Genomic DNA, 54,923 nt, shown 5'->3' with positions numbered 1-54,923 from the left:
TCATAGTAGTTGCATGAAATAATCAAATTTGAACATGTACCTTAAAAAAATTGTTCAATTTTGTGTTGACATACCAAAGTTACTATAAAAGGTAATTCGCTCCTTTTGGGATATGTAACTATGTATTATCTAACTTTTCTTCATTTTATTTATTTACTTTTGCTTCAATCTCTTTAAAGACTGGATAATCCTCATCAACAATTTATATCAGACATTGCAGGCATCCTTTTTACCTCCACTACAATAAATTGCTTAACACAATTAATGAGTGGGACTTGCGGTGACAGGCAAGATTACCGGAAGTGGCTTAAAGAACAAGGTATTGACACCAAAGGAATGCGTCCAATGGGAAGTGCCGAGGGAACGATGAATGTCTTCGCAAAAAGGCTCAAAAATGGACGTAGCTGGGGAGAAAAAGGCGTAAGTGCCATGATTACTGGATTGGTGGCTTTCCTAGACAATCTGGCATTGAAAACATTATTTGGGAAAGTCGAAGGATGGACAGAAACCAAGGAGGAAAAGAATCCACCAAAACATTACGTAGAAAAGGTGACAAGTACAATTGGTGAAGTCACAAGAGACAATCTCCTATACCTAAAAGGTAAGGCAAATATTCCAGTGTACAGGACTTTAAAGGAGTTGCAGGATTTTAAAAGAACAAATTTTTGATCAAGAGAGTCCCCTAAAATAGTGAAACCGTATTCATTGTTAGAGAGATAAAACTGCCCACAAATATTTGACTCAATCATGGTCTAATTAAATTCTTGCCATTTTTATCTTTTCCCGTGTATAATGAGGAATATTTCGAATATAGAAATGTTAGGGGATCTGTATGGAGAATGAACGAATAGGAGTTTTTTACACGGTATTGGCATATGTATTATGGGGAATATTACCGATTTATTGGAAGTGGCTAGTGGAAGTCCCTTCTGATGAAATTTTGGCAAATCGTGTTTTCTGGTCCTTTATCTTTATGATTATTTTATTAACATTCACTCATAAGGTAAAAGACTTAAAAAATACGGTTCAAATGTTCAAAAATGAACGAAAACAAGCATTTGCCTTAATCGGCGCTTCCTTTTTAATCACTGGAAACTGGTTCATCTATATTTGGGCAGTAAATTCGGAACACGTCGTTGATGCAAGTCTTGGGTATTATATAAATCCTCTCGTAAGTGTTTTATTAGGGATTATCTTTTTAAAAGAAAGGCTTACAATAACAGAGATAACTTCATTTATTTTGGCTGCCATTGGTGTCAGTGTATTAACATTTTCATATGGTACGTTTCCTTGGGTGGCATTTGCGTTAGCATTATCATTTGGGATTTACGGATTACTGAAAAAATTAATTAATGTAGATTCGGCGATTGGGTTAACGTTAGAAACATTCTCAGTCACTCCTTTAGCTTTAGGATATATGATCTATTTATTTTTCAAAGGACAAAGTTCCTTTTTAATGGGATCGATTACAACAGATTTATTATTAATCGGTGCTGGGGCAATGACAGCATTACCGTTACTTTATTTCGCTAAGGGTGCTAAGGTCATTCCAATGTTTATGATTGGTATTTTACAATATATTGCACCGACGATGATGTTAATAATCGGAGTATTATTATATGACGAACCGTTTACAACTGCCCATTTGATTTCGTTCCTATTTATTTGGAGTGCGTTATTTTTGTTTACTTTTTCTAAAATAAGAACTCATATAAATGGACATAAAAAAGAAAAACAAATGACAGCATAAAAATAGGAACTTGCTATAGGCAGGTTCCTATTTCATTTTATAAGAAGGTTCTTTTAACTTTTTCCCAGAATGAATTATTTTTCAATTTTACTGTTTTAATAACGCGACCGCTTAATTGTATCTCAACTTTTTTTATGTTTGAAATGCTCATCGCTTCATTATCCATCGCAACAATTGGATAATCGTTGCCATCTTGAACGATTTCTAATGTTAATGTACGATCTTTTCCTAAAATAAAAGGTGCGCCTAATGTACGGTACATATTGTTGTTTATGGAAGCTAATTCATTCACTTGAAAACAAGGTAATGTAGGATCTACAATCGCACCTCTGACAGATTTATTGTATGCTGTACTACCAGTAGGAGTAGCAATAATCATCCCATCTCCACGAAACGTTTCAAAATGAGTATGATCTATGAATACTTCCATAACAAAAGTTTTTACAATACTTGAACGAATCGTGCACTCATTTAAACAATAAAAAGGAGACTGATTATCAATCGATACTTGAATGGTCGGATATCTACGAACTTCAATGTTATCATTTTTAATAGATGCTATCATATTATCAATATCATTTAGATTAAAATCACAATATAAACTTAATATATCTTTAGTAGAAATTCCGAGGTAGAGACAATCTTCGCGAAAACCAGATTTTCTTACTGCCTGTAAGAACATTCCGTCACCGCCAATACTGACAATAATATTGGCATCATTCACATGATTAACAATTTGAAAACCGTTTTCTTTTGCAATATTCCTTAATTGGTTAATTTCTTTTTCCATCTCTTCATCTGGCTTATAGAACAAAAATAAATTTTTTCTCTCGTCCATAAAATCACCCCTACCAAAATACTTTGTTTATCATGTGTAAAATTTTACAGAAAAGTTTACATTAAGTAAAATACATGTGGAGAAGATAATGTTATTATTAGGAGGTTTTTGGATGAATCGGAAACGTTGGACGGCATTAGGAATAGCACTAGCGATTTTTATGATTTCCTCCATGCTCTCATTCATGATTCATGGTTTTTCCAACAAAGAAGAGACACTGACATCACTATTTTCGAGTACTAATAAAAGCTTTACGGAAAAAGTGATTGAACAAGGAAATGAAAATAAAAAAATTGTTGTATTAGAAATCGATGGGGTCATTCAAGATTCTGGCGATGCTAGTTCGTTTCTTACAACGTCAGGATATAATCATAAAACATTTATTGAAAAGTTAAAATCTGCTAGAGATGATGCTGCTGTACGAGGAATTGTCATTCGAGTTAATACTCCTGGTGGAGGAGTCGTTGAAAGTGCAGAAATTCATCATTTAATTACAGAAATTATTGAAGAGAAAAAGAAACATGTATACATATCAATGGGAACGATGGCTGCATCTGGTGGGTATTATATTTCTGCTCCAGCTACTAAAATATTTGCAAATGAAGAGACATTAACAGGTTCTCTTGGCGTTATATTAGAAAGTATCAATTACTCTGTTTTAGCTGAAAAACTTGGAATTGATATGGTTACGATTAAAAGCGGAGAGTATAAAGATATTTTAAATCCTGCTAGAGAAATGACAGAATCAGAAAAAGAAATCCTTCAAAAAATGATTAATGAATCGTACGATCAATTTGTAAAAGTAATTGTAAATGGAAGAGGAATTTCAGAAGAAAAAGTGCGAGAAATTGCTGATGGTAGAATTTATAGCGGTAGACAAGCAAAAGAGTTAAATTTAATCGATGAATTTGGATATTTAGACGATACAATTGAAGCATTGAAAAAAGACTATCGTTTAAAAGACGCACAAGTTGTTAAATATGAAGATCAGTCTTTCGGATTGGCGTCTTTTCTTGATATGACAGCAACTAAATTTCTTGGTGATCGCAATGAACCATTAGTAAACATTATCCAACAACCAAACTCTCCGAGATTAATGTACTTATATACAAGATAGGTGGGGCTTATGGAAAATCAAGAACAAATGGAAATGTTCTCTAAACCTTACGCTGGCTTTTGGATTCGTTTTTGGGCTTATATTGTAGATTTAATTGTGATTAGCGGACTATCATTCCTGTTAGACTCACTCTTTACCTATTTCCAATTAGATAAAGGAAATGGAATTTTTTCAGCCTTTCAAATTGGAAATGCTCTAGTTTTTTATTTGTATTTTGTAATCATGACAAAAAAATTTGGTCAAACATTAGGTAAAATGATTTTTGCCATAAAAGTTATATCTGTTGATAATAATGAGTTGACATGGGGTACCGTTCTCTTTAGGGAGTGGATAGGAAGATATATTTCGGCTTCAATATTAATATTGTATTTGTTCGTAGCATTTTTACCGAAAAAACAAGGAATTCATGACTATTTTGCCGATACAGTAGTAATACATGAACATTTTTGGATTCGAAAACCTGCTCACACAATGTGACAGGTTTATTTTTATTGTTTTCAGCCGATAATTTTGGCTGAAAGGTGTGAATGAAATTGATTTTTTTCATCGTTTTTCTCGTCATTATTCTTCTTGTTTGTATTATTTTGATTTCAAATGTTCGGATTTATCTCCATTATCAACAAAAAGAAAAAGATAATTTTTTCAAGATCGAATTACGTGCACTATTTGGTTTAATCAAATATTCTGTTGATGTTCCAAAAATAAAAGTAGATGATGATTCTCCTTCAATCGTAATGGAGCAAGAAATTCAATCAGGTATTGCAAAAGAAAAACTTAAAAATGAAGCTGAGAAACATGTTGGCCCCGATGATGTCCAAAAATCCATTCATGATATTCATGAACTGATTGAGCATATTGTACATTTTAAGAATATCATAAAAGAATTTTTAAAAAAGATTGAAGTTCATCAATTTGAGTGGAGAACGGTCATCGGTGTTAACGACGCAGCTTTAACAGGAATTGTAGCAGGTGCGTTATGGACGTTAAAAGGTGGTTCTGTTGGAATCATTAGTCACTTTATGAAGTTAAAAAGCCAACCTATTATTGAAATTACCCCTAACTTTCAAAATTTGGTATCAAGTACCTCTTTCAAATGTATGCTTCAAGTTCGGATTGGGAATGCTATTTTAGCAGGAATAAAACTTTTGAAATATTGGAAAGGAAATATACCTAATTTCAAAAGTGATACTTTGTCGAAAATAAACAAAGCCAATGGAAAGCAATCAATGTCATGAGGAGGGGTACTGATGTCTGATCATCCAATTCAAGGATTAATGACAACAGCGATGGAAAATCTTAAAGAAATGATTGATGTTAACACGATTATTGGAGATCCGGTTGAAACACCAGATGGAAGTGTTATATTAACCGTTTCAAAAGTTGGATTTGGTTTTGCTGCAGGTGGATCTGAATTTATCGTGGACGGTAAAGAATCAAAATCTGGTTCATCTCAAGGACATGAGGCAAAAAAACTACCATTTGGTGGTGGTAGTGGTGGAGGAGTTTCTATTACACCAATTGCATTTTTAATTGTTAATGGTCACGGAGTAAAAATGCTCCATTTAGATGAAAGTACACATTTATATGAAAAGATTTTAGATTTAGCTCCACAAGCTGTTGAAAAAATTCAACAAATCATGGCGAAAAATGAAATCAAAAAAGATATGCATCGCAAACAAGATTTGGAACTATAACAAACATTACAGTTGACCCCTACTTAATCTCTAGTCATGGGGTCTATTCTTTTTTTAGACACTTTTGTATGATAGAATAAATTGAAAGATTCAACAAATAAAGGAGGATGGATTCGATGGCGCAAGTTACATTTAAAGGAAATCCGGTTACATTAGTTGGGAATGAAGTGAAAGTTGGAGATAAAGCTCCTAATTTTAAAGTTCTAGCAAACGATTTATCTGAAGTAACTTTAGATGATACTAAAGGTTCTGTACGAATTATTAGTGTAGTTCCATCCATTGATACTGGTGTTTGTGATGCACAAACAAGAAAATTTAACGAAGAAGCTGGTAAAATCGAAGGAGTTAAAGTTTTAACAATTAGTGTTGATTTACCGTTTGCTCAAAAACGTTGGTGTGCCGCCAGTGGTCTAGAGCACGTAATTTTATTATCCGATCATCGAGATTTATCGTTTGGAGAAGCATACGGAGTACATATGAAAGAGTTAAGATTATTATGTCGTGCAGTATTTGTCGTCGATTCTTCTGATAAAGTTGTTTATGTAGAGTATGTTAGCGAAGCAACTAATCATCCAAACTACGAAGCAGCAATTGAGGCAGCAAAACAAGCAAAGTAATACAAAATTAGGTCTCGAAAAATTCGAGGCCTATTCTTATGTTTATGATTTGAGAAAATAAGAAATAGAGATTAAAATATATTTTTGAGCTTATATATGGAGGTAAATGAAATTGATTCAATCCAAAGTCGAAGAACTATTTACCGTCCTTGATGAAACTACGTCTTTAATTCAAAGAGAACTTTCTTGTTCTTATCTTGAAGCGTTAGCGGAATCCGGGGAAAATCTTTTTCATCAAAAAGTGTTACAAGAAGAACTTAGCGAGACAACAGAAAAACGACTAAAAAAGAAATATGATGAAATTTCACTTTCCCAATACGGTAAAGAGGAAATACGTAAAGCATTCCAACTAGCATGTCTAAAAGGAATGAAAGAAAATGTTCAACCAAATCATCAAATGACACCTGACTCCATTGGTTTATTTTTTAGTTATCTTGTAAAAAAATTTATGTCCAACCACATGTCCGTATCCATTTTGGACCCAGCAGTTGGAACTGGTAACTTATTATTAACTGTCATGAATCATTTAAACGATCGTCAAACGACCGGTATTGGAATTGACATCGACGATCTTCTAATTAAATTGGCATACATAAACGCTAATTTGCAAGAACATCCTATCCAGTTTTTCAATCAAGATAGTTTAGAACCAATTTTTACAGAAAAAACAGATGTCGTTATATGCGATCTCCCAGTTGGTTACTACCCGAACGATGTACGGGCAAATGACTATATATTGAAGGCTGACAAAGGTCATTCTTATGCTCACCATTTATTTATTGAACAGTCTTGTCGTTACACAAAAGAAGGGGGTTACTTATTTTTCCTCATTCCAAACGGACTGTTTGAAAGTGAACAGGCGCCAAAATTACATTCATTTATTAAGGACCATTTATACATTCAAGCACTTATTCAATTACCAAAAACGATGTTCAAAAGTGAGAAATCAGCGAAAAGCATATTTATTTTACAAAAGAAAAAAGAAGGTATTAAACCACCAAAGCAAGTATTGTTAGCTAGTCTTCCAAGTTTATCAAATAAAAAGGCGATGGAGGACATGTTTTTAAAAATAAATCATTGGTTTCAAGAATTTAAATAGGTCCCTATGACCTATTTTATTGTTTTACATGAATAACTGATTTTTCCTCTATGGAAAACTAATCATTGAAAATTTATATATATTTTATTACTTTATTGGTACAAAATACGATATATGGCAAGTATAAAGGAGCTGACATCATGTCAAATATTTTAGCAATTAACGCAGGAAGTTCATCATTAAAATTTCAATTATTAAAAATGCCTGAGGAACAGGTGATTTGTAAAGGATTAATTGAAAGAATTGGTATGGAAGATTCCATTTTTTCTATATCCTATTCTACTGAAAAAGTAAAAAAACAATATAATATTCCTGACCATAAAAAAGCAGTAGATTTATTATTAGAACACTTAACCGGGTTAGGCATAATTAAAAGCTTAGAAGATATAAACGGAATTGGACACCGTGTTGTTCATGGAGGAGAGTTATTTAACGATTCAGCAGTGATTGATGATGAGGTTATTGAAAAAATCGATTCTTTATCTGAATTAGCACCGTTACATAACCCAGCGAATTTAATTGGGATTAAAGCATTTAAACAAGTTTTACCTAATGTACCTGCCGTAGCTGTTTTTGATACAGCTTTTCATCAAACGATGCCGGCAAGTTCTTATTTATATAGTTTACCTTATGAATATTATGAAAAATATGGAATAAGAAAGTACGGATTCCATGGAACTTCTCATAAGTATGTATCGCTTCGTGCAGCTGAACTTTTAGGGCGACCAATTGAAGAGCTTCGACTCATCTCATGCCATTTAGGTAATGGTGCAAGTATTGCTGCAATAAAAGGTGGAAAATCGATCGATACATCCATGGGGTTCACCCCACTAGCAGGAGTTACAATGGGAACCCGTTCTGGAAATATTGACCCTGCACTTATTCCATATATTATGGAAAAGACAGGAAAAACTGCAGAAGAAGTATTGGATATTTTAAATAAGAAAAGCGGAATGTTAGCCATTTCTGGATTCTCCAGTGATTTAAGGGATATTGAGGAGAAAGCGTCTAAGGGAGATAAACGCTCCTTATTAGCATTAGAGGTATTTGCTAATCGAATCCATAAGTATTTAGGATCTTATGCAGCTCGGATGTATGGGGTTGATGCGATTATTTTCACAGCTGGTATTGGTGAAAATAGTGACATCATACGTGAAATGGTGTTAAAAGGGCTAGAATTTATGGGCGTCTATTTTGATCCATCATTGAATAAAATCCGTGGGAAAGAAGCGTTTATCAGTTATCCACATTCCCCGGTAAAAGTACTTGTCATTCCAACAAATGAAGAGGTTATGATTGCTAGAGATGTTGTCCGACTAACTCAGTAAGGTACCATTTCTTGTCAGGAAGAAAATTATGTTATACTCGAAGAAAAAGTAGGTGGGATCAATGCCTTTAACTGAAAGAGAGGAAATTCTTTTAACTTCTCTAAAAGAATGGGAAAACCAACTATTGAATCATGAGACTTCAGATATTGAACATACATATAATCAATGGTTGGAATCAACAATGGAAAAGCTTCCTGTTGATATTAAAGAAAAGATTCAAGCGAGTATCGATCAATGGTTGTTTTATATTCATGCGTCAATCCAACATACAAGTGTTCAAAAAAAATCTATCAAACGTTTATTAAATAAAGTACGGCTCATTTATCCGGAAATTGAAAACATCCCATCTTTGAAACAACTTCCCATCGATGTGCTTAATGTCTATGCTGATGAACAAATCCAACGGCATCAACTCATAGGAATGTTTCAAGGGGCTTTAGCTGGGACGGGGCGATTTCTATTTGTTAGTACCGATATTTTATCTATGATTGTCATCAATGTAAGAGCAATTCAACTGATCGCAGCTGCGTATGGATTTGACATACAACGCCCATTCGAGCAAATGCTGTCTTTGAAAGTGTTTTACGTAGCGACATTGCCGAAACGTTTTCAAAAAGAAGCATGGAATGATTTATGGAATGAACTTGAAGAGAACGATCAATATTATTACTATGGAGAAGAAGATGTCACAGGAAAAATGTTCATACATTTTCCGTTAAGACAAATCATTAAAAGTCTAGCTATTCTAACTTTTAAAAATAAAGAAAAACCGTCATTTATCAGTATGGCGATTGGTGCAAGTTCGAATTATTATTCTACGAAGAATATCACTGAATTTGCTCAAAAGTTTTATCAATATCGATTATTAAAAGAAAAAATCGAATAATCTATATATGTTTTTTCACAGTAATAGCTTCACTAGAGCGATACCATATCCATAAATCATTGATTATAGAAGCTTTTTCTGCAATTTGTTGATTTAATAGACATGATCGTTCAAAATCCATTTCTTCATATAATTGCTGTTGCAGATGTTCAATCTTGCTTTCTATTTCTTTAATACGATCAGGAATTGTTCCACGAATACGTTCCCATTTAGTTAAAATCATTTCTTGAATAGAAGTGTCGTATTGGTCCCACTCTTTTTCTAATGTAGGAATGTATATACCTAGTCTAATATCCAATGAGAAAAATTGATCCATAAACATTCTCCTTTTCCATATAATCATGACATAAAAAAACCAATGTGAACAGAGGTTCCATTGGTTTTTTGATTTTATTATTCGTTTGAGCGTACAACAAGTACGTCACATTTGGCAAAGCGAACAATATGTTCACTAACACTTCCAATGAAAAATCTTTCTACTGCATTTAATCCTGTCGCACCACAGACGATTAAATCTATATTATATTTTTGTGCAATGTCTTTAGGGATTTTCACTTTTGGGGAGCCATATTCGATTACAATTTTTGTATTTGGCACATTATGATGATTAGCTAATTGGCCATACTTTTCTAATAATTCTTTCGCATATTGTTCGGCTCGTGCGGAAATAGATTGATCGTAGGCTTCAACGGTGGCAAAAGCTCTTACGTCAATGACATGAGCTAATACTAATAACGCATCGGATTCTTTTGCAATTTTAACAGCCTTATGAAATGCCCAATCAGATTCTTTGGATCCATCAATGGCAACAAGAATTGATTGATATTTTATACTCATTAAAATCCCCCCTTTATATTTTTATCGTACCATATATTCCCACTACTATAAGTGCATACTTTTCACAAATTTTCGAACAATAAAAAATGCATCGAATCGAAAGGGGTTATTAAAGATGACAAACGAGAAGAAGAAAGGTGAATATTTAGAGGAAGAAAAAGCGGTTGAAGAAGTTACAGAGCAAATTATGAATGCTTATGATAGTGGATATTTAAATGAAAATGCAATAGAAAATACAATTGAAAATACGAATAAAAAAGAATAGTATCAATGACTTGCGGAATATGTATGTTTTTTATAATTCCGCAAGCATTTTTATTGGGAAAGATAGGAAAACTTATCCTCTTTTGTTAAAATAAGATTAATACAAATGGTGCGGAATGGAAACAAAGGGGGCTCATGAAATGCGCATTGGAATTCCGAAAGAAATAAAAAACAATGAAAATCGGGTAGCAATGACTCCGGCTGGTGTTATGTACTTAGTACAAAATGGTCATGAAGTATACATTGAAACGGGAGCAGGTATTGGTTCAGGTTTTTCGGATGAAGAATATCGTGCAAACGGAGCTATAATTGTTAAAACCGCCGAAGATGCGTGGTCAATGGATATGGTGTTAAAGGTAAAAGAACCACTTCCTTCCGAATTTAAGTATTTACGCGAAGGATTGATTTTATTTACGTATTTGCACTTGGCAGCAGAGCCAAAACTTGCGCAAGCATTAGTGGATAATCAAGTGATAGGAATAGCGTACGAAACAGTTCAATTACCTAATGGAAGTTTACCGTTGCTTACTCCAATGAGTGAAGTAGCAGGCAGAATGGCTGTACAAGTTGGAGCTCAATTTTTACAAAAAGTGAATGGAGGAAGTGGTATATTACTATCAGGTGTACCTGGTGTTTCAAGAGGTAAAGTTACGATTATTGGAGGCGGAGTAGCTGGTACAAACGCGGCAAAAATGGCCATTGGTCTAGGAGCACAAGTAACGATTATCGATTTAAATCCAGACCGACTTCGCCAGCTTGACGATATTTTTGGAAATGACATTACGACATTAATGTCTAATCCATACAATATTTCACAATCAGTGAAGGAGTCAGATTTAGTAATAGGGGCAGTTTTAATACCAGGTTCAAAAGCTCCGAAGCTAGTAACGGAAGAAATGGTAAAACAAATGAAACCTGGTTCGGTTATTGTTGATATTGCTATTGATCAAGGGGGAATATTTGAAACGACAGACCGTATAACCACTCATGATCAACCGACGTACGTCAAACATGGGGTTGTTCACTATGCAGTAGCGAATATGCCTGGAGCAGTTCCAAGAACTTCGACCATTGCATTGACCAATGTGACAGTTCCTTATGCCTTACAGATTGCTAATAAAGGTTATAAAAGAGCTGTTTTAGAAAATGAATCACTTCTAAAAGGGTTGAATACATATAAAGGATTCGTTACATATAAAGCGGTTAGTGATGCCCTTCAATTAGAATATCGAGAAGCTAAATCGCTTTTAATTGAATAGAAAAATCCCAACGATGTGAACTACCCCAATGAGGAGTCGTTCATTCCGTTGGGATTCTTTTTTACAATTATACAATAATCAATTCTTTAGAGAACTTTGTTAACACTTCACAACCATTTTCTGTAACAAGCACATCGTCTTCAATTCGTACACCAACCTGATTTGGAATATAAATTCCAGGTTCGATTGTAAAGACCATTCCTTTTTTCAATGATAAAGGATTCGTTTCTGTTACTGAAGGGTATTCATGAACACTAATTCCTAGGCCGTGACCAAGTCGATGAGGGAAGTATTCACCATACCCTGCTTCTTTAATCGAATTTCTAGCCATTAAATCTAACTCAGAACATGTGATACCTTCTTTAACTGCATTCACAGCTTTTTCTTGTGCTTTTAATACTGCTTCGTACACATCCTTTTGCTGATCTGTCACATGATGATAACCGATTGTTCTCGTAATATCGGAGCAATATCCTTCGTAAACAACTCCAAGATCAAATAAAACAAAATCTCCCTTTTTGATAGGGGTTAAGCCAACATTTCCGTGTGGTGAAGCAGCATTAGCTCCTGCTAAAACGGTAGTTGCAAAGGACATTTGCTCTACGCCTTTTCTTTTTAATTCATATTCAATAGCTGCGACAATATCAAGTTCGGTTTTCCCCTCTTTGATTTCATTCATTCCTACTTCGATTGCATAGTCTGCTAGTTCACAAGCTTTTGTTAATTTAGCAATTTCATCTTCATCTTTTATCAATCTTAATTGATGGATGATGTCTTCTAAACCGACTATTTGAACAGAAGAAAACATAGCGTGAATTTGTTCAAATCGTTCAACATTCATATGTAATTTTTCTATACCTATTCTATTTATATTGTGAACCCGTTTTTCAATCTCACTTTTGACAATTTCCCACGGATTTTCGATATCGCTATAACCGATAATATTTCCAGAAAAACCGGATTTTTTTGCATCAGGAACTTCCATCAAAGGACAAATTAAAAAAGGTTCTGCTTCAGGAAATATTACAACAGCTAATAATCTTTCGTGTGGATTTGAATAAAATTGACTAAAATAAAAAACATTTTCCGTAGAAGTTATCATTGCAACATCCAACTGTTCGTTTTGCATATGACGAATGAAAGAATTAATACGTTTTTGCATACATAACACCTCTATAAAAAGACTGTACAATTAGTATATCATATAGATGGAACAAAAATTTAAACAGGAATTTTTATATTCATCTCGAACATAAAAATAGGAAGAAAATGAAAGGGGATTGAATAATGAAAGTATCTTATCATGGACATTCAGTAGTAAAAATAGAAACTGGTAATCATGAAATTTTAATTGATCCTTTTATTTCAGGAAACGGTTTAACGGATTTAACTTTAGACGATGTAAAGCCGGACTTTATCATTTTAACACATGGTCATAATGATCATGTTGGTGATACGGTGGAATTAGCCAAAAAACATAATGCATTAGTAATTGCTAACCACGAAATTGCCACATATTTAGGTTGGAAAGGAGTTAGAACACACGGATTATCCATTGGTGGTGGATACAATTTTGAATTTGGTCGAGTAAAACTAACTCCTGCTTTTCATGGTTCAAGTTTTGAAACAGAAGATCAACAACTGATTTATTTAGGAATGCCGGCTGGTGTTTTAGTAACAATCAATGGGAAAACAATTTACCATGCTGGTGATACAGGGTTATTCTCGGATATGAAATTGATCGGGGAACTCAATACAATCGATTTGGCATTTTTACCGATTGGAGATAACTTTACAATGGGACCGGAAGATGCTGCGATTGCTGCGCGCTTCTTAAATGCTAAGCAAGTCGTACCAATACATTACAATACATTCCCGCCGATTAAACAAGATCCAAACAAGTTTATATCTCTATTAGAAAAAGGTAATGGTAAAGTATTAAATCCTGGTGATTCCATCACTTTATAATATTTTTGAATGGGCATCTTAATTGTTTCATACAATTAGGATGCTTTTTGTATTATGAAAATATTGGACATCCTTCATGGAATATTCCATGTAAGCATATAGTGAAATTAGGGGGGAGAAATGATGAAAAATCGATACTTACTATGCTTACTTTTGTGTGGGTGGATGTTATATTATGGCCTTTCAAGATTACCGATCCACACGACGGGAGTGAAATATTATTTCTCTATACTTTGGCTCACACTATGTGTCTTTGCCATTGCTGGAAATTTAGCTGGAATTTTATATTCACCAAAATCTAAAAAACAAAGCTATGTGTCCACTAGTTCCAATAAACGAAAAAAAACACAAAAAGTACGTTCATTTTCATAACAAACCACTCGCAACCTACCCTTCAATAGCTAATAATGATAAGATAAACTATATATCTTTTGTAAAAAATGAAGGTGAATAGGTTGACAACAAAACATGAAAAAATTCTTCAATATATCGATCAATTACCGATAGGAGAAAAAATATCTGTACGTCAAATAGCTAAAGCTTTAAATGTTAGTGAAGGAACAGCCTATCGTGCGATTAAAGAAGCAGAAAATAAAGGATATGTGAGCACGATTGAACGTGTCGGTACGATTCGAATTGAAAGAAAGAAAAAAGAAAATATTGAACGACTAACATATGCGGAAGTTGTCAACATTGTTGAAGGACAAGTTTTAGGTGGAAAAAGCGGATTGCATAAAACATTAAATAAATTTGTAATTGGAGCTATGCAGCTTGAAGCGATGATGAGGTATACCGGTGCGGGAAACTTATTAATTGTTGGTAACCGAATCAAAGCACACGAGTATGCCTTAAAAGCAGGAGCAGCCGTATTAATCACCGGTGGGTTTGATACAACGGATGATGTGAAAAGATTGGCTGATGAGCTGGAACTACCAATTATATCGACTAGTTACGACACCTTTACGGTTGCAACCATGATCAATCGTGCTATTTATGACCAACTAATCAAAAAAGAAATATTGCTTGTAGAAGATATATTAACTCCGTTTGATAAAACGTACTTTTTAAATAAAGATGATACCGTTCAAAGATGGTACGAACTAAAAAATGAATCCATGCATAGTCGTTTCCCTGTTATTGATAAAAATCGGAAAATTATTGGAGTAGTAACAACAAAAGATGTCATCGGCCAAAACATGAATTTACCGATTGAAAAAATAATGACAAAAAATCCTATTACGGTCGGGTTAAAAACGAGTGTCGCATCTAGCGCCCATATGATGATTTGGGAAGGAATCGAAATGATTCCAGTTGTCAATGAACAACAGCGACTTCAAGGAATTATCAGCAGACAAGACGTTTTAAAAGCGTTACAAATGAGCCAAAGACAACCTCAAGTTGGGGAAACGATTGAAGATACGATTACAAGACAGCTTGAAAATATCGGATCAATTGAGAAAGATATGTTCCTATATCGCTGTGAAGTGACACCGCAGATGACTAATCACTTAGGGACGATATCATACGGAGTGTTCACTTCGTTAGTAACAGAGGCAACAAAACGTAGTGTTCGTTCTATGAAAAAAGGTGATTTAGTTGTAGAAAATATGACCATTTATTTTTTAAAACCAGTACAAATGGAAAGCGTCATTGATATTCATTCAAAATTATTGGACGTTGGTAGAAAATTCGGAAAAGCTGACGTAGAAGTATTTAAAGACGGTTCATTAGTAGGAAAAGCATTAATGATGTTTCAACTTATAGAACGTTAAATAAAAAATGAAAAAACCCCTGATAATGGTAACGAACTCAATAGTTATTTTAATTATGAAAGGTTCTCTACCAATTCGGGGGTTTTCAACTTTATTAATTTTCTTCCATCTCTTTTAAAACGAACGGACGATAATGTTTATATGCTTTATATCCTGCCCAAGCACTTAAGAAACCTACTAAGATAAAAATTGGACCAACAATATAAGTGGTCGTTGTTTGATATAGAAATAGTGTATTAATCCCGAAAATCCCTACGAAAAGTCCGAGAGCAATACTTGACTTAGAAGATATCCATTTCTTTTCAATCGGTTTTTTTGAGCGAACGTACTGAATTTTATAATATACATAAAGACTTAGTGATATCACGATAAGTATGACTAATACAGGCATATGTAAAATCCTCCGTTTGTATTCACTAAATATTTGCTTAATCTATTGTAACGATTTTTATCGAAATTTGCTACTAAAAGTAATCTCTCTTTTTCTTTTTCATGAATTATGCTACAAATATAGTAAGAATTTAGAAAAAATGAAAAGGAGTCATCCGATGAAAGCGGAAATTTTAAATAAAATTAAAGAATACGATACGATAATTGTCCATCGTCATGTACGTCCAGATCCGGATGCCTTTGGATCCCAAGGAGGACTTGTTGAATTAATTAAAAAGTCATTCCCTGAAAAAAAAGTATATAAAGCCGGGAAAGATGAAGAAACACTTTTATATTTATCAAAAATGGATACTATTACAGATGATACATATAAAGGTGCATTAGTGATTGTTTGCGATACAGCCAATCAAGAACGAATTTGTGATGAACGATATAAACTTGGGGATTACATTATAAAAATTGACCATCATCCTAACGAAGATCCGTACGGTGATTTAATGTGGGTGGATACAGATGCAAGTTCTGTTAGTGAAATGATTTATGAATTTTATTTATACGGAAAAGAACATGGTTTAGTGTTATCAGATGATGGAGCAAAATTATTATTTGCTGGAATCGTCGGTGATACAGGAAGATTTCTTTATCCGAGTACAACCAATAAAACCTTTCAATATGCCAGTGAATTAATCCAATTTAATTTTTCAAGATCTGAACTGTTTGATAAAATGTATGAGCTAAAACCAAATGTTGTTAAATTAAGTGGATATATCATGCAAAACTTTGAACTGTTCCCAAGCGGTGCAGCGAAAGTTGTTATTTCGAAAGAATTGCTTGAAAAATTTAATGTTCGTGCTGCAGAAGCTTCATTACTTGTCAGCTCTTTAGGAAATATACAAGGGATTAAAGGCTGGGTTTTCTTTATTGAAGAAGAAGATCAAATTCGCGTCCGTCTTCGTTCAAAAGGTCCTGTGATTAATACAATTGCGAAGAAGTATAAAGGGGGAGGACATCCTCTAGCAGCAGGAGCATCTATTTATTCGTGGGAAGAAGCTGATGATGTTTTAAAAGATTTGGAAGAAGCGTGTTTACAATATCAATCATAAGCTAAGGAACAACTTATTTCTTATTTGAAAAGCCAGTGAAAATTTATATTCAAATTTCACTGGCTTTATTATATTTATTAAACAATAAACAAATTTACTTATACACGTTCAACTTTCAATGGCTATATTTTTGTCCATTCCACGAGTGACAATTAATTTTACTTTGCTCTTGTCAAAAATGATATTCACTTGTAAACTTTCAAACTTAATTAGCTAATTTAATTTCTAACTGGATCGTTAATGTTGTATATATGAATATTTCCCTTATTTCTAATGCATACCGCTTATCGTTAATTCGTATCGTTTTATTTTGAATCATTCGTTTAATTAAGTCGCGACTTTTATAAGCAAAATCTAAATCTTTAGCTAATAAAATATTTAAGTCTTCCTTTACTTCTTCTTCCTTTTCAAACACACTTAACGGATCAATGTTATACCGTTCATAGTTATATATTTTTACTTTTATCTCATGCACAGTTAACATTTCTTTATTTTTTTTATTTAATTCAGCAAAGTCGTTTTGCCATATTTGTTTTTCTTTTTCTAAATCGGCAATCTCATCTTGCTGCTTTTTTATTATTTTAGCTTGTTCTTCTTGCAATACACCAAACATATATAAGAATATTAACCAACTAATTAATGCTCCTATTATGACGCCAGCAATAAAACGTTGCCAGCTTGGATGGTGATAATACGGTGGAATTCTCATTGCGATAAATGCTCCTGCGTTAACCAATTAATGATGAGTGCGCCGGTTTGCGCACCACCTAAGGCGGATAAAATTAATAAAAATTGTTTAAATAAGTCTCTTGTTTCTCCTTGCAATAATCCTCTTTCAAAACTATATACCGCATCAAACGTTCCTCCTATAGCCGCAACGATCGCCCATATTCTTAAGCTGTTGGATAAACGGTAAATTTCTGTTAAAGGTGGACTTCCTGTAAGAAAAGCAGATAACCCCCCTATTAATGATCCACCTAATAAAACTCCTAAAGCAATAAAAAAACTGTGAAAAAAAGTTGGGACAAACGCTTCGTTCATTCTATCAACGCCCCCATAAACTCGTCCTATGTTTCAAATATATGATGGACGCAGTCCGTTTATGAGACCTTTTTCTGATTAACTATGCAAACAAATGTTTCACTTTTACAAGTAGAAGTTCTATAATGAATACAAAAACGAAGGTGGGAAAGTAATGGACTTTATTCACCTAAATACATATAGTTCATTCACATTGTTATCCAGTACAATTTCTCCAAAAGCCCTTGCATATGCGGCGAAAGAACAAGGTTATTCTGCCGTTGCTATAACCGATCGAAATGTTATGTATGGAGTGATTCCGTTTTATAAATATTGTCGGGAGATTGGAATCCAACCAATCATCGGTTTAACAGCTGACATTTTAATAGAGTCCAATGATACAAATGAATCATACCCTCTCATTTTATTGGCTAAATCCTATACAGGTTTCCAAAACTTAATGAAAATTAGCAGTGTCATTCAAACAAAATCACCAATGGGAATTCCGACAAAATGGCTAAAACATTACTCAAAAGGCTTAATTGCAATTTCTGGAGGATTAGAGGGAGAAATTGAACATCATATACTTAATGGTGAAATAGAAAAAGCAAAGTTGAAGTGTAAATTTTATAAGGAAATATTTGAAGAAAATTCTTTCTATCTAAATTTACAAGATCACGGGAAGAAAGAAGAAAAAACATTAAACAAGCAAATGGTTCAACTCTCCGTTGATACGAAAACTCCACTTGTTGCATCTAATAAAGTATATTATTTGAAAAAACAGGACCATTTCACATGGCAATGTTTATTGGCAATAAAAAATAACGAAAAAATAAGTACTTCCATTTCTGATCAACAAGAACAATATTATTTCAAAGCAAAAGAAGAGATGTATAAACAATTTTCAGCTTATAAAGAAGCATTACAAAATACAATAACGATTGCAAAATCATGTCAGGTGGAAATTCCTTTTCATCAATCTCTTCTACCAAAATATCCATTAAAAAATATAAGTGCAGACGATTATTTGACTAGCTTATGTGAAAACGGATTAAAACATAAAGTTCCAAATGCTGATCGAGTATATGTAGAAAGGCTTCAATACGAATTATCCGTCATTAAAAAGATGAACTTTAGTGATTATTTTTTAATCGTATGGGACTTTATTAAGTTTGCTAAAGAGCGAGGAATGATTATTGGCCCAGGACGGGGATCTGCAGCAGGATCGCTTGTTGCGTATGTTCTAAATATTACGGATGTTGACCCTATTAAACATGATTTATTATTTGAACGTTTTTTAAATCCTGAACGTATTTCGATGCCTGATATTGATATCGACTTTCCAGATTACCGGAGAGATGAAGTGATTGAATATGTCGCAAAAAAATATGGAGAACTGCATGTAGCACAAATCGCAACGTTTGGTACACTTGCAGCAAAAGCGGCACTAAGGGATGTAGGAAGATCATTCGGATTGACGACTAATGAGTTGGAAAAGTTATCACGTTCAATCCCTTCTAAAATAGGAATTACGTTAAAGGAAGCATACGAACAATCCAGTACATTGCGCATGTTAATCGAACAGTCACCTGTTTTTAACAAAGTTTTTGAAATCGCAATAAAAATTGAAGGATTGCCTAGACACGTTTCCACACATGCAGCTGGCGTTGTTATAAGCGACCGTCCATTAGTGGAAGTGATTCCAATTCAAAGCGGTTCAAACGAAGTTTATTTAACTCAATATCCTATGGAAACGTTGGAAGAGTTAGGTCTTTTAAAAATGGACTTTTTAGGGTTAAGAAATTTAACGTTAATTGAAATGATCGTTCAATCGATTGAGAAGCATGAAAAACGAACATTTTCAATTAAACAAATTCCAATGAATGATTCGAAAACATTTGCTTTATTAACAAAAGGAGATACAACGGGAATATTCCAACTCGAATCAGATGGAATGAGAAAAGTGTTACAGCAGCTCAAACCTTCGGAATTTGAAGATATTGTAGCGGTTAATGCTTTATATCGTCCAGGTCCTATGAGTCATATCCCAACATATATAAAGCGGAAACATGGAATGGAAAAAGTAGTCTATCCACATCCTGATTTAGAGCCTATATTGAAAAAGACTTATGGTGTTATTGTTTATCAAGAACAAATTATGCAAATTTCTTCAAAATTAGCAGGCTTTACGTTAGGACAAGCCGATTTATTACGTCGAGCCGTTTCTAAAAAGAAAAGAGATGTGTTGGACGAAGAACGGAAAAACTTTGTATCAGGGGCTTTAAAAAACGGATATTCAGAAAAAGTGGCCAATGAGATTTACGACTTAATCGTTCGTTTTGCCGATTACGGTTTTAACAGAAGTCATGCGGTTGCATATAGTATGATTTCATATCAGCTTGCGTATTTAAAAGCACATTATCCCCTTCATTTTATGGCGGCTCTTTTAACATCTGTGATTGGGAATGAAGATAAAACGGCTCAATATGTAAAAGAATTAAAAATGATGGGCTATTCATTTATTCCCCCATCCATAAATAAAAGTAAATATTCATATGTTGTAACAGATCATGGAATTATCTGTAGCTTAGCAGCCATCAAAGGAGTAGGGGCAAGTGCTTTAAAAGAAATTTTTCAAGCAAGAAGAGATAAGCCATTCGAAGATTTATTTGATTTTTGTATAAGAGTAAATTTGAAAATCATCAATCGCAAAGTCATAGAAGCTCTTATCCATTCTGGTAGTTTGGATGAATTTGGTCATGATCGTGCAACATTACTAGCGACATTAGATATAGCCATCGACCATGCACAACTCGTGAAACCTGATGATGGCCAATTGGGTTTATTTGAAGACATGTTTAAGATCAAGCCAAAATATGCCGAGGTAGATCCGATCCCTATTGAAGAAAAATTAACATTTGAAAAACAGGTATTAGGAATGTTTGTTTCCCAACATCCGATCTCCATTTATCGTGAATGGTTAAAGGCAAAAAATACGGTTTATTTAGATGAAAAGGACAACATAAAAAATGTTTCAGCAGGAGCCTATATTACCGAAGAAAGAAAAATTCGAACAAAAAATGGACAAGCGATGGCTTTCGTTAAAATGAGCGATGAACATGGGGAATTTGAAGGTGTCATTTTTCCTGACTCTTATAAAAAATATAGTTCACTCGTGAAAAAAGGAGAACTATTGCTTATAAGAGGTCATATTGAGGAAAGAATGAATAAAAGACAATGGATTCTTCAGCATATAGAAAAACTCGATGAGGCAATGAAAAATAGTGGGAATGGTAAATTATTCATGAAAATTGAAGGGAAAAATGATAATCAGCAACACCTCAAAAAAATGAAACATATCATTCAACAATACAAAGGGGAAACGCCGATCATTTTGTTTTACGAAAAAGCCAATCAAAAAGTACTCCTTCCAGATCATGAGCGAATTAATGTAAAAAGTAATTGTATTACAGAGTTGAAACGTTTATTCGGGGAAAAAAATGTGATTTTCAAATTATAAATTCTTTACAATGACATCAATTATGATAATATGTAAAGAGATGTACGTGGTCTGACCACTGAAAAGTTAGCGATTTGCTTAATGCGATTGGGAAAGTTAATAAAAGTAGGAATAATACCTGTTGCAAGAAAGAACAAAGATAAACTAGTTGTCATTTGAAAAGGCGAGTGATCATCCGTTGTGACAAATTCAAAACAAAATTCAAAAGTATATATCGAAATTGTTGAATATTTACGGTCGTTAATTGACAAAAATCGATTAAAACCCGGGGATAAAATCCCTTCAGAACGTGAATTATCAGACCGTCTAAACGTTGGTCGGTCATCTGTTAGGGAAGCTTTAAGGGCTCTTGAGCTTCTCGGATTGATCGAGACAAGAAGAGGAGAAGGTACTTTTTTAAAAAATTTCCGCGAACATCAGCTGGTGCAACTTCTTAGTACATTTGTTTTACAAGATGAACAAGCGAAAAAAGATGTAAAAGAGACAAAATATTTAATTGAATTAGGATCAATATTATTAATCTTGTTGAATGACAAACTAGACAATCTTTATATTCGCCAATGGGAAGAAAAAGAAGCAATAGATGACAAAGAGTTTTTTTATGAATTGGTAAAAGCGACCGACAATTTTTTATTGAAAAAAATTTGGATGATTTTAAATGACTATTATGATTCTTTAAACTTGCAACCTTTAAATGTGTCAAAATCTTGCTATATAAATTTGTTAAAAGCGATTGAATCGAAAAATAAAGAGCTGGCCATTGAAGTATATAAAAAAGAAATTAGAAATTTGTCGGAAAAGTTGTGACGAATATTGACATTATTTTAACTCACAATCCGTTAAAGTAGTAAACAAGCTATTCCATTTAGCTATACTTCCAGACTAAAGGGGAGATTGAATTTTGCTAAAAGATTTATTTTCCAAAAATAAAAAAAAGAAATATGCAACTATTCCATCGGAAACTAGCAAACAAGAAGTACCCGAAGGAATTATGACCAAATGTCCAAATTGTAAAAAAATCATGTTTTCAAAAGAATTATTAAAAAACGCTAAAGTATGTTTACATTGTAATTATCACTTTCAATTATCAGCCTATGAACGGATTGAGTTAATTCTTGATGAAAATTCTTTTACTGAAATGGATAGCAATATGATTTCTGAAAATCCATTACAATTCCCTGATTATTTAGAAAAACTAGAGAAAGATAGAATCAAAGCGAAAATAAATGAAGCTGTTGTTACAGGAACAGGTAAAATTAATGGCATAGATTGTGTCATTGCCATTATGGATGCGAACTTTCGAATGGGATCCATGGGATCTGTAGTTGGGGAAAAAATCACTAGAGCAATAGAAAAAGCAGATGAATGGAAGTACCCTTTCATCATTTTTACAGCTTCAGGTGGAGCTCGGATGCAAGAAGGGGTATTAAGTTTAATGCAAATGGCAAAGACAAGTGTAGCTCTTAAACGTTTTAGCGAAAATGGCGGTCTATTTATTTCTGTTATGACTCATCCTACAACAGGTGGAGTTTCTGCTAGTTTTGCTTCAGTTGGGGACTACAATTTTGCAGAACCAGGTGCATTAATTGGATTTGCAGGTAGAAGAATAATAGAACAGACTATTCGCGAAGAACTACCAGATGATTTCCAAACGGCTGAGTTTTTGCTAAAACATGGACAACTTGATGCGGTTATTCACCGCCACGAATTAAAAGAAAAATTATCGCTTGTATTAGATATTCATCAACAAAGGGGTGAGCTTGCATGGCTCAAGAGTTAGAATTTGAACGTCCCGTGATAGAATTGAGAAAAAAGATTTCAGAGCTAAAAGCGTTAACAGAAAATGCTGACGTTGACTTATCTACAGAAATTGAAAAACTTGAAGAACGATTAGAAAAATTAGAATCCGAAATATACGAAAATATGAAACCATGGGACCGTGTCCAAATAGCTCGCCATCCAAATCGTCCAACGACGTTAGATTATATTCAACATATGTTTACTGACTTTTTTGAATGTCACGGAGACCGTTTATATGGCGATGATGAGGCCATTGTCGGAGGTATTGCCAAATATAAAGGACTACCTGTGACGGTTATTGGTCACCAACGTGGGAAAGATACGAAAGAAAATATTCGAAGAAATTTTGGGATGCCTCATCCGGAAGGGTATCGAAAAGCATTACGATTGATGAAACAAGCGGAAAAATTTAATCGACCAATTATTTGTTTTATCGATACGAAAGGTGCCTATCCTGGAAAAGCGGCAGAAGAACGAGGTCAAAGTGAAGCCATCGCAAGAAATTTAGTGGAAATGGCTGGCTTAACGGTACCAGTAATTTGTATTGTCATTGGAGAAGGTGGAAGTGGCGGTGCTTTAGCATTAGGTGTAGGAAATTATATATTTATGCTTGAAAACTCCACTTATTCTGTTATTTCTCCAGAAGGTGCGGCTGCGCTATTATGGAAAGATGCTTCTTTAGCGAAAAGAGCGGCTGAATCGATGAGAATTACTGCTCCTGATTTAAAAGAACTTGGAATTATAGATGTGATTATTCCTGAAGTACGTGGAGGGGCTCATCGAGATGTTTCCGAACAATCCAAATATATTGATGGAGTTTTACAGAAAGCATTAAAAGATTTATTAGGAAAAACGAAGGAAGAATTAGTTCAACAACGTTATGACAAGTATAAAAAAATCGGTGCTTATTCGACTTTAAGTGAACACATTGGGGTAAACTAACAACGTGCTCTTCAACTGAAGGCACGTTTTTTCCCTTTTCTTTCCAATGAAAATAAAACTTTTTTAATATATCATTCATTTGAGTTCCTTTCGTTCAAGTGGTATTGTATACTACGATTATAAAAATTCATGAATAGATTAAGGGTGAGAAAATTGAAAAAGATTGCTGTTTTAACTAGCGGTGGAGATTCTCCTGGTATGAATGCCGCCATTCGTGCGGTTGTTCGAAAAGGTATTTATCATGAATTAGAAGTATACGGTGTTTATCAAGGGTATAATGGATTAATCAACGGAAATATAAAAAAGCTAGAATTAGGATCGGTAGGGGATATTATTCATCGTGGAGGAACCATTCTCCAATCAGCGCGATGCCCTGAATTTAAAACATTAGAAGGACAAAAGAAAGGTTTAGAACAATTGAAAAAGCATGGCATTGAAGGACTTGTTGTCATCGGTGGTGACGGATCATACCGAGGAGCACAAGCTCTATCAAAATTGGGATTCCCATGCATTGGTGTTCCAGGAACGATTGATAACGATATTCCAGGAACAGAAATAACAATCGGCTTCGATACAGCGTTAAATACTGTCATTGATGCCATTGATAAAATAAGAGATACGGCTTCGTCTCATGAAAGAACGTTTATTATTGAAGTTATGGGACGAGATGCCGGAGATTTAGCATTACTTGCAGGATTAGCAGGCGGGGCTGAAACAATCATTATACCTGAAGAAGATTACAATATTTCTGACGTAGTAGAACGTTTAAAAAGAGGCAGCGAACGTGGAAAAAAACATAGCATTATCATTGTAGCTGAAGGGGTTTGCAGTGGAATGGAATTTGCCCAACAGCTTGAAAAAGAAATAAAAGTAGAGTGCAGAGTCTCTGTCCTAGGACATATTCAACGTGGAGGCTCACCAACAGCCCAAGACAGAGTACTTGCTAGCCGATTAGGTGCAAGAGCTGTTGAATTATTGCTCGAAGGAAAAAGCTCTAGAGCGGTTGGAATCGAAAATAACAAACTTGTTGATTACGATATCAACGAAATACTAACAAAAAAACATCAACTAGATTTATCAATGTACACTCTATCAAAAGAGTTGTCGATTTAGTTCGGGAGGGAAACATTTTGAGAAAAACAAAAATCGTATGTACCATTGGACCAGCCAGTGAAAGTATTGAAATGTTAATGAATTTAATGGAAGCTGGTATGAACGTAGCAAGACTTAACTTTTCTCATGGTGATCATAAAGAACATGAAACTAGAATAAAAAATATTCGTGAAGCAGCTAGAAGAACAAACAAAAATGTTGCGATTTTACTAGATACTAAAGGTCCTGAAATTCGCACACATAATATGGAAAATGGCACCATTGAACTGAAAGCCGGAGAGAAAATTATCATTTCGATGAAAGAAGTACTAGGAACAAAGGAAAAGTTCTCTATCACTTATGAAGGGTTAATTCATGATGTTCAAATTGGTTCAAAAATTTTATTGGATGACGGATTAATCGGCTTAGAAGTAACAGCTATTCATTATGAAAAAAATGAAATTGAAACAGTGATTTTAAATAGCGGAATACTTAAAGATAAAAAAGGTGTTAATGTTCCAGGGGTATCTGTTAATTTGCCGGGAATAACAGAGAAAGACGCCAATGATATTATTTTTGGAATTCAACAAGGTATTGATTTTATCGCAGCGTCATTTGTGCGCCGAGCATCTGATGTATTGGAAATTCGTCAATTACTTGAAGAACACAACGCAACGCACATACATATTATTCCAAAGATTGAAAACCAAGAGGGCGTTGATAATATTGATGAAATATTAGATGTTTCCGATGGCCTTATGGTTGCGCGCGGAGACTTAGGGGTTGAAATCCCAGCAGAAGAAGTGCCATTAGTTCAAAAGATGTTAATTAGAAAATGTAATGAATATGGTAAACCAGTTATTACAGCTACTCAAATGCTAGATTCTATGCAAAGAAATCCAAGACCAACAAGAGCAGAAGCTAGTGACGTTGCAAATGCCATTTTCGACGGTACAGACGCTATTATGCTTTCAGGAGAAACGGCAGCAGGAATGTATCCACTAGAAGCAGTACGCACGATGCATAATATTGCAGCTAGAGCAGAGGAAGCATTAAACCATAGAAATATTTTATCGGATAGAAGTAAACGAATTGACCATAATATTACCGATGCCATTGGACAGTCAGTTGCACATACTGCTTTAAACCTAGATGTAAGTGCCATCATTGCGCCAACGGAAAGCGGTCATACAGCAAAAGTTATTTCCAAATACCGTCCGAAAGCTCCAATTATTGCTGTTACTTCTCAACCTGAAGTTTTAAGAAGACTTGCTCTCGTGTGGGGTGTATATCCACAATTAGGGAAAAAAGTTTCAACAACTGATGAGATGTTGGAAATCGCTGTAGAAGAAAGCTTAAATTCCCAAATTGTTAAACATGGAGATTTAGTCGTTATTACAGCGGGTGTGCCTGTAGGAGAAGCTGGCACAACGAATATTATGAAGATTCATGTTGTCGGTGACGTTTTAGCAAAAGGACAAGGGATTGGTCGAAAAACGGCATACGGAAAGGTAGTTATTGCCAAAGATCCAAGTGAAGCATTAAATAAAGTAAAAGAAAACTCTGTACTTGTTGCGATATCTTCTGATCGAGATTTAGTACCGGCCATTGAAAAATGTGCAGCGCTAATTACAGAGGAGGGTGGATTAACTAGCCACGGTGCAGTAGTAGGATTAAACCTTGGAATTCCGGTAATTGTCGGTGTTGAAAATGCAACTAGTATTTTAAAAGAAGGTCAAGAAATTACTGTCGACGCTTTAAGAGGAGTTATCTATAAAGGACATGCCAGTGTATTATAATGAAACACCATGAACCGCATCTAGCCATATTGTTGAAGGCGGTGTTGTAAGGTGAGATTATTTATATTACTTATTATCGTTGTCCCAGCAATTGAAATTATGTTATTCATTTATTTTGGCAACTTGCTCGGTTTTTGGACAACACTATTTTTAATTATTGCAACAGGAATTTTAGGAGTCTATTTAGCGAAACTACAAGGATTGCAGACAATCCAAACGTTCCGCAGGCAAATTCAACTAGGATATCCACCGGGTGATACATTAATTGATGGAATATGTATCATTTCCGGCGGAATATTGCTATTAATCCCGGGATTTGTTACAGATACTTTTGGATTATATTTATTATTTCCCCCTACGAGACAGACGGTGAAACCATTAGTGAAAAGATGGATTAAACAAAGATTAGATAAAAGAACTATAACGATCATTCGATAATGATGAAAGTCGTCCAATTGGGCGGCTTTTATTTTGTAAAAGAAAAAATGTATTAAAATTAATCGATATAATTTATTATGCCCCTTTAATAAAAGCCAAAATGTCGTGGAATACATGGGCGCGGTATAAAGTATTAATGAACACTAATGATACCGGTCCGATAATGAGTCCTAAAAATCCGAATAATTTAAAGCCGACAAAGATTGCAATTAATGTTGCTAAAGGATTTAAACCAATATTCGTAGATAACACTTTTGGCTCAATGAGTTGTCTTTGAACTAATACAACGATGTATAAGACTAACAATCCAATCCCTAAATGTGTACTGCCTCCTACAAATTCGTAAATCATCCATGGCACAAAAATTAATCCTGTTCCTAAATACGGCAATAAATCTACAAAACCGATAAGAAGAGAAATCGTAATAGCGTAATCAACTTTTAAAATAAGTAAACCAATTAGGACGATAACCGTCGTAATTGATATTAATGTAAATTGTGCTTTCATAAATCCTATTAAAGCCCTTTTTAAATCTATAAATATAAAATGACCACTTTTTTTTGCTTTTTCCGGCATAAATTTTCCAGCAAGTAATTGAAGGCGATACCAATCTTTACTAATAAAAAAAGTAGCTAGTAATGAGAAAATAACAACCGTTGCTGCATTGGGAAACCAAGAGAGGAAAGCTGGGATTATGGAAAAGAAATTTTGAAGAAACGTTCCAATCGATATAGTTAATTGCTGCCCAATATTTTCTATATTTTGTATGATAGTTTCTTGTTGATTCGTTTCTAAATTATCAAATAAATTTGAAATATGATTATAAAAAGGGATGATTTGACTTTTAATAAAATCTTCTATATACCCTACTAAAGTTTCAATATGATGTGGAAGAACTCTAGCTAAGTACTCAGTTCCGGAAACTATCTCAGCGATCAGTAAAGTGATGATGGCAATAAATATTGAGAAAATGAACAATAAAACAATAATAACAGCTAAACCGCGTGGAATCTTCCCTTTATATTCAACAAAATTTACGATAGGATTAATGATAAAAGCAATAAAAAAAGCAATAATGAACGGGTACGTATAGGATGAAATAAAATATAAAAGATAAAATAAGAGAAAGGTTATACCAACAACCAAAATAAACCGTAATGATCGGAAAAAATATAACGTATTCATCCAGCACCCTCCAAAATTACTAGAAATAAGACGAAATTGAATTAAATCCATGCTATATTTCAAAAATTTTTTTAAGAGTTTTAGTGGAATTTTTTATTGTCTTATCTAAGGCTCTAACTATCTATATTAGTTATTGTTTGATTAACAAAAAACATTTAAAACTTCGTAAAATTTCCATTAAATTGAACAGATGAAAAGTAACCGACATACTTTTGCTCTATGAAAAATCGTGGACCAATAGTTATCGTTTTAAACATTATATGTGTTATTAAACGGCTATTATGCATAGATTGTCTCATTTTCTAAACAAACTAATTCAAAGACAAATTAACGTTTAACTCTATTGAAGGATTCATATATTAAAAATTTCAAACAAATAATAACTATTTATATGTTTTATTGATAAAATAATTTATTTTTCATGATTTATTTACAATTCATTCACAAATATTAGATAATTGTTTATAATAGAGATTGTGACTTACCTGAATATCCCTTCTCTATTTTTTTGAAAATGTAAGCATTTTCTTTCTCTTTTTAGAAATTTTCCTTTAAAATATACTTTGTTTAAATAATGCTTATAAAAAAGGGATTTAATAATTATATTTTCTTTTTTATACATACGGGCATTTGGTAAGCAAACCATTTCGATGGTTAAAAAAATTAAAAGGAGAGATAGATATGACTGCCACTAAAGGGCTTGAAGGTGTTGTAGCTACAACATCCTCAATCAGTTCAATTATTGATGATACGTTAACGTATGTCGGCTACAATATTGATGACTTAGCCGAAAATGCCAGTTTCGAAGAAGTCGTATACTTACTATGGCACGGACGTCTTCCAAATAAGACAGAATTAGATGAACTAAAATCTCAACTTGCAAACAATGCAGAGCTTCCTAAAGAAGTTTTAGAACATTTTAAACATTATCCAATTCAAGACGTTCATCCAATGGCCGCTCTACGTACAGGTGTTTCTTTGCTTGGATTATATGACAATGAAGCGGATGTAATGAGTGAAGAAGCTAATTATCGTAAAGCGATTCGACTACAAGCGAAAATCCCTACACTTGTAACTGCTTTTGCGCGTATCAGAAAAGGTTTAGAACCTGTTGCTCCTAGAACTGACTTAAGTTTTGCTGCTAACTTTTTATATATGTTAACCGGACAAGAACCAGATGAAATTGCTGTTGAAGCATTTAATAAAGCTTTAGTTCTTCATGCGGATCATGAATTAAATGCATCTACGTTTACTGCTCGTGTATGTGTGGCTACTTTATCCGATGTATATTCAGGAGTAACTGCTGCTATCGGAGCATTAAAAGGCCCACTTCATGGCGGTGCCAACGAACAAGTAATGAAAATGTTAACGGAAATCGGATCAATTGAAAACGTAGAACCATATATCCGTGGAAAATTAGCAAATAAAGAAAAAATTATGGGTTTTGGTCACCGTGTATATCGTAAAGGTGATCCACGCGCGAAACATCTTCGCCAAATGTCTGAAAAATTAACAAAATTAACTGGTGAACCTCATTGGTATGAAATGTCTACCAAAATCGAAGAAATTGTTACTAGTGAGAAAAATCTTCCACCAAATGTAGATTTCTATTCAGCATCTGTATATCACAGCTTAGGAATTGATCATGATTTATTTACTCCTATCTTTGCTGTAAGCCGTGTATCTGGATGGTTAGCACATATTTTAGAGCAATATGCTAATAATCGCCTAATCCGTCCACGTGCTGAATACACTGGCCCTGGAAAACAAGTATATGTACCTTTAGAAAAACGTGGTTAATATTAAAATTTTAGCTTAAATAAGGTTATCTGATTAAAATTTTGTTAAATTATAAAAGGGTTAGAGGCTTATTTTGCCTTCTAACCTTTGATATTGAATTTGGAGGGAAAACTAATGCAAGGTGAAAAAATTACTGTAACAAACGGCGTCTTAAACGTACCAAACAATCCGATTATTCCTTTCATCGAAGGAGATGGAACAGGTCCTGATATTTGGGCAGCAGCACAACGTGTTTTAGATGCCGCTGTAGAGAAAGCATATAAAGGTGAAAGAAAAATTGTTTGGAAAGAAGTTTATGCTGGAGAGAAAGCATTTAATCTAAAAGGTGAATGGCTTCCAGATGAAACTTTAGAAACTATTCGTGAGTATTTAATCGCTATTAAAGGACCATTAACTACTCCTGTAGGTGGTGGTATCCGTTCTTTAAACGTTGCTTTACGTCAAGAATTAGATCTTTTCGTATGTCTTCGTCCTGTACGTTGGTTTGAAGGAGTACCTTCACCAGTGAAACGTCCTCAAGACACAGACATGGTTATATTCCGTGAAAATACTGAAGATATTTATGCAGGAATTGAGTATGCTAAAGGTTCTGAAGAAGTGAAAAAAGTTATTGACTTCCTTCAAAATGAAATGGGAGTTAAGAAAATCCGCTTCCCAGAAACATCTGGTATTGGTATTAAACCTGTATCTGAAGAAGGTACAAAACGTCTTGTTCGCGCTGCTATTAACTACGCAATTAAAGAAGGCCGTAAATCTGTAACTCTTGTACATAAAGGAAATATCATGAAGTTCACAGAAGGGGCTTTCAAAAACTGGGGTTATGAATTAGCAGAACAAGAATTTGGAGATAAAGTATTCACATGGGCACAGTACGATAGAATTAAAGAAGCTGAAGGCGTTGAAGCAGCTAATAAAGCCCAAGCTGAAGCAGAAGCTCAAGGTAAAATTATTATTAAAGATTCTATTGCTGATATTTTCTTACAACAAATTTTAACTCGTCCTCGTGAATTTGACGTAGTTGCAACAATGAATCTAAATGGAGACTATATTTCTGATGCACTTGCAGCTCAAGTAGGTGGAATTGGAATTGCTCCAGGTGCAAATATTAACTATGAAACTGGACATGCAATCTTTGAAGCAACACATGGTACAGCTCCTAAATATGCTGGTTTAGATAAAGTTAACCCATCTTCAGTTATTTTATCTGGTGTATTAATGCTTGAACACTTAGGATGGAATGAAGCTGCAAACTTAATTACAAAATCTATGGAAAAAACAATTTCATCTAAAGTTGTAACATATGACTTTGCACGCTTAATGGAAGGTGCAAAAGAAGTTAAATGTTCTGAATTTGGAACTGAATTAATTAAAAATATGGAATAATTTTATGAAGAGAAGCTGACTCTATTTGAGTCAGCTTTCATTATAAAGAAATGGAGGGACAATCATGACCATTAAACGTAAAAAAATTTCTGTAATTGGGGCTGGCTTTACTGGTGCTACTACCGCTTATTTATTAGCTCAAAAAGAATTGGGTGACATAGTGGTGGTTGATATCCCTCAGCAAGAAAATCCAACAAGAGGAAAAGCACTAGACATGCTGGAGGCAAGTCCTGTTCAAGGATTTGATGCTAGCATCATCGGAACATCGAATTACGAAGATACGAAAAATTCCGATCTTGTCATCATCACTGCAGGCATTGCCAGAAAACCAGGAATGAGCAGAGATGACCTTGTATTAACGAACCAAAAAATTATTAAATCTGTGACTAAAGAAATTGTGAAATATTCTCCTAATTGTTTTATCCTAGTACTTACAAATCCAGTTGATGCTATGACTTATACGGTTTATAAAGAGTCCGGCTTCCCTAAAAACCGTGTCATTGGACAATCTGGTGTTTTAGATACCGCACGTTTCCGTACCTTCGTTGCACAAGAATTAAATGTATCTGTAAAAGATATTACTGGACTAGTTCTTGGCGGTCATGGAGACGATATGGTGCCGTTAACACGTTATTCTTTTGCGGGAGGAATCCCATTAGAGTTGCTATTACCTAAAGAACGATTAGAAGCTATTGTAGAACGAACAAGAAAAGGTGGAGGGGAAATTGTCAATTTATTAGGCAGCGGTAGTGCGTATTATGCTCCTAGTGCTTCATTAGTAGAGATGGCGGAAGCGATACTTAAAGATCAACGTCGAATTCTACCTTCAATTGCCTATTTAGAAGGGGAATATGGCTTTCATGGAATTTACTTAGGTGTTCCAACTATATTAGGAGGCAATGGGGTAGAAAAAATTATTGAACTCGAATTGACGGAAGAAGAGAAAATAGCTTTAGAAAAATCAGCAAATTCTGTAAAAAATGTGATGAAAGTGCTAGAATAGAGAAAAAGCTTGTTAAGAATGGTTCTTAACAAGCTTTTCATTATACCAAATATATACATAATGAAAATTTCATGATAATATAAAGAAAATGTAATCGCTTACAAACAAGGAGTGTATAACATGATTATCGGTAAACGAAGGAAAATTGGTAGAAAAATTGACGAAATTAAAGTAGGGGAAAAGTTAGAATTAACGGAAAAAATAGAAGATCGAGATATATTACTTTATCTAGGACTTACTGATGATGCCAATCCGCTTTATATCCAACATGACTACGCATCCCAAACGAATTTTAAAGCTCCAGTTGTTCCATCAATTATGTTAATAGGAAAAATCCATTCAGCAATTTCTAAATATTTTCCTGGTCCAGGTAGTTATATTTTGAATCAAGAAATAACTTTTCATCATCCAGTTTATCATTATACAACTGTTTATTTCTTGTTAGAAATTATTGACATAAACATAGAAACAGAAACAATTAAAGTTTCTGTTCATGGAAAAAATGAAGAAGGAGAACAGGTATTATCCGGTCATTTATTAGTTAAACCTCCTCAAAAGAAAAAAACTACAGAACATCTATCATTAGATTCTTTCTATTAAATGAGTTGGGCACTTTATAAGTGTCCTTTTATATTGGAAAATGAAATAAAAGGAGAGGGTATGTTCGTTTCGATATTTGTAATTTGTTATAATGAAACTAGCTATGTGTAGGAGGGTGAAGATATGAAAAAAATCCTTGTAGTCGATGATGAGCATTCAATCGTTACTCTACTTCAATACAATTTAGAGCAAGCTGGTTTTCGAGTTATAACAGCTAATGATGGACAAATAGCTTATCAGCTTGGATTAGAAGAAGAATTAGATATGATCATTCTCGATTTAATGTTACCGAAGATGGACGGGATAGAAGTTTGTAAAAAATTAAGGGAAAAACAAGTACAAACGCCAATTCTTATGTTAACCGCCAAAGATGATGAGTTTGATAAAGTTTTAGGGTTAGAACTTGGTGCTGATGATTATATGACGAAACCATTTAGTCCAAGAGAAGTGGTGGCGAGAGTAAAAGCCATTTTACGAAGAACTCATCCTCCCATTCTTTCTTCCCAACCGATAGAAAATGATGAAAACAAATTATCCATTGGTGAACTAGTGATCTATCCTGAAAAATTTGAAGCTTATATTCATCAACAACAATTAGAATTAACTCCAAAAGAATTTGAATTGTTGCTTTATTTAGTAGAAAACAAAGGGAAAGTTTTGACGAGAGAAGTATTATTAAATGCTGTATGGAACTATGATTTTGTCGGGGATACTAGAATTGTCGATGTACACATTAGTCATTTACGAGATAAAATCGAACATAATTCAAGAAAACCCGTCTATATAAAAACGATTCGTGGTCTAGGATATAAGTTAGAGGAACCGAAAAAATGAACAAAATTCGTTCAAGGCTAATATTGGGATTTCTTATTTTAATTATTACTGTTCTTATTGGGCTTGGAGTATTGCAAGCACAACTTTTACAATCTTATTTCGTTCATTCACTGGATGAGAGAATGCTAAAGGAAATACAATTCATCTCATCTCACATTGAGAAAAATAGTATCCACCATTTGGATACAAATTATTTAGATCAAGCTAGTAGTACGCTCTCTGTACGATTAACGATAATGAACGAAGATTTTCAACTGCTCTATGATAGTAAAGGAACGACTGTTGATCGAACTATTTTTATTAAGTTAATAGATGGATATAAAAAAACAAATGTATCACACTCTACCATTTCCACAACCCATTATTATTGGAAGGAAATAATGAATAATGGTAATTCGGAAGGCTACTTATTCTTAAGTACAGAACAAACAGGATTTCATCATACATACAAACAAATTTGGACGATTTTAGCGATTAGTTTAGGTGCAGCGTTTATCATCATTATTTTACTAGGTGCACGTATAACATTACGATTTACAAAACCGCTAGAAAGAGCATCCAATGTGGCACTTGAATTAGCAAGAGGTAATTATCGTGTACGAACATATGAAGATATCGGAGATGAAACCGGTGCTTTAAGTGCATCTTTGAATGTACTAGCAAGAAATTTAGAACATATGGTAATAGAACATGAAGTGCAAAAAGATCGGTTAATGACATTAATAGAAAATATGGGGAGCGGTTTATTATTCATAGATAGTAAAGGGTATATCACGTTAACAAATCGAACATTTAAAGAAGTTTTTCAGGTTAAGGATGAAACCTTTTTAAACAAGCTTTATTTGGATGTCATACCTTATCAAGACATTTGCTATTTAATCGAAGAAGTTTTTATGACAGAAAAAAAAGTCAGAAAGCAAATGCAATTGATGTTTTCTATGACAAAAAAACATTTTGAAGTATATGGTGCTCCTATCATCAGTCAAGGGAATGAATGGAAAGGAATTGTATTAGTTTTTCATGATATTACCGAATTGAAAAAATTAGAACAAATACGAAAAGATTTTGTGGCAAACGTATCTCATGAATTAAAAACGCCAATTACCTCTATTAAAGGTTTTGCCGAAACATTATTGGATGGAGCGTTAAATGATCCAAAAACATTGAAGTCGTTTTTATCGATTATTCTGAATGAAAGCGAAAGGCTTCAGACATTAATTAATGATTTATTGGAGCTATCTAAAATTGAACAACACAATTTCCGATTGACCATCGAAAATATTGATCTTGTAAAAATTGTTTCAGAAAGTATAGAAATATTGTCAGACAAAGCCAACAGAAAAGATATACAAATTCACATCCATTCGGATGAACCAACATTGAGGATGAAAGGCGATCCAAGAAGGTTAAAACAAATTTTTATCAATATTATTGATAATGCGATTACTTATACTCCGAATCAAGGAGATATAAAGATTAGATTGAACGATTTACAAGATAAAGTTCGAGTCACCATTACTGATACAGGGATTGGAATATCCAAAGAAGAAATTCCTAGAATTTTTGAAAGGTTTTACCGTGTGGATCGTGCAAGAAGCCGGGAATCTGGCGGAACTGGATTAGGACTTGCAATTGTAAAACATTTAATGGAAGCACATCATGGATACATATCAGTAGAAAGTGAAATTGGAAAAGGAACTTCTTTTCACCTCACATTTCCTAAAGGTACCTATGAAAAAAAATAAAGCATCTAATCTAGAAAAAGGTGTAGAACCATATCTACATCTTTTTACATTTGTTATTTTCATTAATAAACGAAACTTTTTTGAAATTTTTTCGTAATATTAGTATCTACATAACGTCAAGGAGGTAGAAACATGACGATTTTAAAAAAAATTTATTTTGGAACGGGAATTGTCATTGCTACGATTCTATTAGGTATTGTTGGATTTACCACTTGGTATACCGTCGATGAATCGCAACAAGGGGTTGTACTTACATTCGGGAAGGCGAATGATGTCGTTACAGAGCCAGGGCTTCATTTTAAATTGCCATGGCCGATTCAAAAAGTAGAAATTTTATCGAAACAAACCTTTAGTTTACAATTTGGATTTGAAGAAAAAGACGGGAAAATCAAAGAATTTCCGAAAGAAACGAAAATGATTACTGGAGATGAAAACATCGTCCATGCAGATTTAGTCGTTCAGTGGAAAATTACAGACCCTATAAAATATTTATACCAAACGAACAAGCCGAAAGAAATTTTGCATGATGCAACAAGTGCATCATTAAGAAGTGTAATCGGTGGTTCTAAAATAGATGACGCACTTACTTCTGGTAAAGCGGAAATAGAGGGAAACGTTCGCGAATTATTAACTAGTTTAATAGAAAAATATGATATTGGAATATCAATTTTAGCTGTGAAATTACAAGATGTAGAGCTTCCAAACGAAGATGTTCGCAAAGCATTTACAAACGTCACAGATGCTAGAGAAACGATGAATACGAAAATTAATGAAGCGCAAAAATATCGAAATCAACGAATGAATGAAGCATTAGGTGAGAAAGATGCCATTATTTCAAAAGCGCAGGGAGAAAAAGCGGCTCGAATAGAGAAAGCTCGTGGAGACGTAGCACTGTTTAATAAATTATATTCAGAATATCGAAAGAATAAAAAAGTTACGAGAGACCGCTTAATTTTAGAAACATTAGAGCAAGTTCTTCCAAATGCAGAAATTTATATTATGAACGATGATGGAAATACACTTAAATATTTCCCAATTCGTCCAATAGAAAATAACGCCCCTAAAGCTCAGGAAGGGAGTGGAAATAATGAGTGAAATCATTGATATGAATGAAGAGAAAAAAGTATTTTCGATAAAAACATGGATTCGATTAGCATTATTCTTTTTAATCATCGCTGTCATATTCGTTATCCTTTTTACCAGCTTATTTATCGTTCGAGAAGGGGAATATAAAGTTGTTCGCCAATTTGGTGAAGTCGTTCGGATAGAGAATAGTCCAGGATTAAAGTTTAAAATTCCATTTATTCAAAACGTACAAACATTACCTAAACACCAAATGATTTATAACGTATCAGAAGCGGAAATAAATACGAAAGATAAAAAGAGAATTTTAATTGATAACTATGCTGTATGGAAAATTACTGATCCGAAAAAAATGATCACCAATGCAGTAACTGTTGAAAATGCCGAAGCGAGAATGGAAGAGTTTATTTATTCAGTGATTCGTACGGAGTTAGGGAACTTAAATTATGATGAAATTATCAATGATGAAAATTCATCTAGAGGTAGCTTAAATGATCGAGTGACTGAAAAAGTGAATGAGTTATTGATGAAAGATAATTATGGTATCGAAGTTGTTGATGTGCGAATGAAACGAACTGATTTACCGAGTGAGAATGAACAGTCGGTATACACAAGGATGATTTCAGAACGTGAATCCAAAGCTCAAGAGTATTTATCTATGGGAGATGCAGAAAAAAATAGAATAACAGCAGAGACTGATAGAGAAGTAAAAGAAATGTTGGCAAAAGCCCAAGCCGATGCAGAAGTTATACGTGCAGAAGGAGAAGGAGAAGCAGCAAAAATTTATAATGAAGCTTTCTCTAAAGACCCTGAATTTTACGAACTGTTTAGAACGCTTGAATCCTATAAAAAAGTAATCAATGACAAAACAGTGATTATCTTACCATCCAATTCTAAATATGCAAAACTTTTATCGGGATATTTAGAATAATATAATCCGATGAATACCGTTATTTCCCTTATCATGTTTGAACATGTTAAAATAAGACAAAGGGAAATAGCGGTTTTTCCGTTTTACCGTCTAATTGCGGTGAGGAGGATTTAATATGACGAAGAAATTAATGTTGATCGATGGAAATAGCATTGCTTATCGAGCATTTTTTGCCTTACCTTTATTAAACAACGATAAAGGGATTCATACGAACGCGGTATATGGTTTTACACTTATGCTAATGAAAATGTTAGAAGAAGAGAAACCGACGCATGTTCTAGTCGCGTTTGACGCGGGAAAAACAACATTCCGCCACGAAACGTATAAAGAATATAAAGGTGGAAGACAAAAAACTCCACCGGAGCTATCAGAACAATTTCCGTTTATTCGAGAATTATTAAATGCTTATGGAATTGCTACTTATGAATTGGAAAATTATGAAGCGGATGATATTATCGGTACACTTTCAAAAATAGCCGAAAAAGATAATTACGAAGTGAAAATTATATCTGGTGATAAAGACTTAACTCAATTAGCTTCCGATCGCACAACCGTTTGCATCACAAAGAAAGGAATCACGGATATCGAAGAATACACACCTAAACATATTAAAGAAAAGTACGGGCTTTCTTCGGAACAAATCATTGATATGAAAGGGTTAATGGGGGATAGTTCCGACAATATTCCTGGAGTACCGGGAGTGGGTGAAAAAACAGCGATTAAATTGTTAAAAGAATTTCATACTGTAGAAAATTTGATGGAGTCATTAGACCAAGTTCGAGGAAAATTGAAAGAAAAACTAGAACAACATAAAGATCAAGCTATTATGAGTAAGAAGCTAGCGACCATTTACAGAGAAGTTCCATTAACCATCCAATTAGATGACATTCAATATAATGGATATCATCCAGAAAAGTTGGTTGCTATATTTAAAGAATTAGGATTTCAATCTTTATTAGAAAAACTAGAAGTCGCTGAAGAAACAGAAACAAAAGAAATGGAAGAAATATCATTTACGTTTGTAAAAGAAATATCCGAGGATATTTTAGCAAGTGAAAGTTCATTCTATGTTGAAATCATTGATGAAAATTATCAAAAAGGAGAGATATTAGGTTTTTCATTGGCCAACGAAAAAGGCTTATTCTTTATTCCATTAGAAACGGCATTGGCATCGGAACTTTTTAAATCATGGTTGGAAGATGAAACGAAAGAGAAGTTTGTTTATGATGCCAAACGAACAATAGTATCACTGAGGAAGAAAAACTTCCATGTCCAAGGAATTGTTTTTGATCTTTTAATTGCCTCTTACATATTAAATCCATCAGAACCTATTTCTAATATTGGGGAATTGGCTAGAAAATTCCATTATGATGGGGTCAAAACAGACGAAGAATTTTATGGAAAAGGTGCAAAACGAATTATTCCTAATGAGAAAGACCGGGCAGAACATATTGCGAGAAAAGCATTAACAATTTCGAAATTAAAGGATTCCATCATAGAAAAGCTCCATGAAAATAAACAGTATGAATTATTTAAAGAGTTAGAACTCCCACTTTCATTTATTTTGGCAGATATGGAGTTTGAAGGAATCAAGTTAGATATCAATAGACTAAAACAAATGGGTGAGGAAATTTCCAACCAGTTAAAAGAATTAGAAAAGAGAATATATGAACATGCTGGAACAACGTTTAACATTAATTCTCCAAAGCAGTTAGGGACCATTTTATTTGAAAAATTAGGTTTACCGGTCATAAAGAAAACGAAAACGGGTTATTCGACATCAGCTGAAGTACTAGAACAATTAGAGCCAGCACATGAAATTGTTCGGGATATTTTACATTATCGACAACTAGGAAAACTTCAGTCGACGTATATTGAGGGACTATTAAACGTTGTTGATAAAGAAACGGGAAAAGTTCATACAAGATTTAACCAAGCGTTAACACAGACGGGCCGATTAAGTTCAACAGATCCAAACTTGCAAAACATTCCGATTCGTTTAGAAGAAGGAAGAAAAATTCGCCAAGCGTTCGTTCCTTCAGAAAAAGGATGGTTCATTTTTGCTGCTGACTATTCACAAATCGAATTACGTGTATTAGCACATATATCAGGAGATGAAAAATTAATTGATGCCTTTCAGCATGATTTAGATATTCATACAAAAACAGCGATGGATGTTTTTCATGTATCAAAAGAAGAAGTTACATCCAATATGAGAAGACAAGCAAAAGCCGTTAATTTTGGAATTGTATATGGGATTAGTGATTATGGTTTGTCACAAAATTTAGGAATAACTCGGAAAGAAGCAGGTCAATTCATTGATCGTTATTTTCAAAGTTATCCGCGCGTGAAAGAATATATGGAGGAAATCGTCCAAGAGGCGAAACAAAAAGGGTATGTATCAACGCTTCTTCATCGTCGAAGATACATTCCTGAAATAACGAGCAGAAACTTTAATATTCGTAGTTTTGCCGAACGTACCGCCATGAACACACCAATTCAAGGAAGTGCCGCAGACATAATTAAAAAGGCAATGATTGATATGGCGGAACGATTGGAAAAAGAGAAATTAAAAACGAAATTATTGCTACAAGTACACGATGAATTAATTTTTGAGGCACCAGAAGAAGAAATTGAAAGGTTAAAGAAAATTGTACCTGAAGTAATGGAAAATGCTGTTTCTTTAAAAGTTCCTTTAAAAGTTGATTATGCATACGGTCCAACATGGTTTGATGCAAAATAATGAGAAAGGAACGAATTTTAGATTATGCCAGAATTACCGGAAGTTGAAACGATTAGAAAAACATTAATTGGATTAGTAGCAGGAAAAAAAATTATTGACGTTCACATTTATTGGCCAAAGATTATCCAACATCCTGAGGTAGAAGAATTTTCTTTTCTAATTAAAGACCAAACCATTCATGATATTGAGAGAAGAGGGAAGTTTTTAATCTTTTTGTTGGATGACTTCTCTCTTGTCTCTCATTTACGAATGGAAGGAAAATATGGGCTATATCCAAATGATGAACCGATTGATAAACATACGCATGTAATTTTTCAATTGGAAAATGACGAACAGCTGCGATATCGTGATGTACGTAAGTTTGGAACAATGCATTTATTTCCTAAAGGACAGGAATGGAATAATCTCCCATTGAAGAAGTTAGGTCCTGAACCGTTTTCTGAACAATTTACCGTTCAATATTTACTAGAAAAATTCAAGAAAACGAATAGAAATGTTAAAAGTGCTCTTCTGGATCAAACCATTGTTGCTGGTTTAGGAAATATTTATGTTGATGAAGTGTTATTTCGTTCTCAAGTACATCCAGAAAAAATAGCCAAAGAGTTGAGTAAAAAGGAAGTAAAAAAGATTCACGAAGAAATAATAGCAACATTGAAAGAAGCTGTGAAAAAAGGCGGGAGCACGATACGAACGTATATTAATTCTCAAGGAGAAATTGGGATGTTCCAGTTGGATCTCTATGTTTACGGTCGTACAGGTGAATATTGCAAAGTGTGTGCTACACCGTTAAAACGACTTGTTGTTGGAGGTAGAGGAACACATATTTGTCCAAAATGTCAAAAGAAATAGCTGAACGTTGGAATGGCTTCTTCCATATACTTAAGTAGCGATGTATAGGAAGGAGCTGTCTATCGTGGCTCAAGTGTTTTCATTAATACTTTTGGCACTTGCCGTAAGTTTAGATAGTTGTACCGTTGGTTTCACATATGGACTAAGAAAAGTAAAAATACCTTTTAAATCTATTTTCATCATCGCTTTTTGTTCAGGTGCAGCCCTTTTTATCTCTGCTTTACTTGGGAACTTGATTAGTTCTGCTCTCTCGCCAGAATTAGCGGAGACCATAGGTGGCGCAATATTAATTGGAATTGGTATTTGGGCAGTTCTTCAATTATTACGTTCCAATCAATCGAGTGATGAGGAACAACAGGAAAAAATGTTGGTAAAGTTTGAAATCAAATCTATCGGCCTAGTCATTCAAATTTTGAAAAAGCCAATGTCAGCTGATTTTGACCGTTCGGGTACAATCACCGGAGTCGAAGCCTTTATGCTTGGAGCGGCACTTTCATTAGATGCAACAGGAGCTGGATTTGGGTCCGCGATGTTGGGGATAAGCCCAATTTTTCTTGCCATTTCCGTTGCAGTTATGAGCTCTTTATTTTTAATGGTTGGGTTGCTTTTAGGTACTTATTTTTCAAATAGTCAATGGATCAAAAAATTTTCGTACATTCCGGGATTGATATTAATTTGTATCGGATTATGGAAAATTTGAAAAAGAGGAGTTTAAGATGCAAACAATTGTGATAGGAATTACAGGAGGAATTGCTAGCGGAAAAAGTACGATATCAAACATCATCCGTTCTTTAGGCTTTGTTGTTGTGGATGCAGATATTGCAGCAAGGGAAGTCGTTATGCCTGGAGAACCAGCGTATCAAAAAATCATTGAAACGTTTGAGGAAGAAATTTTATTGGAAAACAAAGAAATCAATCGTGCAAAATTAGGTTCCATTATTTTTCATAACGAAGAAAAACGCCTCATTTTGAATAGCATTGTGCATCCTGCTGTTCGACAAAAAATGCTAGCTGATAAAGATGCTGCCATTGAAAGAGGAGAAAAAACAGTTTTCATGGATATCCCATTATTATTCGAAAGTAAATTAACTTATATGGTCGATCGTACGATTTTAGTATATGTGGACGAAAACACTCAATTGAAACGATTAATAGAAAGAAATCAGCTATCAAAAGAGGATGCATTGGCAAGAATTCAATCTCAAATGCCGTTAAGTGAAAAAAAAGCATTAGCGGATGCTGTTATTGACAACAACGGAACCATCGATCAATCAAAAGAACAACTGCTTGAAATTCTACGACAATGGGGTGTGCTCCAGTAATCGTCATTTGTACATCACTATATCATAGTGATGTATTTTTTTTTGCTAATGAAAAATTAATTAAGCTCTCTTAATGTCTGATAATACAACCTATTGGCATATATAATTAGCATGATTAGGTGAGAAGGGAATCATTTAATAAAAATAGACAGAATTATTTTACTTTTTCATCAACTAAAATTATGCCCCACAAATATAATATAATATGTTATACTAATTTACGGGTAAAATTTAATAAGTATGACATTATTAGGAGGGGCCAACATGAAGGCAAGAGTTGCAATTAATGGTTTCGGAAGAATTGGAAGAATGGTATTCCGAAAAGCGATCCTCGATGATAATCTTGAAATTGTTGCTGTAAATGCAAGTTATCCTGCCGAAACATTAGCACATTTAATCAAATATGATACCAATCACGGAAAATTTGAGGCGGACGTTCAAGCTGAAGAATCTGCATTAATCGTTAACGGAAAGCGAGTTCAGCTTGTTAACAATAGAGATCCTAAAGAATTACCTTGGAAAGAGTTAAACATAGATATCGTTATCGAAGCGACAGGAAAATTCAACTCTAGAGATAAAGCAGCGCTGCATCTTGAAGCAGGGGCAAAAAAAGTTGTCTTGACTGCACCAGGTAAAAATGAAGATGTTACCATTGTTGTAGGTGTAAATGAAAGCGCATTAAATATTGAAAAACATGATATTATCTCCAATGCTTCTTGTACGACAAACTGTTTAGCACCTGTGGCAAAAGTATTGGACGAACAATTTGGAATCATTAATGGATTAATGACGACTGTTCATGCATATACCAATGACCAAAAAAATATAGATAATCCGCATAAAGACCTTAGAAGAGCACGCGCTTGCGCACAGTCTATCATCCCAACAACAACAGGAGCGGCAAAAGCGTTGTCATTAGTATTACCTCAGTTAAAAGGAAAACTTCATGGAATGGCTTTACGCGTGCCAACACCGAACGTATCTTTAGTGGATTTAGTCGTAGACTTAAAGAGGAATGTAACAGTTGAGGAAGTGAACGAAGCATTTATAACTGCTTCTCAAGGCTCTTTAAAAGGAATTTTAAATGTTACAGACGAACCACTTGTGTCCATTGATTTTAATACAGATCCTCATTCTGCCATTATTGATAGCTTATCAACGATGGTCATTGGTGAAAACAAAGTGAAAGTACTAGCATGGTATGATAATGAATGGGGTTACTCTTGCAGAGTTGTTGATTTAGTTAATATCGTTGCAAAAGAATTACTTTCAAAGGTGAAAGTGGAATCTGTTTAATGAACGTAAATCCCCGGGAAAGCCTGGGGATTTTTTATGAGTTTTTGAATAAATCGATTTTTTATAGTTAATATTCTTTTCATTTTTTATTTTTCAAGAAGTACTATATATAGTGAATAAAAAAACGCTAACTTACATGCTGTGATTTACTTTCATATAATAAATATATGGCAATCGCTTCGATAATTGAAAAATATGTCGTATTCTATTGCAAAAAAAATATAAACAAAGTATACTAATTTTCGTGAACTTTTATAAACTGTCAGTAATAATAACTACTTAAAGGGTTAGGACCTCTTAGGACTAACTTTCCCCCGTGGTAGTTATTCATTGATAGTATCATTCACTTTTTCATTATTAGTAAAAAATATGTAAGGGGGAAACCAATATGGAAACTATGGGTCGTCATGTTATTTCAGAGCTTTGGGGATGTAACTTCGACAAATTGAACAGCATGGAATCAATTGAAAAAATTTTTGTTGAGGCTGCTTTAAAGTCTGGTGCAGAAATTCGTGAAGTAGCGTTTCACAAATTTGCTCCTCAAGGTGTAAGTGGTGTAGTTATTATTTCTGAATCACATTTAACGATTCACAGCTTTCCGGAGCATGGTTATGCAAGTATAGACGTTTATACTTGCGGTAATTTAGATCCAAATGTGGCGGCAGATTACATTGCTAATGCTCTTGGTGCTAAAAAAATTGAAACAATCGAAATTCCTCGTGGAATGGGATCTGTTCAAGTTAAAAAACAAGAAGTCATTTCACTTTAATAGGAAAAAACGCGGAGATGTACAACTCGTGCATCTCTTTTTTAATTCCCTAAAATATCCAAACCATTTTTTAATACTTTATTTTCCCTTGATTCATTAGTAAAATAATGATATATAGATTTGATTAATCAGAAATTATTATGATCGGAGCTGTCTAATCGATGAGATGTCCGTCTTGCCAATATATTGGATCAAGGGTACTAGATTCAAGACCTGTCGAAGATAGTAAATCAATACGTAGAAGACGAGAATGCGAAAAATGTAGCTATCGCTTCACAACTTTTGAAAAAGTTGAGGAAATTCCTCTTATTGTTGTAAAAAAAGAAGGAACACGTGAAGAATTTAGTCGTGAAAAGATTTTACGTGGTTTAATTAAGGCATGTGAAAAACGTCCAGTTTCTTTAGAACAACTAGAACAAATTGCCGATGAAGTAGAAAAAGAGCTTCGAAACATAGGAGTATCTGAAATTAAAAGTGACAGTATTGGTGAAATGGTGATGGACAAGTTAGCAAAAGTTGACGAAGTAGCTTACGTTCGCTTTGCTTCCGTGTATCGACAGTTCAAAGATATAAATGTATTTATAGAAGAGCTTAAAGACTTAATTACGAAGCAAAAATAAATAAGCAATCCTTTAAGCGCCTGAAGCATTTTAGGTTGACCACCATTCGGGATAAGATCCTAAAATGTCGGAGCGCTTTTCATATTTAGGAATGAATAAGAAAGGTTTGAATGATAATGGTACAACATTGGACAGAAGTCGTACCTGGAGATCGTTATATCGTAACGATGGACGGTTTTTTTCATGATCTTGATCGGAAAGTATTATCCTATTTATATCAACCGCTTATTGGGCCGGTATGTCTTAGTTTATATATCACATTATCTAGCCAAGTGGAAGAAAATCGGCTATGGTCAGAACCTTCACTCCATTATCATTTAATGAGTTTATTAGGACTAAGTCTTCAAGAAATATATGATGCCAGACTAAAACTGGAAGCGATTGGACTTTTAAAAACGTATGTGAAACAAGAAGATGATTCAAAACAATATGTATATTATTTGCAACCGCCTCTCTCACCGAAACAATTTTTTTCCGATAGTATGTTAAATATTTTTTTATATAAAAAGATTGGGAATCAGTTGTATCGTCGTTTGAAACAATTTTTCGCCGATCGACCATTTCAAGTTGAAGAATATGAAAATGTGACGAGAGAGTTTCAACAAGTTTTTACTTCCAGTTCTATGATGACAGAAAGTCAAGACAAAGATCTGTTTAACCATATTGGAAGTCGTTTTATTGAGAAACCTGAAGCTGAAACGATTACTGTTTTCCCAGAAACGTTTAATTTTGATCTATTTTTAGCAGGTTTAAGCGACCATATTATTCCAAAAAGTGCGATTACTCCAACTGTGAAAGATGCGATTCTCAAATTAGCGTTTCTTTACGGGATTGATCATATCCAAATGAAAAATATTGTTTTTACCGTTATTAACGAAAAAGATGAAATTGATATTGAACAATTGAGAAAAACAGCACGCGACTGGTACCAGTTAGAACGTTCTGAAGAATTACCAATGCTCATTGACCGGACCCAACCGAGGACCTTATTGTCTGAAAATGTTTCAAATGATCCAAAAGAAGTACGTCTCATTCAATATTTAGAAACTGTCAGTCCGAGACAAGTATTAAAGGACATCTCTAATGGGGCTGAACCTTCAAAAGCAGATCTTCAACTCATTGAAGAAATTATGTTCCAACAAAAATTGCCACCTGGTGTTACAAATGTTCTCATTCAATATGTTTTATTGAAAACAGATATGAAACTTCATAAAAGCTACGTTCAAAAAATCGCCAGTCATTGGGCACGGAAAAAAATAAAAACGGTGCAAGAGGCTATGAACTTAGCAAAAAAAGAGCACCGACAATATATGGAGTGGGCAAACCAAAAAAATAAACCTTCATCAAAGGTGGCTAAACCGATTCGCTCAGAAAAAGTTCCTGAGTGGTTTAAAGAAGATGAATTTCGGCAAACGGCAAAATCAAATGAGTCAACTGATGAGACATTTGATTTTGAAGAAGAAAAACGGAAAATGGAAGAGCGCTTAAAGAAATATAAAAAATAGGAGATGATTCCCTTGGAGAAAATTGGTGTAACGATTCAAAAGTTATCCAACAGTGAGGGATTTCTTGCCCGATATGAAAAAATGAAAATGGAAATATTGCAAAATGAAGAGGTTCGGCTATTTTTGAAAAAACATTCTAGTCAAATTACATCAGAAATACTTGATCGTAGTTTAACGAAACTTTATGAATATATTACACAATCGAAGAACTGCTCTCAGTGCAATAGTCTTGGAGAATGTCAAAATATTATTCAAGGTTATGAGCCAAAGCTTGTTTTTTTAAATAATCGAATTGATATTCAATATTCACCATGTGCAAAGAAAATTGCTGAAGATGAAAAAAATAAAGCAAGTAAACGAATCACTTGTTTGCACATTTCTAAAGAGATGATGGAAGCTTCTTTAAGTGAATGTATTTTAGATTCTCCAAGTCGAATAAAAGCTGTGCAAAAGATTGAAGATTTTTTAGAATCCTATGAACCAGGTAAAAAAATAAAAGGTTTATATTTTCATGGTCCGTTTGGAACCGGAAAATCGTATTTGCTTGGGGCGATTGCCCATGAACTATCGGAAAGGAATATCTCCTCCTTAATTGTTTATGTACCTGAATTTTTAAGAGAAATGAAACAAGCGATAGGGGATCATTCTCTAAATGAAAAATTGGAGGCGTTAAAAAATGCCGAAATTCTTATGCTCGATGACATTGGGGCAGAAAGTGTTTCAAGTTGGTCAAGAGACGAAGTACTAGGTCCAATATTGCAATATCGGATGAATGAGCATTTGCCAACGTTCTTTTCGTCCAATTTTGATTTGGAAGAATTATTTGATCACCTTACGTATTCTCAACGTGGAGAAGAAGAGAAAATTAAAGCGGGAAGAATCATTGAGAGAATTAAATATTTAGCAGAGCCTGTATTAGTCGACGGTAAAAATAAAAGACATCAATCGTTTTAAATGGAAGATATTTACTAACTATATTGGAGTTTGCCTGCCAAACATCGCCTATTTTGTGTAGGCGATTTTTTTGTGATAATAGTAATCACATGTCATTAGGCTTTCCTTCCTCATTTTCCTTTCTTTTTGTACATTCTGATTCTAAACATGCCAAGCCCCCCATATATATAAATCAGGATATCCTCATGAGGGGGGATGCTTGTTTGGTCATCTTTATGCAAAGTCCTTCAGAATCAAAGGAATTATATCGATATTTTTTAAAGGAAAACCAAATTTCTGAACGAGATGATTTGATAAAAGTTGAAAAAATAGGTAGCAACTTTTATATAACCATTAGTAATACCATTGAAAAAGAGAAAATTCATCATCAATTGAAAAAATATTTCTTAACGAAAAAGAAAGAGGAATGGTGCAGAAAAATTTTAAAAGAAGAATTTTTTTATACCGATGAAGAAGAACAAAATCAAATTATTGAAATGATTCATACGATCTTAGATGGTAAAAAAAGAGATTTACCTGTACATATCAATCATATTGAAGATGAACAATTGATTGATCATGCTCTTTTAGAAACGTTAAAACTCAATACTCCGTTTTCATTTGATGCTTTTATTAAATTCCGTCTCAAAGACTATTTAAATAATCTTTCCAATTATGTAGAAATTGCGATTGATGAATATAAGCTTGAACAAGACTATCAACTGTTTATTCAAACATTAAGGGAATTTTTAAAAGGACGAAAACCGTTGATAGAAGAAATCCAACTCGTCGATGAAGATGGCTTTACATTTTACAATGAGAAATTTGAAGAGATGAAACGTTCGGAATTATTTAAAACGATTGACCGTAAACTTTTATCGAATCATCCGATTTATGTAGATTCAACGACCATTGCACCATTACTTTCTATTTCACCATTACGAATTAACATTTTTACGAATAATAGTGAGCAAGGAATCATAAGAACAATCATGAATATTTTTGAGGAAAGAATTTGTCTTTATCCATTTTCAGAATTTGATAGTATTAGAAAAAAACGAAATTTTGATAAACTCACTTGATTTTTCCTTCCTTTATGAATATAATACGAAAATAACTAAGAATTTTATATTGTCATAAGTGATGATGAGGACATGAGCTATCTTTTACGGTTCCCAGAGAGGGAAGGCATTGGCTGAAACCTTCCTAACACGAAAAGATTGCTTACCACCTCTAAACTTCAACTGTGAACGATACAGTAGCAGTTGACGGCAGCAACCGTTATTTGAACTGGAGTCAATTATCAAGCTATGTTTGTGATAATTGAGAATCAGGGTGGAACCACGGGTATATAACCTCGTCCCTATGTTGGGATGAGGTTTTTTATTGGAAACATTTAAGGAGGGAAAAATCATGTCAGAAATGATTGTACTAACATTTCCAGATGGGGCTAAGAAGGAGTTCCCAGTAGGAACAACGACAGAAGATGTCGCTCAATCCATTAGCCCAGGACTAAAGAAAAAAGCAATAGCTGGAAAATTTAATGGAATTCTCGTTGATCTTCGCCGTCCTCTTCAAGAAGATGGTTCAATACAAATTATTACTGAAAACGATGAAGAAGCGTTGGAAGTATTACGTCATAGTACTGCCCATTTAATGGCACAAGCAATTAAACGATTGTATAAAAATGTGAAGCTCGGAGTAGGACCTGTCATCGAAGGTGGTTTTTATTACGATATTGATATGGAAGAGTCATTAACTCCAGAAGACCTTCCAAAAATTGAAAAAGAAATGAAGAAAATCGTCAAAGAAAACCTTGCTATTAACCGAGTCGAAGTGAGTCGTGAAGAAGCGATTTCACGTTATAAAGAAATTGGAGACGAATATAAACTGGAATTAATTGAAGCGATTCCAGAAGATGAACAAGTTACTATTTATGAGCAAGGAGAATTTTTTGACCTTTGTCGAGGGATTCACGTTCCTTCAACAGGAAAAATTAAAGAATTTAAATTGTTAAATATTGCTGGAGCATACTGGCGAGGAAATAGCGACAATAAAATGCTTCAACGTGTTTATGGTACTGCATTTTTCAAAAAAGAAGATTTAGAAGAACATTTACGTTTACTAGAAGAGGCTAAAGAAAGAGATCATCGTAAACTTGGAAAAGAATTAAATTTATTTACAAATTCACAGCTCATCGGACAAGGAATTCCACTATGGCTTCCTAAAGGAGCAACAATTCGTCGAGTGATTGAGCGCTACATTGTCGATAAAGAAATCAGCTTAGGATATGATCATGTGTACACTCCTGTATTAGGAAGTGTTGAGCTCTATAAAACAAGCGGTCACTGGGATCATTATCAAGAAAACATGTTCCCAGTCATGCAGATGGATAATGAAGAACTTGTATTACGTCCAATGAACTGTCCACACCATATGATGATTTATAAAAATAATATTCACAGTTATCGTGAATTACCGATCCGTATTGCGGAACTAGGAACTATGCATCGTTACGAAATGTCAGGTGCGCTATCTGGTTTACAGAGGGTACGTGGAATGACATTAAATGATGCGCATATATTTGTTCGACCAGATCAAATTAAAGATGAATTTAAACGTGTTGTGAATTTAATCATTGAAGTGTATAAAGATTTTCAATTAAATGATTATAGTTTCCGCTTATCTTATCGCGATCCGGAAGATAAAGAAAAATATTATGATGACGATGCTATGTGGAATAAGGCACAAAGCATGTTGAAAGAGGCTATGGATGAGCTTGGACTTGAGTATTACGAAGCAGAAGGCGAAGCCGCATTCTATGGACCAAAATTAGATGTCCAAGTAAAAACAGCGTTAGGAAAAGAAGAAACATTGTCCACTGTTCAACTTGACTTCTTATTACCTGAAAAATTCGATTTAACATACATTGGGGAAGATGGTAAACAACATCGCCCGGTTGTTATCCACCGCGGAGTTGTTTCAACAATGGAAAGATTCGTTGCTTTCTTAATTGAAGAATATAAAGGAGCTTTCCCAACATGGTTAGCACCAGTTCAAGTTCAAGTTATTCCAGTATCTCCAGAAGCACATTATGACTACGCGAAACAAGTAACTGATCTTCTAAAATCAAAAGGTATTCGCGTTGAGCTAGATACAAGAGATGAAAAAATCGGATATAAAATAAGACATGCACAAATGCAAAAAATCCCATACATGCTAGTCGTCGGTGATCAAGAGGTAAAAGATAACTCTGTTAACGTAAGAAAATACGGAGAACAAAAATCAGAGTCAGTACCATTTGAACAATTTATGCAACAAGTACTAGAAGAAGCAAGAATAAATAAGTAATGTTGATAAAAGGCTCTATGAAATGTAGAGCCTTTTATTATAGGTTTGATCTTCACAATGGAACAAATAATTTGATGAAGGAAGATTTATATTTTTCTCTTGTCTTTTACTGGGAAATGTGATAATTTTATTTTTGTTAGTTATTTTAGGAAAACCATTGACAACTATTGTTGAATATGTTAATTTTATAAGAGTGAAAAGAATACGGTTTGTGGAAGAAGAAGCACCCGCTTCTCACCTGCTTTGACGCATTAAGCTGTTGACAGGTTATGCAAATGATTAATAACTTCTTTATATTTATAAAGATTTTGTGCGGGTGTTTGTATAACCTCGCACTTTTTTATTTTGTCAATAGGTGATAAAGTCCCAAACGGTATTCGCATTTATTACCTTGGAGGTGGCTCGTTATTAGCAAAGATATGTTTGTAAACGAGGGCATTCGTGCTCGTGAAGTTCGTTTGATTGATTCTAATGGAGAGCAATTAGGAATCAAATCGAAAGCTGAGGCTCTAGAAATTGCGAGTCGAGTAAATTTAGACCTTGTTCTCGTTGCTCCTAATGCAAAACCACCAGTAGCCCGTATTATGGACTACGGAAAATATCGTTTTGAGCAACAAAAGAAAGAAAAAGAAGCCCGTAAAAAACAAAAAGTCATTAACGTAAAAGAAGTTCGTCTAAGTCCAACTATTGAAGAACATGACTTTAATACAAAATTACGTAATGCCATTAAGTTTTTAGAAAAGGGCGATAAAGTAAAAGCGACGATCCGTTTTAAAGGTCGTGCGATTACTCATAAAGAAATTGGTCAAAGGGTATTAGATCGTTTTGCAGAAGGCTGTTCCGAAATTGCGACAATTGAAACGAGCCCAAAAATGGACGGTCGAAGCATGTTTATGATTCTTGCACCAAAAAATGAAAAGTAACGAATTGAGGAGGAATTCCAAATGCCTAAAATGAAAACACACAGAGGCTCTGCTAAACGTTTCAAAAAGACAGGTACTGGTAAATTAAAGCGTTCTCACGCTTATACAAGCCATTTGTTCTCCAACAAATCTCAAAAACAAAAACGTAAATTACGTAAAGGTACATTAGTATCTAAAGGTGATTTCAAACGTATTCGTCATATGCTTGACAATCTTAAGTAATTCAATGAAGACATTTTAGGAGGGAAACACTATGCCACGTGTTAAAGGCGGTACGGTTACTCGCAGACGCAGAAAAAAAGTTCTTAAATTAGCTAAAGGTTATTTCGGTTCTAAACATCGTTTATATAAAGTTGCTAATCAGCAAGTAATGAAATCTTTAATGTATGCATATCGCGATCGTCGTCAGAAAAAACGTGATTTCCGTAAATTATGGATTGCACGTATCAATGCGGCAGCTCGTCAAAACGGTCTTTCTTACAGCCGTTTAATGCACGGATTAAAACTTGCTGGTATTGAAGTAAACCGTAAAATGCTTGCTGATCTTGCTGTTAATGATGCAAAAGCATTTGCTCAATTAGCAGACGCAGCAAAAGAAAAACTTGCGAAGTAATAAAGTTAAAGGACAGTCATTAAGATGGCTGTCTTTTTTTCATGTGACAAAGCTGAATGATTTCAATAAAATTGCAATCCTGTAAGCGATAATTTATTAAGTGATGGAATTGCTTGAGCTAGTAAATTTTTCAACTTACATGATGGATAAACATTTAAAAATTAATTTTAAAGGAATGATTGAATGATCATTTTGTATTATTATTGTTTGCTAAATGTATTTGGATTTTTGCTTATGTGGACAGATAAAAGAAAAGCAAGAAAACATAAATGGAGAATAAAAGAAAATACTTTATGGACGTTTGCCTTCCTAGGTGGAGCGTTTAGTATGACGGTTGCTATGTTTTTCTTCCGTCATAAAACAAAGCATTTAACATTTCTCATAGGGTTTCCACTACTAACAATTTTCCATGCTGCAATCGTATATTATATAAATTTTTGAAAAGGTTCGATTAGCTCAAAAATAGCAATCAATTGAATAGACAAGAACGTCCTAAATTTTTTGTCCATTGTCATATAATTTGGCAAAACAGTATAAGTTTTTAATAAATGCAACATGAGAGATCACCAGAAAGTAGGTGGAACGATGGATGAAAAATGGACGTTACTTCTTGCTTTTATTGAAGCAAGTGGTTTCTTTGCCCCTGTAGCATTTATTTTATTTCACATTTTACGTCAAGTGCTATTTATTCCGGTGGTTATCGTATGTATAGCAGGTGGATTATTATTCGGATCGATTCTCGGTTTTGTCTATTCATTAATTGGATTAACGTTATCCAGTTTATGCATATACATCATCTTAAAGAAAACACCGAAAGTGTATAAAAAACTACAACAAATTAAAGAAAAATGGTTTGGAATTCACGCCAATTTAACCGTAGGACAAATCGCTGTATTGAAGCTTATTCCATTTATGCATTTTCAATTACTATCCTTCTGTTTATTAGAAAGAAAACGAACCTTTTGGGAATATGTAAAAAGTTCATTTTTTACTAATATTCCTTTAGCTTTTTTTTATACGGTTTTCGGTCAGTTTATTAAAAAATTTACCCCGTCTATTGCTTTAATTGTCCTTGCAGCATTATCAATTCTTATCATTATATTAAGAGAAAAAGTTGTGATTATTAAATGGAAAGATTTTTTTAAAGCTACTGCTTAATGCACAGACTGTATATGGTCTGTATTTTTTTTGCAACGGCAAATTAAGTTTCATTTTTTTTCCCATTTGTTATAATTTGTTTATCAGTTTGTAAGAGGTGGGAAAAGTTGAACTACGAAGTGAAAGTAAAATTATTAGATAGCGACGCCAAAATGCCTTATCAAGCACATCCAGGAGATGCGGGATTTGACTTATTTTCAATTGAAGAAAAAATAATTCCTTCAGGAGAATCCGCGCTCATACGTACGGGAATCCAAATCGAGTTGCCAAAAAACACAGAAGCACAAGTAAGACCGAGAAGCGGACTAGCATTGAATCATTCCGTAACAGTATTAAATAGTCCGGGAACGATAGACGAAGGATATAGAGGAGAAATAAAAGTTATTTTAATTAACCACGGGAAAAAAGATTTTAAAGTAGAAAAACATATGAGAATTGCTCAAATGGTGATTGCTCCTGTGGCGAATGTACATATGCATGAAGTTCAAGAACTATCTGATTCAATTAGAGATACAGGAGGATTCGGATCTTCCGGATTAAAGTAAGAGAATTCCCCATTTCCATATTGCTGAAATGGGGTTTTATGTTTAATTGCCAAGTTGAGCATTTTCGATATTGTGGTGATGAACGACTAAAATGCAATAGTAAAAGAAACAAAATTTCAAGAAGATTTTGTAATTATTTTTGAAAATTTGATATAATAGCAAGCGAGACTACAAGAAGAAGGGGGTCTTTTTGGTGACC

The 54,923-nt window shown here is 34.0% G+C and carries 55 protein-coding genes, 1 pseudogene and 2 other annotated features; of the genes and pseudogenes, 48 read left to right on the top strand and 8 right to left on the bottom strand.

Features of this window, described 5'->3' with window-relative positions; translation table 11 throughout:
* Window positions 1-291 precede the first annotated feature (291 nt).
* Both AC3ASS_RS02715 and rarD read left to right on the top strand, forming a co-directional pair.
* Window positions 292-669: pseudogene (locus AC3ASS_RS02715) on the top strand (UPF0236 family transposase-like protein); the annotation flags it as partial.
* 163 nt (window positions 670-832) lie between these two features.
* Window positions 833-1,750 carry an EamA family transporter RarD gene (gene rarD / locus AC3ASS_RS02710; RefSeq protein ID WP_488281971.1) on the top strand — a complete coding sequence of 306 codons (918 nt, stop codon included), beginning with the start codon at window positions 833-835 and terminating at the stop codon, window positions 1,748-1,750.
* A gap of 37 nt (window positions 1,751-1,787) precedes the next feature.
* Here the strand turns inward: rarD and AC3ASS_RS02705 are convergent, their stop codons facing one another.
* On the bottom strand, window positions 1,788-2,588 hold the full coding sequence (locus AC3ASS_RS02705; RefSeq protein ID WP_488281970.1) for an NAD kinase: 801 nt from the start codon (window positions 2,586-2,588) through the stop codon (window positions 1,788-1,790).
* 112 nt (window positions 2,589-2,700) lie between these two features.
* Between AC3ASS_RS02705 and sppA the strand changes: the two genes are divergently transcribed.
* From sppA to AC3ASS_RS02665, 8 genes are all read left to right on the top strand, one after another.
* Window positions 2,701-3,705, top strand: coding sequence for a signal peptide peptidase SppA (gene sppA, locus AC3ASS_RS02700; protein ID WP_488281969.1), 1,005 nt, complete (start codon window positions 2,701-2,703; stop codon window positions 3,703-3,705).
* A 9-nt stretch (window positions 3,706-3,714) separates the two neighbouring features.
* Window positions 3,715-4,182: an RDD family protein gene (locus AC3ASS_RS02695; RefSeq protein ID WP_488281968.1), complete on the top strand. Its 468-nt coding sequence runs from the start codon at window positions 3,715-3,717 to the stop codon at window positions 4,180-4,182.
* Between the two features lie 56 nt (window positions 4,183-4,238).
* Window positions 4,239-4,940: a DUF2953 domain-containing protein gene (locus AC3ASS_RS02690; protein WP_488281967.1), complete on the top strand. Its 702-nt coding sequence runs from the start codon at window positions 4,239-4,241 to the stop codon at window positions 4,938-4,940.
* A gap of 12 nt (window positions 4,941-4,952) precedes the next feature.
* Entirely contained in the window at window positions 4,953-5,399 is a 447-nt protein-coding gene (ytfJ, locus tag AC3ASS_RS02685; protein WP_488281966.1) for a GerW family sporulation protein, read from the top strand.
* A gap of 116 nt (window positions 5,400-5,515) precedes the next feature.
* Window positions 5,516-6,016, top strand: coding sequence for a thiol peroxidase (gene tpx / locus AC3ASS_RS02680; RefSeq protein WP_488281965.1), 501 nt, complete (start codon window positions 5,516-5,518; stop codon window positions 6,014-6,016).
* 106 nt (window positions 6,017-6,122) lie between these two features.
* Complete coding sequence (locus AC3ASS_RS02675) at window positions 6,123-7,115, top strand: class I SAM-dependent methyltransferase (protein WP_488281964.1); 993 nt, start codon at window positions 6,123-6,125, stop codon at window positions 7,113-7,115.
* Between the two features lie 140 nt (window positions 7,116-7,255).
* Window positions 7,256-8,443: an acetate kinase gene (locus AC3ASS_RS02670; RefSeq protein WP_488281963.1), complete on the top strand. Its 1,188-nt coding sequence runs from the start codon at window positions 7,256-7,258 to the stop codon at window positions 8,441-8,443.
* A gap of 61 nt (window positions 8,444-8,504) precedes the next feature.
* Window positions 8,505-9,329 (top strand): EcsC family protein, encoded by an 825-nt coding sequence (locus AC3ASS_RS02665; protein WP_488281962.1) that lies wholly within the window; start codon window positions 8,505-8,507, stop codon window positions 9,327-9,329.
* Between the two features lies 1 nt (window position 9,330).
* On the opposite strand, the gene AC3ASS_RS02660 is transcribed toward AC3ASS_RS02665, so the two are convergent.
* Both AC3ASS_RS02660 and AC3ASS_RS02655 read right to left on the bottom strand, forming a co-directional pair.
* Window positions 9,331-9,645, bottom strand: a complete 315-nt coding sequence (locus tag AC3ASS_RS02660) for a hypothetical protein (RefSeq protein WP_488281961.1) — start codon at window positions 9,643-9,645, stop codon at window positions 9,331-9,333.
* Window positions 9,646-9,722: 77 nt separating this feature from the next.
* Window positions 9,723-10,166: a universal stress protein gene (locus tag AC3ASS_RS02655; protein ID WP_488281960.1), complete on the bottom strand. Its 444-nt coding sequence runs from the start codon at window positions 10,164-10,166 to the stop codon at window positions 9,723-9,725.
* A gap of 115 nt (window positions 10,167-10,281) precedes the next feature.
* Between AC3ASS_RS02655 and AC3ASS_RS02650 the strand changes: the two genes are divergently transcribed.
* Together AC3ASS_RS02650 and ald are read left to right on the top strand one after the other, a co-directional pair.
* Window positions 10,282-10,431 (top strand): hypothetical protein, encoded by a 150-nt coding sequence (locus tag AC3ASS_RS02650; protein ID WP_488281959.1) that lies wholly within the window; start codon window positions 10,282-10,284, stop codon window positions 10,429-10,431.
* Window positions 10,432-10,570: 139 nt separating this feature from the next.
* The gene (ald, locus tag AC3ASS_RS02645) at window positions 10,571-11,689 is read left to right on the top strand and encodes an alanine dehydrogenase (protein WP_488281958.1); all 1,119 of its coding nucleotides are present in this window, start codon (window positions 10,571-10,573) and stop codon (window positions 11,687-11,689) included.
* Between the two features lie 67 nt (window positions 11,690-11,756).
* On the opposite strand, the gene AC3ASS_RS02640 is transcribed toward ald, so the two are convergent.
* Complete coding sequence (locus AC3ASS_RS02640; protein WP_488281957.1) at window positions 11,757-12,851, bottom strand: M24 family metallopeptidase; 1,095 nt, start codon at window positions 12,849-12,851, stop codon at window positions 11,757-11,759.
* A 125-nt stretch (window positions 12,852-12,976) separates the two neighbouring features.
* Here AC3ASS_RS02640 and AC3ASS_RS02635 point away from each other — a divergent pair, with 125 nt between their 5' ends.
* The 3 genes from AC3ASS_RS02635 to AC3ASS_RS02625 all read left to right on the top strand — a co-directional run bounded on the left by AC3ASS_RS02635 (window position 12,977) and on the right by AC3ASS_RS02625 (window position 15,429).
* Window positions 12,977-13,657 (top strand): metal-dependent hydrolase, encoded by a 681-nt coding sequence (locus tag AC3ASS_RS02635; protein WP_488281956.1) that lies wholly within the window; start codon window positions 12,977-12,979, stop codon window positions 13,655-13,657.
* Window positions 13,658-13,780: 123 nt separating this feature from the next.
* Window positions 13,781-14,029 carry a hypothetical protein gene (locus tag AC3ASS_RS02630; RefSeq protein ID WP_488281955.1) on the top strand — a complete coding sequence of 83 codons (249 nt, stop codon included), beginning with the start codon at window positions 13,781-13,783 and terminating at the stop codon, window positions 14,027-14,029.
* Between the two features lie 83 nt (window positions 14,030-14,112).
* Window positions 14,113-15,429, top strand: coding sequence for a DRTGG domain-containing protein (locus AC3ASS_RS02625; protein WP_488281954.1), 1,317 nt, complete (start codon window positions 14,113-14,115; stop codon window positions 15,427-15,429).
* A gap of 94 nt (window positions 15,430-15,523) precedes the next feature.
* Here AC3ASS_RS02625 and AC3ASS_RS02620 read toward each other — a convergent pair whose 3' ends face one another.
* Window positions 15,524-15,820: a YtpI family protein gene (locus AC3ASS_RS02620; RefSeq protein WP_488281953.1), complete on the bottom strand. Its 297-nt coding sequence runs from the start codon at window positions 15,818-15,820 to the stop codon at window positions 15,524-15,526.
* 157 nt (window positions 15,821-15,977) lie between these two features.
* Between AC3ASS_RS02620 and AC3ASS_RS02615 the strand changes: the two genes are divergently transcribed.
* Window positions 15,978-16,922, top strand: coding sequence for a DHH family phosphoesterase (locus AC3ASS_RS02615; protein ID WP_488281952.1), 945 nt, complete (start codon window positions 15,978-15,980; stop codon window positions 16,920-16,922).
* A gap of 205 nt (window positions 16,923-17,127) precedes the next feature.
* Here AC3ASS_RS02615 and ytrI read toward each other — a convergent pair whose 3' ends face one another.
* Window positions 17,128-17,631: a sporulation membrane protein YtrI gene (gene ytrI, locus AC3ASS_RS02610; protein WP_488281951.1), complete on the bottom strand. Its 504-nt coding sequence runs from the start codon at window positions 17,629-17,631 to the stop codon at window positions 17,128-17,130.
* Entirely contained in the window at window positions 17,628-17,963 is a 336-nt protein-coding gene (gene ytrH / locus AC3ASS_RS02605) for a sporulation membrane protein YtrH (protein WP_488281950.1), read from the bottom strand. Before ytrH ends, ytrI begins: the two co-directional genes overlap by 4 nt.
* Before the next feature lie 154 nt (window positions 17,964-18,117).
* Here ytrH and dnaE point away from each other — a divergent pair, with 154 nt between their 5' ends.
* The 7 genes from dnaE (at window position 18,118) to AC3ASS_RS02570 (ending at window position 27,533) form a co-directional block, all read left to right on the top strand.
* Window positions 18,118-21,462, top strand: coding sequence for a DNA polymerase III subunit alpha (gene dnaE, locus AC3ASS_RS02600; RefSeq protein WP_488281949.1), 3,345 nt, complete (start codon window positions 18,118-18,120; stop codon window positions 21,460-21,462).
* Window positions 21,463-21,642: 180 nt separating this feature from the next.
* Complete coding sequence (locus AC3ASS_RS02595; RefSeq protein WP_488281948.1) at window positions 21,643-22,269, top strand: FadR/GntR family transcriptional regulator; 627 nt, start codon at window positions 21,643-21,645, stop codon at window positions 22,267-22,269.
* 94 nt (window positions 22,270-22,363) lie between these two features.
* Entirely contained in the window at window positions 22,364-23,242 is an 879-nt protein-coding gene (accD, locus tag AC3ASS_RS02590; RefSeq protein ID WP_488281947.1) for an acetyl-CoA carboxylase, carboxyltransferase subunit beta, read from the top strand.
* Window positions 23,227-24,204: an acetyl-CoA carboxylase carboxyl transferase subunit alpha gene (gene accA / locus AC3ASS_RS02585; protein ID WP_488281946.1), complete on the top strand. Its 978-nt coding sequence runs from the start codon at window positions 23,227-23,229 to the stop codon at window positions 24,202-24,204. Before accD ends, accA begins: the two co-directional genes overlap by 16 nt.
* A gap of 153 nt (window positions 24,205-24,357) precedes the next feature.
* On the top strand, window positions 24,358-25,317 hold the full coding sequence (gene pfkA, locus AC3ASS_RS02580) for a 6-phosphofructokinase (RefSeq protein ID WP_488281945.1): 960 nt from the start codon (window positions 24,358-24,360) through the stop codon (window positions 25,315-25,317).
* Window positions 25,318-25,334: 17 nt separating this feature from the next.
* Complete coding sequence (gene pyk, locus AC3ASS_RS02575; protein ID WP_488281944.1) at window positions 25,335-27,095, top strand: pyruvate kinase; 1,761 nt, start codon at window positions 25,335-25,337, stop codon at window positions 27,093-27,095.
* A 51-nt stretch (window positions 27,096-27,146) separates the two neighbouring features.
* The gene (locus AC3ASS_RS02570) at window positions 27,147-27,533 is read left to right on the top strand and encodes an FxsA family protein (RefSeq protein WP_488281943.1); all 387 of its coding nucleotides are present in this window, start codon (window positions 27,147-27,149) and stop codon (window positions 27,531-27,533) included.
* 75 nt (window positions 27,534-27,608) lie between these two features.
* Here AC3ASS_RS02570 and ytvI read toward each other — a convergent pair whose 3' ends face one another.
* Entirely contained in the window at window positions 27,609-28,718 is a 1,110-nt protein-coding gene (gene ytvI, locus AC3ASS_RS02565; protein ID WP_488281942.1) for a sporulation integral membrane protein YtvI, read from the bottom strand.
* Between the two features lie 681 nt (window positions 28,719-29,399).
* Between ytvI and citZ the strand changes: the two genes are divergently transcribed.
* From citZ to dut, 25 genes are all read left to right on the top strand, one after another.
* Window positions 29,400-30,518 (top strand): citrate synthase, encoded by a 1,119-nt coding sequence (gene citZ, locus AC3ASS_RS02560; protein ID WP_488281941.1) that lies wholly within the window; start codon window positions 29,400-29,402, stop codon window positions 30,516-30,518.
* A gap of 114 nt (window positions 30,519-30,632) precedes the next feature.
* A complete protein-coding gene (icd, locus tag AC3ASS_RS02555) occupies window positions 30,633-31,901 on the top strand; it encodes an NADP-dependent isocitrate dehydrogenase (protein WP_488281940.1) in 1,269 nt (422 codons plus the stop codon).
* Between the two features lie 64 nt (window positions 31,902-31,965).
* Window positions 31,966-32,904 carry a malate dehydrogenase gene (mdh, locus tag AC3ASS_RS02550; protein WP_488281939.1) on the top strand — a complete coding sequence of 313 codons (939 nt, stop codon included), beginning with the start codon at window positions 31,966-31,968 and terminating at the stop codon, window positions 32,902-32,904.
* A 120-nt stretch (window positions 32,905-33,024) separates the two neighbouring features.
* Window positions 33,025-33,504, top strand: a complete 480-nt coding sequence (locus tag AC3ASS_RS02545) for a MaoC family dehydratase (RefSeq protein ID WP_488281938.1) — start codon at window positions 33,025-33,027, stop codon at window positions 33,502-33,504.
* Window positions 33,505-33,627: 123 nt separating this feature from the next.
* The gene (locus tag AC3ASS_RS02540) at window positions 33,628-34,338 is read left to right on the top strand and encodes a response regulator (protein WP_488281937.1); all 711 of its coding nucleotides are present in this window, start codon (window positions 33,628-33,630) and stop codon (window positions 34,336-34,338) included.
* On the top strand, window positions 34,335-36,083 hold the full coding sequence (gene pnpS / locus AC3ASS_RS02535) for a two-component system histidine kinase PnpS (RefSeq protein WP_488281936.1): 1,749 nt from the start codon (window positions 34,335-34,337) through the stop codon (window positions 36,081-36,083). Before AC3ASS_RS02540 ends, pnpS begins: the two co-directional genes overlap by 4 nt.
* A 132-nt stretch (window positions 36,084-36,215) precedes the next feature.
* Complete coding sequence (gene hflK, locus AC3ASS_RS02530) at window positions 36,216-37,178, top strand: FtsH protease activity modulator HflK (RefSeq protein WP_488281935.1); 963 nt, start codon at window positions 36,216-36,218, stop codon at window positions 37,176-37,178.
* The gene (gene hflC / locus AC3ASS_RS02525) at window positions 37,171-38,097 is read left to right on the top strand and encodes a protease modulator HflC (protein WP_488281934.1); all 927 of its coding nucleotides are present in this window, start codon (window positions 37,171-37,173) and stop codon (window positions 38,095-38,097) included. The genes hflK and hflC overlap by 8 nt, the downstream gene beginning before the upstream one ends.
* 115 nt (window positions 38,098-38,212) lie before the next feature.
* Entirely contained in the window at window positions 38,213-40,840 is a 2,628-nt protein-coding gene (polA, locus tag AC3ASS_RS02520; RefSeq protein WP_488281933.1) for a DNA polymerase I, read from the top strand.
* Between the two features lie 24 nt (window positions 40,841-40,864).
* Window positions 40,865-41,689, top strand: a complete 825-nt coding sequence (gene mutM, locus AC3ASS_RS02515; RefSeq protein ID WP_488281932.1) for a DNA-formamidopyrimidine glycosylase — start codon at window positions 40,865-40,867, stop codon at window positions 41,687-41,689.
* Between the two features lie 64 nt (window positions 41,690-41,753).
* Entirely contained in the window at window positions 41,754-42,389 is a 636-nt protein-coding gene (ytaF, locus tag AC3ASS_RS02510; RefSeq protein WP_488281931.1) for a sporulation membrane protein YtaF, read from the top strand.
* A gap of 16 nt (window positions 42,390-42,405) precedes the next feature.
* Window positions 42,406-43,011 carry a dephospho-CoA kinase gene (gene coaE, locus AC3ASS_RS02505; protein ID WP_488281930.1) on the top strand — a complete coding sequence of 202 codons (606 nt, stop codon included), beginning with the start codon at window positions 42,406-42,408 and terminating at the stop codon, window positions 43,009-43,011.
* A gap of 264 nt (window positions 43,012-43,275) precedes the next feature.
* On the top strand, window positions 43,276-44,307 hold the full coding sequence (locus AC3ASS_RS02500; protein WP_488281929.1) for a glyceraldehyde-3-phosphate dehydrogenase: 1,032 nt from the start codon (window positions 43,276-43,278) through the stop codon (window positions 44,305-44,307).
* 388 nt (window positions 44,308-44,695) lie between these two features.
* Window positions 44,696-45,076 carry an adenosylmethionine decarboxylase gene (gene speD, locus AC3ASS_RS02495; protein ID WP_488281928.1) on the top strand — a complete coding sequence of 127 codons (381 nt, stop codon included), beginning with the start codon at window positions 44,696-44,698 and terminating at the stop codon, window positions 45,074-45,076.
* Window positions 45,077-45,237: 161 nt separating this feature from the next.
* Window positions 45,238-45,696, top strand: a complete 459-nt coding sequence (gene nrdR, locus AC3ASS_RS02490) for a transcriptional regulator NrdR (RefSeq protein ID WP_488281927.1) — start codon at window positions 45,238-45,240, stop codon at window positions 45,694-45,696.
* Window positions 45,697-45,812: 116 nt separating this feature from the next.
* On the top strand, window positions 45,813-47,201 hold the full coding sequence (locus tag AC3ASS_RS02485; RefSeq protein WP_488281926.1) for a replication initiation and membrane attachment family protein: 1,389 nt from the start codon (window positions 45,813-45,815) through the stop codon (window positions 47,199-47,201).
* A gap of 12 nt (window positions 47,202-47,213) precedes the next feature.
* Window positions 47,214-48,155 (top strand): primosomal protein DnaI, encoded by a 942-nt coding sequence (dnaI, locus tag AC3ASS_RS02480; protein WP_488281925.1) that lies wholly within the window; start codon window positions 47,214-47,216, stop codon window positions 48,153-48,155.
* Between the two features lie 203 nt (window positions 48,156-48,358).
* Window positions 48,359-49,216, top strand: a complete 858-nt coding sequence (gene ytxC, locus AC3ASS_RS02475; protein ID WP_488281924.1) for a sporulation protein YtxC — start codon at window positions 48,359-48,361, stop codon at window positions 49,214-49,216.
* 52 nt (window positions 49,217-49,268) lie between these two features.
* Window positions 49,269-49,502: a binding site (T-box leader), on the top strand.
* Between the two features lie 45 nt (window positions 49,503-49,547).
* Entirely contained in the window at window positions 49,548-51,485 is a 1,938-nt protein-coding gene (gene thrS, locus AC3ASS_RS02470) for a threonine--tRNA ligase (protein WP_488281923.1), read from the top strand.
* A 209-nt stretch (window positions 51,486-51,694) separates the two neighbouring features.
* Window positions 51,695-51,833: a sequence feature (ribosomal protein L20 leader region), on the top strand.
* A 71-nt stretch (window positions 51,834-51,904) separates the two neighbouring features.
* A complete protein-coding gene (gene infC / locus AC3ASS_RS02465; protein ID WP_488281922.1) occupies window positions 51,905-52,408 on the top strand; it encodes a translation initiation factor IF-3 in 504 nt (167 codons plus the stop codon).
* A gap of 21 nt (window positions 52,409-52,429) precedes the next feature.
* Complete coding sequence (gene rpmI, locus AC3ASS_RS02460) at window positions 52,430-52,630, top strand: 50S ribosomal protein L35 (RefSeq protein WP_488281921.1); 201 nt, start codon at window positions 52,430-52,432, stop codon at window positions 52,628-52,630.
* A gap of 31 nt (window positions 52,631-52,661) precedes the next feature.
* Window positions 52,662-53,021 carry a 50S ribosomal protein L20 gene (gene rplT / locus AC3ASS_RS02455; protein ID WP_488281920.1) on the top strand — a complete coding sequence of 120 codons (360 nt, stop codon included), beginning with the start codon at window positions 52,662-52,664 and terminating at the stop codon, window positions 53,019-53,021.
* A 183-nt stretch (window positions 53,022-53,204) separates the two neighbouring features.
* The gene (locus AC3ASS_RS02450; protein WP_488281919.1) at window positions 53,205-53,462 is read left to right on the top strand and encodes a DUF1294 domain-containing protein; all 258 of its coding nucleotides are present in this window, start codon (window positions 53,205-53,207) and stop codon (window positions 53,460-53,462) included.
* 144 nt (window positions 53,463-53,606) lie between these two features.
* Window positions 53,607-54,179 carry a TVP38/TMEM64 family protein gene (locus tag AC3ASS_RS02445; protein WP_488281918.1) on the top strand — a complete coding sequence of 191 codons (573 nt, stop codon included), beginning with the start codon at window positions 53,607-53,609 and terminating at the stop codon, window positions 54,177-54,179.
* A gap of 107 nt (window positions 54,180-54,286) precedes the next feature.
* Complete coding sequence (gene dut, locus AC3ASS_RS02440; protein ID WP_488281917.1) at window positions 54,287-54,724, top strand: dUTP diphosphatase; 438 nt, start codon at window positions 54,287-54,289, stop codon at window positions 54,722-54,724.
* The last annotated feature ends 199 nt before the right edge of the window (window positions 54,725-54,923 follow it).

The sequence above is a fragment of the Bacillus sp. JST-5 genome (assembly GCF_057747715.1).
Note: the sequence above shows the minus strand (reverse complement) of the source record. Positions and strands in the feature narration are given on the sequence as shown.

Coding starts and splice junctions, on each gene's coding strand:
- rarD (WP_488281971.1), top strand. CDS start 833: ATGGAGAATGAACGAATAGGAGTTTTTTACACGGTATTGGCATATGTA.
- AC3ASS_RS02705 (WP_488281970.1), bottom strand. CDS start 2,588: ATGGACGAGAGAAAAAATTTATTTTTGTTCTATAAGCCAGATGAAGAG.
- sppA (WP_488281969.1), top strand. CDS start 2,701: ATGAATCGGAAACGTTGGACGGCATTAGGAATAGCACTAGCGATTTTT.
- AC3ASS_RS02695 (WP_488281968.1), top strand. CDS start 3,715: ATGGAAAATCAAGAACAAATGGAAATGTTCTCTAAACCTTACGCTGGC.
- ytfJ (WP_488281966.1), top strand. CDS start 4,953: ATGTCTGATCATCCAATTCAAGGATTAATGACAACAGCGATGGAAAAT.
- tpx (WP_488281965.1), top strand. CDS start 5,516: ATGGCGCAAGTTACATTTAAAGGAAATCCGGTTACATTAGTTGGGAAT.
- AC3ASS_RS02675 (WP_488281964.1), top strand. CDS start 6,123: ATGAAATTGATTCAATCCAAAGTCGAAGAACTATTTACCGTCCTTGAT.
- AC3ASS_RS02670 (WP_488281963.1), top strand. CDS start 7,256: ATGTCAAATATTTTAGCAATTAACGCAGGAAGTTCATCATTAAAATTT.
- AC3ASS_RS02665 (WP_488281962.1), top strand. CDS start 8,505: ATGCCTTTAACTGAAAGAGAGGAAATTCTTTTAACTTCTCTAAAAGAA.
- AC3ASS_RS02660 (WP_488281961.1), bottom strand. CDS start 9,645: ATGGATCAATTTTTCTCATTGGATATTAGACTAGGTATATACATTCCT.
- AC3ASS_RS02655 (WP_488281960.1), bottom strand. CDS start 10,166: ATGAGTATAAAATATCAATCAATTCTTGTTGCCATTGATGGATCCAAA.
- AC3ASS_RS02650 (WP_488281959.1), top strand. CDS start 10,282: ATGACAAACGAGAAGAAGAAAGGTGAATATTTAGAGGAAGAAAAAGCG.
- ald (WP_488281958.1), top strand. CDS start 10,571: ATGCGCATTGGAATTCCGAAAGAAATAAAAAACAATGAAAATCGGGTA.
- AC3ASS_RS02640 (WP_488281957.1), bottom strand. CDS start 12,851: ATGCAAAAACGTATTAATTCTTTCATTCGTCATATGCAAAACGAACAG.
- AC3ASS_RS02635 (WP_488281956.1), top strand. CDS start 12,977: ATGAAAGTATCTTATCATGGACATTCAGTAGTAAAAATAGAAACTGGT.
- AC3ASS_RS02630 (WP_488281955.1), top strand. CDS start 13,781: ATGAAAAATCGATACTTACTATGCTTACTTTTGTGTGGGTGGATGTTA.
- AC3ASS_RS02620 (WP_488281953.1), bottom strand. CDS start 15,820: ATGCCTGTATTAGTCATACTTATCGTGATATCACTAAGTCTTTATGTA.
- AC3ASS_RS02615 (WP_488281952.1), top strand. CDS start 15,978: ATGAAAGCGGAAATTTTAAATAAAATTAAAGAATACGATACGATAATT.
- ytrI (WP_488281951.1), bottom strand. CDS start 17,631: ATGAGAATTCCACCGTATTATCACCATCCAAGCTGGCAACGTTTTATT.
- ytrH (WP_488281950.1), bottom strand. CDS start 17,963: ATGAACGAAGCGTTTGTCCCAACTTTTTTTCACAGTTTTTTTATTGCT.
- dnaE (WP_488281949.1), top strand. CDS start 18,118: ATGGACTTTATTCACCTAAATACATATAGTTCATTCACATTGTTATCC.
- accA (WP_488281946.1), top strand. CDS start 23,227: ATGGCTCAAGAGTTAGAATTTGAACGTCCCGTGATAGAATTGAGAAAA.
- ytvI (WP_488281942.1), bottom strand. CDS start 28,718: ATGAATACGTTATATTTTTTCCGATCATTACGGTTTATTTTGGTTGTT.
- citZ (WP_488281941.1), top strand. CDS start 29,400: ATGACTGCCACTAAAGGGCTTGAAGGTGTTGTAGCTACAACATCCTCA.
- icd (WP_488281940.1), top strand. CDS start 30,633: ATGCAAGGTGAAAAAATTACTGTAACAAACGGCGTCTTAAACGTACCA.
- mdh (WP_488281939.1), top strand. CDS start 31,966: ATGACCATTAAACGTAAAAAAATTTCTGTAATTGGGGCTGGCTTTACT.
- AC3ASS_RS02545 (WP_488281938.1), top strand. CDS start 33,025: ATGATTATCGGTAAACGAAGGAAAATTGGTAGAAAAATTGACGAAATT.
- AC3ASS_RS02540 (WP_488281937.1), top strand. CDS start 33,628: ATGAAAAAAATCCTTGTAGTCGATGATGAGCATTCAATCGTTACTCTA.
- pnpS (WP_488281936.1), top strand. CDS start 34,335: ATGAACAAAATTCGTTCAAGGCTAATATTGGGATTTCTTATTTTAATT.
- hflK (WP_488281935.1), top strand. CDS start 36,216: ATGACGATTTTAAAAAAAATTTATTTTGGAACGGGAATTGTCATTGCT.
- hflC (WP_488281934.1), top strand. CDS start 37,171: ATGAGTGAAATCATTGATATGAATGAAGAGAAAAAAGTATTTTCGATA.
- polA (WP_488281933.1), top strand. CDS start 38,213: ATGACGAAGAAATTAATGTTGATCGATGGAAATAGCATTGCTTATCGA.
- mutM (WP_488281932.1), top strand. CDS start 40,865: ATGCCAGAATTACCGGAAGTTGAAACGATTAGAAAAACATTAATTGGA.
- coaE (WP_488281930.1), top strand. CDS start 42,406: ATGCAAACAATTGTGATAGGAATTACAGGAGGAATTGCTAGCGGAAAA.
- AC3ASS_RS02500 (WP_488281929.1), top strand. CDS start 43,276: ATGAAGGCAAGAGTTGCAATTAATGGTTTCGGAAGAATTGGAAGAATG.
- speD (WP_488281928.1), top strand. CDS start 44,696: ATGGAAACTATGGGTCGTCATGTTATTTCAGAGCTTTGGGGATGTAAC.
- nrdR (WP_488281927.1), top strand. CDS start 45,238: ATGAGATGTCCGTCTTGCCAATATATTGGATCAAGGGTACTAGATTCA.
- AC3ASS_RS02485 (WP_488281926.1), top strand. CDS start 45,813: ATGGTACAACATTGGACAGAAGTCGTACCTGGAGATCGTTATATCGTA.
- thrS (WP_488281923.1), top strand. CDS start 49,548: ATGTCAGAAATGATTGTACTAACATTTCCAGATGGGGCTAAGAAGGAG.
- infC (WP_488281922.1), top strand. CDS start 51,905: ATGTTTGTAAACGAGGGCATTCGTGCTCGTGAAGTTCGTTTGATTGAT.
- rpmI (WP_488281921.1), top strand. CDS start 52,430: ATGCCTAAAATGAAAACACACAGAGGCTCTGCTAAACGTTTCAAAAAG.
- rplT (WP_488281920.1), top strand. CDS start 52,662: ATGCCACGTGTTAAAGGCGGTACGGTTACTCGCAGACGCAGAAAAAAA.
- AC3ASS_RS02450 (WP_488281919.1), top strand. CDS start 53,205: ATGATCATTTTGTATTATTATTGTTTGCTAAATGTATTTGGATTTTTG.
- AC3ASS_RS02445 (WP_488281918.1), top strand. CDS start 53,607: ATGGATGAAAAATGGACGTTACTTCTTGCTTTTATTGAAGCAAGTGGT.